Source organism: Amnibacterium sp., from assembly GCF_036559085.1.
In the GTDB taxonomy this organism is placed as follows: Bacteria; Actinomycetota; Actinomycetes; order Actinomycetales; family Microbacteriaceae; genus Amnibacterium.
Genome location: NZ_DATBTU010000033.1, coordinates 1 through 42,091, shown reverse-complemented (window position 1 = coordinate 42,091; position 42,091 = coordinate 1). Strand labels below are relative to the sequence as shown.

Below are 42,091 nucleotides of genomic sequence, written 5' to 3'. Positions count from 1 at the left end.
CGACGTGCTCTTCGAGGACGTCTGGAACCGGCCGGAGCTCGCCGCCCGCGACCGGAGTCTCGTCACCGTCGCGGCCCTCGTCGCCGGCGGCGATGCCGACCAGCTGCGCTTCCACCTGGGGCGCGCGATGGAGAACGGGGTCACCGAGGCCGAGCTGGTCGAGGCGATCACCCACCTCGCGTTCTACGCCGGGTGGCCGAAGGCGATGACGGCGATCACCGTGCTGAAGGCGCTAATCGCCGACTGACCGGCGGGAGTCGCCTCAGTGCTTGAGCAGCCAGAACTGCACGCGCATGTGCCGGTAGCCGGCCCGCATGGAGAGCGTGCCGATCGATCCGCCGTAGAGCTGGTGGTTGGTGTGCTCGGCGTACCAGATGTGCCGCGTGCCGTCCGGGTCGACCACGATCTTCGAGACGACGGCGGTGTGGTCCCATGAGGAGCCGACGCCGGTCCAGTTGAACTGCACGATGTCGCCGACGCGCACCTCGTCCCGCTGCGCGTAGGTGAGACGGGTGGCGAGGTCCGGCCGGCTTGCGAGCCAGCCGCTCATCGCGGTGGAGGAGACCCAGGGCGCGCTCGCGGCGACGGTGGTCACGACCTTCTTCACGTGCTCGACGACCTTGGTCTTCACCGTCTTCATGACGGCCGTCTTCACGGTCGTGCCGTGCACCTTCTTCGTGATGGTGACGGGCACCGTCACGGTCTTGCCGTGCACCTTCTTCGTGGTGGTGACGGGCACCCTCTTCGCCGCAGCGACCGTCTTCTTCTGGATCACGGTGTGGCTGACGGGTCCGTCGTCGAACCAGGCCGCCGACTCCTTCCAGCCCCGAGCGGTGAGGAGCTGACTGGTGAAGTTCACGCAGTCGTTCTTCGGGATGTAGCCGAAGCGGGCGGACCTGCGCTGGTTCCAGTTCGCGGCGGCGTAGGCCATCTCGCGGTCGACACCGTTGCGGACGGCGTACGTCCACGTGAGGTGCGTCGGGATCCAGGCGCGGTCGGTGGCCGAGACCAGGGCGATCGGGACGGTGCCGGGCACGAAGTCCTGGGCCGTCGGGACCACGAAGCGGAGCGCCGTCGGCGACAGCAGGGTGAGCTGCTGCGCGTCCTGGCTCCCCACGACCACGCGGGCCACGTTGGCCATCGAGCTGCCGTGCATCGTCACCGTGCGCATCGCCGCGGTGCCACCGCTCCTGCCGCTGAGCGACGTGGCGACCGGCTCGGGCAGCGGAGTCGGCTTCGGCGTCGGCGTCGGCGTCGGCGTGGGAGCGGATGTGACGCCGGGCGTGGGCGTGACGGTCGGCGCCGGCGTGCTGCTCGCGGTTGCGGTCGCGACGGTGCCGAACCGCCCGGTGAGCGCCTCGGCGCCGCCACCGAACGCGGCGTTCAGGGCGAGGCCGGCGAGCAGGGTGACGGTCGCCACCAGCGAGGCGCAGCGGCGTGGATCGATCGGCATGGGTCGATGGGTGTCTCGGGTTCGCGATGGCGGGCGGCGGTGAGGGTGCACCGCCGGACGGTGTCGAGTCGAACTCGATGAAGTCCCGCGCGATCTGGGGTTCTCTGTATCACCGACGGTACGGCGGACCGCGGAGGCTGTCCCACCCCAGTGCGGGGTACCCCCGCGAAGGGGTCGCGCACGCGTTCAGCGAGCCGGTCAGCCGCGGATGCCGCGCCGAGGATGCAGCGTCTCCCCGCGCGCGAGCATCGCCACGTACTCGGCGATCTTCCGGGCGCGGGTCTCCGCGCGCTTCACGCTCCCGATGCGGAAGAGGATCGCGTAGCGGTTGGCGCTGTCGAGCTCGGCGAACAGGGCGGCGGCCGCCGGCTCCGCGTCGAGGGCCGCGCGAAGGTCGTCGGGGACCTGAGCGCTCGCCTGCCCCGCGTAGGCCGCGTCCCACCGGCCGTCCGCCTTCGCGCGCTCCACCTCCGCGAGCCCGGCCGGACGCATCCGGCCCGCTGCGATGAGCCGCGCGACGTGCTCCCGGTTGCGCGCGGACCACACGCTCCGTGAGCCGCGCGGCGCGAAGCGCTGCAGGAAGAAGGCTTCGTCGAGCGGTGCCTTCTGGCCGTCGATCCAGCCGAAGCACAGCGCGATGTCGAGGGCCTCGGCGTAGGTGGGCGAGGTGCGGCCGCTGCCCTTCTTGGGGATGGCCAGCCAGACGCCGGGCGACGACCCGGCGTTCGCCGCGAGCCAGGACTCCCACGCGCCCGCGTCCGCGACGTGGAACGGCTCGCGCTCGGGCATGGACGGGACGGTAGCGCCGCGCTCCGACCTCGTCCGCGCCGCCGGCAGGAACCGTCAGCCTGGAGTGCGGCAGAGTGCATCCTGTGGACGACGGTGCGGCGCGATGGTTCCTCTCCCGCGAGGAGCGCGGGAACCCGGCGAGCGACGCGCACGCCGGTGACGAGAACCGGTCGTCCTGGTCGGAGGGCAACCTCGTGCGGCCCCTCATCCACGGCGCGACGTACTTCGCACGGCTGCACGAGGAGCTCACCGGGCTGCGGCCGGGCGACCGCGTGTGGTTCACCGACTGGCGGGGTGACGCCGACGAGCTCCTGCTGCCCGACGGACCCACCGTCGGCGAGCTGCTCGCCGACACGGCGCGCCGAGGCGTCGAGGTGCGCGGCCTGGTCTGGCGCTCCCACGGTGAGCGCCTCCGGGCCCCGATCAGCGGCCGCTCGAACGAGCGGCTCGGCCGGAAGATCAACGACGCGGGCGGCGAGGTGCTGCTCGACCAGCGGGTGCGCCGGTTCGGCTCGCACCACCAGAAGCTCTTCGTCATCCGGCGGCGGGACGACGCGAGCCGCGACGTCGCCTTCGTCGGCGGCATCGATCTCTGCCACAGCCGCCGCGACGACGCCGCGCACGGCGGCGACCCGCAGACCCTCGACATGGATCCCCGCTACGGGAAGCAGCCGCCGTGGCACGACGCCACCCTCGAGCTCCGCGGGCCCGTGGTCGCGGACGTGCTCGCGGTCTTCGCCGAGCGGTGGAACGACCCGCATCCGCTCGACCGCCGGACGCCGTACCGGATGCTGCTGCAGCGCCTCGCCCGGATGCCGCGGCACCCGAAGCCGCTGCCGGAGGCGGCGCCCCCTCCCCCGCCGGCAGGCCCGCACGCGGTGCAGCTGCTGCGGACCTACGGGCACAAGCGGCCGCCGTTCCCATTCGCGCCCGAGGGCGAGCGCACCATCGCCCGCGCCTACACGAAAGCGTTCGGGCTCGCGCGGACGCTGCTCTACATCGAGGACCAGTACCTGTGGTCGAAGACCGTGGCGAGGGGCATCGCGGACGCGCTGCAGCGCAACCCGCAGCTGCACGTGATCGTGGTCGTGCCGCGCTACCCCGACTCCGACGGTCCGCTCGCGGGGCCGCCCAGCCGGATCGGCCAGATCCACGCCATCCGGATGCTCCGCCGCGCCGCGCCGGACCGGTTCGCGGCGTTCGATCTCGAGAACACGGCCGGGATCCCGATCTACGTGCACGCGAAGATCTGCATCGCCGACGACGTGTGGATGACCTGCGGCTCCGACAACTTCAACCGCCGCTCGTGGACCACCGACAGCGAGCTGACCTGCGCCGTGCTCGACACGACGCCGGACGACCGCGAACCGGATGAGGAGGGCCGGTCGGGCGAGCGGCCGCGCAGGCTTCCGCGTGACCTGCGGCTGCAGCTCTGGGCCGAGCACCTCGGCGTCGATGCCGACGACGAGCGCCTGCGCGACATCGCGGGCGGGTTCGCCCTCTTCACCGCTGCCGCCGACGCCCTCGACCGGTGGCATCGCGACGGCGAGCGCGGCCCGCGCCCGGCGGGCCACCTCCGGCACCACACCCCGGAGCCCGTCTCCCGCGTGCAGCGCATCTGGGCCGTGCCGGCCAACCGGCTCGTCGTCGACCCCGACGGGCGGCCGCGGCGCCTCCGGGGCACGCGCCGGTTCTGATCGTGGTCGCCTCCGTCGCCGTGCTGTCCGACATCCACGGGATGCTGCACGCGTTGGACGCGGTGCTCGCCGAACCCGTGGTGCGGCGCGCGGACCTGATCGTCGTCACGGGCGACCACACCTGGGGGCCGCAGCCGGCGGGGGTGCTCGACCGCCTCGCCGGCCTCGGCGCCGGGGCGGTGCTCGTGCGGGGCAACGCCGACCGGGAGCTGCTGCAGATGGCGCAGGGCCTGGACATCGGGCTCGGCGACGACCCGCTCTCGGTCTGGGGCGCCGAGCAGCTGACCGGCGCCCACCAACGGATGCTCGAGTCGATGGCGACGTCGGTGACGCTCGACGTCGACGGCTTCGGGCCGGTGCTCTTCTCGCACGCGACGCCGCGGAACGACGAGGAGGTCGTGCTCGTCGACTCACGCGTCGAGCGGTGGGCGGAGGTCTTCGCCGGGGTGCCGGACGACGTGCGCACGGTCGTCGCCGGCCACACCCACATGCCGTTCCTCCGCCTCGTCGACGGGCGCCTGGTCGTGAACCCGGGCAGCGTCGGGCTGCCCTACGGCCGGGCAGGCGCGCACTGGGCGGTCCTCGATCGCGGGCTCGTGTCGTTCGGCCGCACCCCGCTCGATCCCGACGACCTCATCGAGCGCACCGCGGCGGATTCGCGCCTCCCGCATGTCCGGGAGTGGCTTGAGGAGCACATCCGGCATCCGGCGGGCGACCTCGCCGCGCTGGAGGTCTTCGGCTCCTGGGACGGCCGTCCGGCCTGACGCGAGCCCGATCAGGTGGGCGCGAGGAACAGCCGCGACCAGGTCTCGACGAGGTAGTCGCCGAACTCCGCGGCGGTCCAGCCGCGCCCGTCCGCGAGCTCGCTGTAGTGCTGCGGCCCCGCAGTCGCCCAGACCACATCCGCGACGAACCGGTCGGGCAGGTCGGCGCGCACCTGCCCCGTCGCCCGCAGGTCCGCGGCGAAGCGCAGCATGTTCGCCGCACGCCGCTCGGCGATCTCCCGGTCCAGCGCCAGGCAGTCGGCGTCGAGCCGCGCGGCGTCCCGGAGCGCCATGAAGACCGGTCCGGTCCGCGGGCTCATCTCCGCGATGCTCTCCGCGTAGATCCGCAGCTTCTCTCCCGCGGTCGGCGCCGCCCGCACCCGCCGCACGTAGTCGCGGTCGTCGGCCGCCACGGCGCCCGGGGCGCCGGAGATCGCGACCTCGACGACCTCGCGCAGCAGCGCCGGCTTGCGGCCGACGAGGGCGTAGAGGGTGTCGACGGCGACGCCCGCATCCGCGGCGATGCGCCCCACGCTCACCGCTGCGTAGCCGTCGGTCGTGAACAGCCGGGTGGCGGCCTCCACGATGCGCACGCGCGTCAGCGACGACTGCTCCCGGCGCAGCGCGGACTCGTACCGCCGTCGGGTCTTGACTTCGTCGGACACGAGGGCCACAGTAGCGCCAATCGATCCGAAAGACATTCGGATCGAATGAGGAGATGGTCCCGATGGTCTACGCATTCACGCAGGACGTCCCGCTCGACGAGGAGCGCTACCGCAAGGTGATCGCGGAGCTCGGGCCCGATCCGGTCGACGGATGCCTGCTGCACCTCTGCGTACGCCGCGAGGACGGCGGCCTGCGCTACATCGACGTCTGGACCTCCGAAGCGGACTGTGCTCGTGCCTTCGACGAGCGCATCCACTCCGCGGTCGACACCGCGTTCGGCGGGCGCCGCCCGGGGCAGGAACCGACGGTGGTCCCGCTCGAGATCCTCGACATGAGCGGCTCGTTCGTTCCGGCAGCCGCCCCCGCCTGAGCAGGGCATCCGGAGCGCCGGTCGGCCGCCGCACGACGCCCCCGGATGCCGGGAGCACGGATCCGTCCGCGCCCTCGTCTTCGGGGGGCGGTGTTCGCGGATTCGGCCGTGTCGGAACGGCGCCATGGGCCCTTCTTCGCTACACCTGTCCACATGGGAATCGGCCTCGGGCTCATCTGCATCGGGGCGGCGGTCATGATCGTCGCACTCGCCGCGCTGGCCATCTGCGGCGTGGTCGCCGTCGTCGGTCGTCTCCGCGAGCTCGGCCCCGCGCGCTATGCGCGCGCCGAGCGCCACGGCCGCGCGGTGACGCCGGCACCTGCGCCGACCCGAGCCGCTTCGCGCGCCCGCCTGATCTGACGGCGCCGGCGCTTCCGCCCCCGCCCCTTCCGGTCGAAGGGTCCGATGGGGGGTTGCCACTCGTGGCGACTTCCCGCGCCCAGAAGTCGCCACCAGTGGCAACTCCCCGGCTCTCGAGGACGACGGTTGCCACTATCTGCGACCTTGAGCGCCCCAAGGTCGCAGAAAGTGGCAACAGCCCGAGGGGGCCTGCACAGTCGTGAGGGCTGATCCACCGCCGGGATCAGTCGGAGGGTCGCGACGACCGCCTCCGGGCGACCATCGGCAGCACCTGCGTCCATTCGGACGAGCGGATCATCCCGCGTCGGTCGACGCCGGAGCGGTCAGTCGCTGTAGGCGTCGAAGTCGTCGTGATCCGGTCGCGGATCCGCCTCGGTCGCGATCGCCTGCGCACCGCGACCGAGGAGCGCGTCGAGGCGACGACGGAGGTCGGCGAGCAACTCGTCGATCCCCGTGAGCTCCACCTTCTCGGCCTTCCGGTCGTCGTTCTCCATCAGGGCGATCTGGCTCGCCGGCCCGATCAGCAGGCTCGCCTGCTCCTGCTGCCCGTTGCGGGCGACCGGCAGCACGACGGTGTCGGTGGTGCCGGCCCTGCCCAGATGCATCGCGTACTCGAGCACGAGGTCCGCGACCCGTGCGTCGGTCACGGCGATGTCCGCCCCGGCCATGGAGATGCGCTTCAACTCGACCACGGAGAGATGCTGGAACGGGGTTCTGAGCGCTTCCCGAATGATCGCCGACCCGGCCCCACCCTTCCTCCGGGTGACTGGATCTGCTCCCCCCTCGACCGAACCAGGCGACGTCGCTTCGCGGGTTCTGAGCGGCGCCCTTCTACGCTCCTGAGCACCCGCGAGCACGGTCACGAACGGTGGAGGACACGGGATGACGGACACGGACGAGCGCACGGTCTTCGGCGGATTCGGCCGGTGGGCCCGACTCGACCTGCCGCGCGGTGCGGCCCAGCCGTCGATCGCCCGCGTCGTCGTGGCGACGGTCGTCGCCGTCGTCGGCTCGATGGCGGCCTGCTGGCTCCTCGCTGCGGCGGCGGTGCACCTCGATCCGTCGCTCCGGGGCTACGACCACTTCCGCTTCGTCGACTACGCGAAGCTCGGCATCCCCGGCATCGTCATCGCCTGCGCCGCCTGGCCCGTCGTCACCTGGTTCTCGTCGCAGGCCCGCCGCGTCTTCCTGCTCCTCGCGGTGCTCGTGACCGTGGCGAGCTTCCTCCCCGACCTCTGGATCGGCATCCACGGCCAGCCCGCCGGGGGCGTCTGGACGCTCGTGCTCATGCACGTGGCCCTGCTCGTCGTGACGTACCCGGCGCTCGTGCTGATCGCACCGCAGCCGGCGGAGCATCGGATCTCGAGCGGTCTCGCCTTCCGCTGACCGGTCAGCGCCGTCGGTCGAGCTCCCGGCGGCTCGCCACCTGCTTCTTGCGGAGGATCTCCGCGACGTGGTGCTCCACCGTGCGCACCGACAGGGTGAGATGCCCCGCGATCTCGCTGTCCGGCGCCCCCTTCTCCAACCAGCCGAGCACCTCGCCCTCGCGCGCTGTCAGGCCGTCGGGACGGAGCGTGCGACCCGGGCCCGGCGCTCGCGGCACGGAGCGCGCGCCGGAGGCCCGGAGCCGCGCGGCGGCACGACGCCACAGGGGCAGCGCGCCGAGGTCGGCTGCGATCGCGAGCGCGCGGCGGAGGTCGTGCTCGTCCTCGCTGTCCGCCAGCGCATCCGCGGCCTCGTACGGGCAGCCGAGGGCGGCCCAGGCCTCCGCCGCCGCCCGGTGGTCGCCGGCGAGCTGCAGCCGGTAGGGCTCGGCGGCGCGCTCCCCCATCGACGTCCTCTCCCCGGCGCGCCGCAGCCAGAGCGCCATCTCCCCCGACGCCCACCGGTCACCGCGGGCGACCGCGGTCTCGTGCAGCTCGCGCAGGCGATCGAACGGCAGCGGGCGGCCGGCGAGCCAGTCCGCCTCCGCCCGGGCGGCGACGGCCGGCGCGAGCCGCTGCAGGGCACCGGTCTCCTCGGCGATCCGCTCAGCGCGGTCGAGCTCCGGGCCGGGATCGCCCTGACCGGAGCGCGCGCGGATGCGAGCAGTGAGGTAGGCCACCGTGACGCGCGTGATCGTGCTCGCGCGGTCCCCGGCGGCGCGCAGCCGATCGAGCTCATCCGCGGCCTCCCGCCACCGCCCCTGCTCGAACAGGCAGCGCGCGCTCCAGGCGCTCGTGTACCAGGCGTGCCCGTCGAGGTCGCGGGCCCCGAAGTAGCGGGCCGCCTCGGCCGCCGCGGCCGCGCTCAGTGAGTACTGCCTGGCCTCGCCCGACGCGGATACGAGGTTGGCGTAGGCGCGTCCCACCTCGGCGGTGAAGCCGTGCGCGGCGCCGAGGTGGATCGCCCGGCGCAGCGGCGCCTCGCCCGCGACGTCCCCCTTCAGCAGCAGCGCCGATCCGAGCGCGTTCGACGCGACGATCTCGGACTCGACGTCGCCGGCAGCACGCGCCACGGCGATGCCGGCCCGCGCCTGCCGCACCGCCTCCGTGAGGTCGCGAGCGATCATCCGGTCGTTCGCGAGGTTGGCGACCGCGGCGGCGTGCTCCCTCGAGTCCGGATGCGGCGCGGTGAGCTCGACGGCCAGCAGCGCGAGCTCGTGCGCCGGGGCCTCGAGCGGCTCGATCCGGCTCCGCATCCGCACCGCGTCGCTCCGGAGGCGGCCGTCGTCGAGGGGCGCACTGAGCGCGAGCGCGTCGTCGGCGGTCGCGAGGGCCGCGGCGTCGTCACCGATGGCCGCCTCCTGCGCCGCGAGGAGCAGCAGCAGGCGCACCCGGTCGGCGGGCGGCGCGCCGCCTGCCGCATCGGCGAGCGCGCGCCGGTAGTGCTCGACGGACTCGTGATGCGACCCGAAGGCGGCGGCCCGGCGGGCGGCGGCCATCTCGGCCTCCATGGCGATCGCGCCCTGCCGGGCCAGCCGGGCGTGGTGCGCGACGGCCGCCGGCTCCGCCGCGGGCGCCGAGCGGAGCCGCGCGAGCACCTCCTCGTGCAGCGCGCGACGCCGCGCCTGCGGCAGGCCGTCCAGCACGGCGAGCCGGAGCAGCTCGTGCCGGAACTCGATCGCGTCGTCGGAGACGGTCAGGAAGTCGGCCCGGTCGAGCTCGGCGAGGTGCTGCCAGTCGTTCCCGACCACCTCCGCCGGGGCACGGCCGGGCACGACGGCCAGCCGTTCGAGCAGCGACCGCGCCTCGGGCGACAGCGGCGCGATCCGCGCCGCGACGACCTCCGCGAGGGTGGATCCGCCGTCCTGAAGCAGCTGCGTCACGAGGAACGCGTTGCCGCCGGTGAGGCGCAGCGCGGCGTCGACGTCGTCGTCGGCCCCGTCGACGAGCCTGGCCACCGCGTCGCGGCTCAGCGGCTCGACGACGCACCGGGTCAGGACGTCGGCCGAGGCGAGATCGCCGAGCACGGCCGAGATCGCGCCGACCGCGGCAGCACCGCTGCGCAGCACCACCACGAGCAGGCCGCAGGTGTCCCCGATCCGGCGCCCGAGGAAGCGCACGACGTCGCAGCTCGCGCTGTCGATCCAGTGCGCGTCCTCGATGACGAGCGCCGCGCCGGGCGTCGCCATGGCGCTCAGCAGCAGGTCGCCGACCGCGATCGGGTCGGGTGGCAGGGCGCGATCCGGGAACAGCCGGCCGAGCAGGTCGCGGAAGGGGCCGAGCGGACGCGGCGTCGCGAGCGGCTCGCAGTACCCACGGATCGCCGTCGGGAACGCCGCACGCACCAACGCGCTCTTCCCGCCGCCCGCCTCGCCCGAGACGACGACCACCCGGCCGTGCCCGGCGCGCGCCGATCCCTCCTCCGCATGGAGGACGTCGAGCTGGGCATCGCGCTCGAGGAGCGGCACGCTCCCCGATGGTAGGCCGGTGGCCGCCGTCGCGGGCGGCCGATTCAGACGCCTTCCTCGACCGGGTAGACGTTCGCCGCGACGAGGCCGTGGGCCTCGCGGTGCACCGTGGAGGCGGCCTCCGCGGAGGGCGCGTCGACGAGGCAGAACACCTTCCCGTGCTCCTCGTCGACCCAGTAGCGGAGGTAGTGGACGCCGTGCGCGTCCTGGGTGGCGAGGTCGGCCTGGTGGGCGCCGGCGACGTCCGCCATCGTGACCTCGCCGAGGTCGTGCATGTCCATGAAGAGGGGCATCGGCCCTGTCCTTCCGTGAAGGGGATGTGATGGCGCCCAGGCTCGCGCGCACCGCATCCCCCTCACATCGGTACCGGCCACCTGATTTCGGCCGCCCGGCCGCACCGGATCCGAAGGTCGGCCTCAGGGCCGGAAGAACGCCGCCAGCACAGGCGCGAGGGCGCCCGGCCGCACCGCATGGCCCTCGCCTGGGATCACCGCGATCGTCGCATCCGGGATCGTCGCCGCCAGCGCCGACGTCGCCGCTGCCGCCCACGCGGGGCTCGCACCGCCCGAGATCAGCAGTGCGCGGGCGGCGATCCGCCCGACGGCCGTCGGGACGCCCCCGTTCCCGATCAACGTCTGCTCGTCCGGCAGCGTGTGAGCCAGGGCGACGAGTGCCGGCCACCACGGCGCGGTCCGCATGGTCTCGTCGAACCTTCCCGCGGATGTGCGCCGGAACCAGGCGACGGTCGCGTCGTCCGCCCGGCCGGCCGCGAGCAGCGCCCGGAGGTCGGTCGCGAACGCGGCGGCGCCCTCCGGATCGCGATCCTGCACCGGCGGCTCGTAGGCCGCGACCTCGGCGATCGCCGGCGAGACGGCGGCCGCGAGGAGTACGAGCACGGCTCCGCTCGAGTGCCCGAAGAGGCGCGTGGCGCCGGTCGCACCAGCGACAGCGAGGAGATCGTCGACCTGCTGCTGCGCGGAGACCCACGCGGTCGGCCCGCTGTCGCCGCGGCCGCGCCGGTCCGGGATCACCGCGGTGAACCGGTCGCGCAGCAGGTCGGCGAGCGGACGCATCGACTCCCGGGTGCCGAACGCGCCTGCCACCAGCACCACTGCGGGCCCCGTCCCGATCGCCTCGAAGGCGATCCGGGTTCCGTCGGTCGATGTCGTGTACTCAGGCATGGCGCTCCTTCGATCCACGGGGGCGCACGCCCCGCATGAGCACGACGCGCCGAGGTGGCCTGGAAGGACATCTCGGCCACATCCGCCGTCGGTACCCCCTGCCTACGATGCGGCGATGGACCAGTACGCGGTGCTCATCTCCGCCCACGATTCCGCCCACGCCTTGGACGCGGCGCCCGAGCATCTCTCGGAGAGCGACGAGCGTGCCGGCGAGCTGCTCGCCACGGACGCGATGACCGCCGCCTGGGCGCTCACGCCCCGGGAGCTCGTGAGGTCGGTCCGCGCCGACGTCGTGCGTCCGCCGAGCGCGTGACGGGTGCTGCGGCGGCTCCCGGTTGCGCGATCGACGGGTGCGCCGAGCCGGCGTTCCGGCCGGAGGTGATCGCGCTCTGCGCGACGCATCTCTCGGTCGCGGCCGAGGTGCAGGAGTCGGCGACCGGGGCACCCGACCTGCTGCCGACACCCTGCCGCCTCTGCGGCGCCCGGATCGGCATCCGCTATCCGTCGGGCTGGTCCTGCAGCGTGTGCGAGTGGCCGCACGGGGAGCAGCCCGACGGCGAGCTGCCGCCCCCGCGCGTGGACGTCGTCTACTACATCCGCTTCCGCGACCGGGTGAAGATCGGCACGACGACCAACCCCCGACAGCGGTTCGCGGCACTGCGCCACGAGGAGGTGCTCGCGTTCGAGCGCGGCGACCGGCGTCGCGAGCAGCAGCGGCACGCGGAGTTCGCCGACGAGCGCGGCGGCTCGAGCGAGTGGTTCGAGCTCAGCGACCGCTTGCGCCACCACATCGACGTGCTCGCGGGCGGCGTCGACCCCTGGGATCGCTGGCGGCGCTGGGTCGCCGAGGTCACCGCGACCCGCTGACCGCGCCGGTCCGATCCGCTCTTGACCGCCATCCTGTAATCAATTAGTTTGTTGATCAACAGTTTGGTTGATCACAGCGAGGAGGTGCGACATCGAGGGGACAGCGGATGCGTCCCTCGACCGGGCGTTCATGGCCCTGGCGGACCCTGTCCGGCGTGCGATCGTCGCCCGGCTCTCGCTCTCCGACGCAACGGTGAACGAGCTCGCGGCGCCCTTCGGCATCACCAAGCAGGCCGTCTCCCGGCACATCCAGGTCCTGGAGAGCGCCGGTCTCATCACCCGCAGCCGCGACGCGCAGCGGCGGCCCTGCCATCTCGAACCGGCGGCGCTCGAGACGCTCACCGAGTGGATCGACGCGCTCCGCCTCGAGACGGAACGCCGCCACCGCCGCCTCGACGCGGTCCTCACCACCCTTCAGGAGAAGCACCACCGATGACGAACCCCACCCAGATCACGGCCGAGGCCGGCCGTCCCTTCGTCGACATCGTCCGCGAGTTCGACGCCCCCATCGCCGCGGTCTTCCGCGCGCACACCGACCCGGAGCTGTTCGCACAGTGGACAGGGCCGGAGCAGCTCTCCGTCGACGTGAAGGTCTTCGACGCCGTGACCGGCGGCCAGTGGCACTACGTCAGCACCGACCCGGCGGGCGGCACCTACGGCTTCCGCGGCGTGTTCCACACCGTCGAGCACGAGGCGCTGATCATCCAGACCTTCGAGTTCGACGGCGCCCCCGGCCAGGTCAGCATGAGCGTCGCCCGGTTCGAGGAGACCCCGACCGGCACCCGGATCTCGACGCACACGGTCTTCCCGTCGATCGAGTCGAGGGACGGCATGGTCGCGACCGGCATGGAGCACGGGGCGACGGAGAGCTACCGGCGCCTCGAGGCGCTGCTCGAGCGCGACTCGGTCCACTCCGCCTGAGCCGAACCGGGCCCGACGGAGTCCATCCGTCGGGCCCCGTTCAGCGGTGGCGCGGCTTGCGGGGCGCCCCGTCGCCGTCGTCGCGGCGGGTCCGCCGGGGGCCGCGGTCCGGGCGCAGCTGGATGAGCCGGCCGCTGATCCGCGTGCCGGAGAGCCGGTCGAGGGTGTCGGGCGACAGGTCCGCCGGCAGCTCGACGAGCGAGAAGTCGGGACGGATGTCGATGCCGCCGAAGTCCTCGCGGCTGAGGCCGCCCTCGTTCGCGAGCGCCCCGACGATCTGCCGCGGCTCGACCTTGTGCCGCTTGCCGACCTCGATCCGGTACGTCGCGCGGTTCGCGCCGGACGACCGGCGCGGCGGCCGCTCCCCGTCGTCGCCCCGGGGCGCACGCTCGCGGTCGTCGCGCTCGAACCGCTGCGCCCGGTCGTCCTCGGGCGAGAGCAGCAGCGGCTCGTCGCCCTGCGCCACCACGGCGAGCGCGGCGGCCACGTCGACCTCCGGCACGTCGTGGTGCTCCACGTAGTGCCCGATGATGTCGCGGAAGCGGGAGATCCGCGCCGCCTGCTCGAGGGCGGCGGTGATCTGGTCGTCCCAGCGGGTGAGGCGCGTGGCGTTCACGTCCTCGGTGCTCGGCAGCTGCATCTGCGTCAGCGGCTGCCGGGTGGCGCGCTCGATCGAGGTGAGCATCCGTCGCTCGCGCGGCGTCACGAAGCTGATCGCGTCGCCGGAGCGGCCCGCCCGGCCGGTGCGGCCGATCCGGTGCACGTACGACTCGGTGTCGATCGGCAGGTCGTAGTTGACGACATGGCTGATCCGCTCGACGTCGAGCCCGCGGGCGGCGACGTCGGTGGCCACGAGGATGTCGAGCTTGCCCGCCTTCAGCTGGTTGACGGTGCGCTCGCGCTGCACCTGCGCGACGTCGCCGCTGATCGCGGCGGCGGAGTAGCCGCGGGCGCGCAGCTTCTCCGCGAGGGTCTCGGTCTCGTTCTTCGTGCGGACGAAGACGATCATCGCCTCGAAGTTCTCGACCTCGAGGATGCGGGTCAGCGCATCCACCTTCTGGGGATACGAGACGACGAGGTACCGCTGGCGCGTGTTCGCCGACGTCGTCGTGGCGGTCTTCACCGTGATCTCGGCCGGATCCGTGAGGTACTTCGCCGAGATCCGCCGGATCTGCTGCGGCATCGTCGCGGAGAAGAGCGCGACCTGCTTCGTGGCGGGGGTGTCGGCGAGGATCGTCTCGACGTCCTCCGCGAACCCCATCCGCAGCATCTCGTCGGCCTCGTCGAGCACGAGGTACTTCAGCTCGGAGAGGTCGAGGGTGCCCTTCTCGAGGTGGTCGATGATGCGGCCCGGCGTGCCGACGACGATGTGCACGCCGCGGCGGAGCGCCGAGAGCTGCACCCCGTACCCCTGGCCGCCGTAGACCGGGAGCAGGCGGATGCCCTTCAGGTGCGCCGCGTAGCTCTCGAACGCCTCGCAGACCTGCAGCGCGAGCTCGCGGGTGGGCGCGAGCACGAGGGCCTGCGGCGTGCTCTGCGCGAGGTCGAGGCGGGACAGGATCGGCAGCGCGAACGCCGCGGTCTTGCCGGTGCCGGTCTGGGCGAGGCCGACGACGTCGCGGCCGGCGAGCAGCGGCGGGATGGTGGCCGCCTGGATCGCGGACGGCGACTCGTAGCCGACGTCCTTCAGGGCCTTCATGACCCGGTCGTCGAGGCCGAAGTCGGCGAACGAGGGGGACGCCGGAGCCGAGGACTCGGCGTCGGGATCAGCGGAGACAGCAGGAGAAGACACGCAGGAACGGTACTCGCCCCGCGGATCCCGTCCCTGCGGCTCCCCAGATCGCGCCGTTCCGGAGAAACCGTCCGACACGCCGCGGATCGCGCGACCGGCGCGGCGTGTCGTGCAAGAACTCCGGAACGGCGCGATTCGGGGTCAGCTGCGGAGCACCCGCATGAGCACGTCCTGCGCCGCGTCGAGCTCCGCGGAGGCGACCCAGAGGTCCTGCGGGACTCCCCCGGCCTCCGCATCCGCGCCCCTCGCGGGCGCCGCCCACGCGGCGATGTCCTCGGCGGCGAGCGCCTCGAGCACGGGGTCGGCGAGCCCGGCCGGCACCTGCGCGATCGGCGCCCAGAACAGCGCCTCGAGCCCGTTGCCGCGGCCGAACGGCGGCAGCCAGTACGCGCGGCCGAACTGCAGCTCGTTCGCGGCGGCGATCGGCGCCTCGAAGGAGGATGCGGCGGAGCGACGCCCCCGCTCGGCCGGTGGCGTCCGCCGCCCCGAGAGCCCGAGCAGCACCGAGACCGCAGAGCGCATGAGCACCGCGGACGGGCGCATGGCCCGCGGTGTCGGCATCGCTCCGTCCTGCTGCATCATCGGGTGAACGGCCGGCACGCGGTCGGTGTTCCGCCGGCTACCGCGCGTCGACGGGCTCCCGCTCGGGCGTGGCCAGCACCGCGTCCGCACGGGGATGGTCGGTGAGGAACGGCGACGGCTCGTCCCCCGGGTGCCGGCGCAGCGACACCGCGAGCAGCACCACACCGACGGCGATCGCCGCGAACGACGCCCAGTCGTTCGCCGGGATCCCGAGGAAGCCGTCGCTGGTCGGGTCGATGCGGATCGCCTCGAGCCAGCTGCGGCCGAGCCCGTACCAGATGAGGTAGACGGCGATCGCGCGCCCCCAGCGGAGCGCAACCCGGCGCTCGAGCAGCAGGATGAGGCCGACGCCGAGCAGGTTCCAGACGATCTCGTACAGGAACAGCGGATGGAACAGCGTGCCCGGCGGCGTGCCGGGCGGGATGTGCGGGTTCGCGGGGGCGACCTGCAGGCCCCACGGCAGCGTCGTCGGCAGCCCGAAGAGCTCCTGGTTGAACCAGTTGCCGAGCCGCCCGATCGCCTGCGCGACGAGCATCCCGGGCGCCATCGCATCCGCGAAGGAGAGGAACCGCACCCCGGCGCGGCGGGTGGCGATCCAGATGCCGAGCGCGCCGCCGAGCATCGAGCCGTAGATGGCGTTGCCGCCGTCCCAGATCGCGAACACGTTCCAGAGGTCGTCGCCGGGCGCGAAGTAGTCGCCCGTGTGCGTGAGCACGTGGTACATCCGCGCCACGACGATGCCGAGCGGCACCGCCCAGATCGCGACGTCGACGACGAAGCCGGGCGCGACGCCGCGCGCCGCCAGCCGGCGCTGCGTGATCACGATGGCGGCGACGATGCCCGCCAGGATGCAGAGCGCGTACATGTGGATCGTCAGCGGACCCAGCTGGAAGGACGCCCACGCGATCGGCGGGCTGGGGATCGCTGCGACGAACGGCACGGGCTTCCCTTCGGATGTCGGGACGCGGACGGCGTCCCCGCCTCCACGATAGGCACGCCGGCGACGTCGCCCGGCGCCTGTCCGGCGTGGAGACTGTGTGGAGACGGAGCGGAGCGACGGAGCGCCGCCCTCCTCCGCCGACCGGATGGAGGAGCTCATGACCGCACTGCTCGACATCGACGCCTGGAACGGCCGTCTCGCCCTCGGCGGGCGGATCGCGGCGGGCCGCGGCGGCATCCGCACCGTCGTCTGCCCGGCGGACGGGTCCTCCCTCGGCACGATCGGGGTCGCCGGGGCGGAGGACGTCGACGACGCGGTCGCGGCCGGCCGCGCCGCGCAGCGCGCCTGGGCCGACGCGCCGTTCGACGACCGCGCCCGCGTCTTCCGCGCGGCGGGCGCGCTGCTCGAGCAGCACGCGGACGAGTACGCGCGGTGGCTCGTCGGCGAGGCCGGCTCCGGCCGGGGCAAGGCGGCGTTCGAGGTCGGGCTCGTCGCGAGCGAGCTGCACCACGCCGCCGCCCTGGCGCTCGCGCCGACCGGCCGCATCCTGCGCTCCGCGAAGCCGCGGCTCAGCCTCGCGCAGCAGGTGCCGGTCGGCGTCGTCGGCGTGATCTCGCCCTTCAACTTCCCCGGCATCCTCGCGATGCGCAGCGTCGCCCCGGCGCTCGCGCTCGGCAACGCGGTGGTCCTGAAGCCCGACCCCCGCACCGCCGTGAGCGGCGGCCTGTTCCTCGCCGCGCTGCTCACCGAGGCCGGCCTGCCGGAGGGCCTGCTCTCGGTGCTGCCCGGCGGCGCGGAGGTGGGTGGGCGGCTCGTCGAGCATCCGGACGTCCGGGTCATCTCCTTCACCGGGTCGACCGCCGCCGGCCGCCGGATCGGCGAGACCGCGGGCCGGCTGCTGAAGCGGGCGCACCTCGAGCTCGGCGGCAACAACGCGCTCGTCGTGCTCGACGACGTCGACGTGGACGCCGCCGTGAGCGCCGGCGCCTGGGGCTCGTTCCTGCACCAGGGGCAGATCTGCATGACCACCGGCCGCCACGTCGTGGCCGCGAGCGTCTACGACCGGTACGTGGAGGGCCTCGCCGCGGCCGCCGACCGGCTGCCCGTCGGCGACCCGCGCACCTCCGACGTGCCGCTCGGCCCGATCATCGACGAGCACCAGCGCGACCACGTGCACGAGCTCGTCACCGCCAGCGTCGACGCCGGCGCCCGGCTCGCCGCGGGCGGCACCTACGACGGCCTCTTCTACCGGCCGACCGTGCTCGCCGAGGTGCGCCCCGACCACCGTGCCTTCGCGGAGGAGGTCTTCGGCCCGGTCGCGCCCGTGCTCCGCTTCGACGGCGAGGACGAGCTCGTCGATATCGTGAACCGCAGCGAGTACGGGCTCTCGCTCGGGATCCTGACCAAGGACGTGATGCGCGGCCTGCGCCTCGCGGAACGGCTGCCGTCCGGGATCGTGCACATCAACGACCAGACCGTCGACGACGAGTCGGTGGCACCGTTCGGTGGGGTCGCCGCGTCCGGCACCGGGGTGCGCTTCGGCGGCTTCGAGTCGAACGCGGAGGCCTTCACGGAGACCCGCTGGATCACCGCCCAGGGCGACATCGAGCGCTACCCGTTCTGACGCGCGAGGAGTCCCAGCAAGGTCACCCGTTCCGGTGTTTCCATCCGCCGAGACCAGGCGTATGGTCCGCTCATGGCGCTGGAGCCCTCCGAGCGCACCCGGGATTCGCGGATGCACCGCGCCGGGCAGCGCGTCGTGACCTCGTGGGCGCAGCGCTACACGCGCCGCGTCGATCCCCGCCTGGCCGAACGCCGGACCTCGGAGGTGGAGTTCGAGCTCTGGGAGTTCGCGATGGCGAAGGACCAGTACGGCTGGTCCGGCCCGCGGGCGGGCGTCGCGCTCGCCTGGCGCACCCTGCTCGGGATGCCGCGCGACCTCGGCTGGCGCCGGGAGGCGCTGCGCTCCGGCCGCCCGTACTCCGCGCCGGTGCGCCTGCTGAGCAGCCGTCGCCGGCCGCGCGTCTGGATCCCACTCGTCTTCGGGCACACGTTCGACCAGACGAACGGGTTCATCGAGCCCGAGCGCGCACTCCCCCACGACGGCTCGAGCGGCTCGATGGGGGCGGCCGGGAACGCCTTCGGGATGCAGGGCGGCTTCTGAGTCTGGTTGGATCCCCGCGTGCCCGATCGCGATCCGTACGACGACCGACTGCCTTCGATCGATGACGCCGCCGTGCGGAGTCTGCTCGGCAGCGCGCGCCCCTACACCGCGGTGATCCTGCGCGCCGGACCGAACCGGGACGCGCCTGAGGGGCAGGCGCTCGTGCTGCCGCACGGCATCCGGAACATGCGGCTGCGTGCGGCCGGGATGCTTCGCGTCGTCGTGCGGGTCGCCGACGACTCGGATGCGGCGGGGATCGGGATCTTCGCGCTCGACGAGGCAGAGACGCGTCGCGTCGTCGAGACCGACCCAGCGGTCGCGGCCGGGGTGTTCGTCGCCGAGTACCACCCGGTGCTCGGCTTCCCGGACGACTCGCTCGCCGACCCCGCGTGAGGAGCCGCCCGCCGGCCGACACGACCGCCCTCGTGCTCGGCGTCGTGGCCGTCGTCACGGCGCTGATCACCGCCGCCGTGCAGGGCGCCGACCACGCCGCCCAGGTCGTGTCCCTGAACGCGGTGGTCGTCGGGGTGCTGAGCGTCGTAGCGCTCGGCGGCGCCGTGGCGGCGTTCGCCGTGGCCGTGACCCGCACCCGGCTCCGGCGCCGGGCGGTGGTCGGGCTGGTGCTGGCGCTCGGCGCCTGGCCGATCGCGGCCGGCCTGCTCAGCCTCGCGACGCTCGTCGCCGGCGCTCAGTCCGGCTGACCCGTCACGGGCCGATCGTGAGGATCGCGGCGATCACCGCGACCACGAAGCCGGCCGCGAGCGCGAGCGACGCCCAGGCACCGGAACGGAGATGCGGTCCGGTCGCGGGGTTCGTCATCCGTCCCACCTCCTTCTCGTGAACTCGTGGGTGACCAGGAGATCAGCACCATGGCACCGCTGCCTGCAGCCTTCCCGGTGGTTCGGTCACGAATCGGTAGCGATTCGACAAGAGGCGCCGCAGGGCCGTCCCGGCCGCGCCTGGCAGGATCGGCGCGGACGGAAGGACGGCACATGGAGTTCGAGGGCCTGAAGGCGATCGTCACCGGTGGTTCGAGCGGCATCGGCGCCGCGACCGCCCGCACGCTGCTGGCGCGCGGGGCACGGGTCGCGGTGCTCGACCTCCGCACGGACGGGACGCCGGAAGGCGCCGTCGCGATCGCCTGCGACGTGACGGATGCGGAGCGGGTGCCGGTGGCCGTCGCCGAGGCGGTCGAGCTGCTGGGCGGCCTCGACGTGCTCGTGAACAACGCCGGCATCGGCGCCGCGGGCGCGATCGACGCGAACGACGACGCCGAGTGGCACCGCGTGCTCGACGTGAACGTCGTCGCGATCGCGCGCGTCACCCGGGCGGCGCTGCCCGCCCTCCGCGCCTCCGAGCATGCCGCGATCGTCAACACGTGCTCGGGTGCGGCGCTCGTCGGCCTGCCGAACCGCGCCCTCTACAGCGCGACGAAGGGCGCGGTCGCGGCGCTGACCGTCGCGATGGCCGCGGACCACGTGCGGGAGGGCATCCGGGTGAACGCGGTCGCACCCGGCACCGCCGACACCCCGTGGGTGGGCCGGCTGCTCGACGCCGCCGAGGACCGCGAGCAGGCCGCCGCCGCGCTGCGCGCCCGGCAGCCGATCGGCCGCCTCGTCACCGCGGACGAGATCGCCCATGCGATCGCGTACCTCGCGTCGCCGGCCGCCGGGTCGACCACGGCAGCGGTGCTCCCGGTCGACGGCGGGATGTCGTCACTGCGCGTCTGACGTCTGGGGGTTGCCACTCGTGGCGACTTCCGGACGGGAGAAGTCACCACGAGTGGCAACTCCCGGGTCAGGACCGAGCGCCCGGCACGAAGCGGTAGCCGAGGCCCGGATCCGTCAGCAGGTGCACGGGCTCGGCGGGCTCCCGCTCGAGCTTCTTGCGCAGCTGCGCCATGTACAGCCGCAGGTACCCGCTGTCGTTCGCGTGCCCCGGCCCCCAGACGTGGTCGAGCAGGTACTGCCGGGTGACGAGCCGGTCGGGGTTGCGCACGAGCACCTCGAGGAACGCCCACTCGGTCGGGGTGAGGCGCACGGCCGTCTCCTGGCCGCCGACCGACCGGGTCACCCGATGCCGCGCGAGGTCGACCTCGACGTCGCCGAAGCGCACGACCGGCTCCTCGGCGTCCGGGACGTTCCGCCTGGTGAGCGCCCGGATGCGGGCGGCGAGCTCGTCCGCGAGGAACGGCTTCGTCACGTAGTCGTCCGCACCCGTGTCGAGCGCGGCGACCTTGTCGTACGACTCGGTGCGGCCGGACACGACGAGGATCGGGACGGTGCTCCAGCCACGGATCGCGCGGATCACCTGCACGCCGGAGAGCCCCGGCATGCCGAGGTCGAGCAGCACGAGATCCGGGTGCTCGTGTGCGGCCGCGTCGAGCGCGGCGGTGCCGGTGCGTGCGAGCACGACCTCGTAGCCGTGAGCGTGCAGCAGGATGCGGAGCGCCGCGAGGATCTGCGGGTCGTCGTCGGCGACGAGGATCTTCACGCCGGGACCGCCTCGGGCTGCGTGACGGGTGCATCCGGCGCCGCGAGCGGCAGGGTGAGCACCATCGTCAGGCCGCCTCCCGGGGTGTCCTCGGCCTCGAGCGTGCCGCCCATGCCCTCCACGAACCCCTGCGACAGGGCGAGGCCCAGCCCGATCCCCGTGGAGTTGTCGCTGTCGCCGCTGCGCTGGAACGCCTGGAACAGCGCGGCGCGCTGCTCCGCCGGCACGCCCGGTCCGCGGTCCGCGATGCGGATCTCGACCCGGTCGCCGAAGGCCGAGGCGCTGAGACGGGGCGGCGACCCGGGCGGCGAGAAGCGCAGCGCGTTGGCCACGATGTTCACGATCGCCCGCTGCAGCAGGATCGCGTCGGCGCGGATCGGCGGCAGGTCGGCAGGGATCGCGAGCTCCACCTCGCCTGGCGCCAGGTGCAGCTCCTCGAGCACGGGGGGCAGCAGGTCCTCGGTGTCGACCGGTCGTAGGGACACGGCGAGCGCTCCGGCCTGCACGCGGCTCACGTCGAGCAGGTTCGTGATGAGCACGTCGAGGTCGCCGAGGGCCCGCTCGGCGCCGGCGAGCAGCTCGGCCCGGTCGTTGTCGGTGAGGCGCGTCGCCGGCGAGCGGAGCCCGGTGACGGCCGCGGTGGCGACGGCGAGCGGCCGCCGGAGGTCGTGGCCGACGGCGGCGAGCAGGGCGCTGCGCACGCGATCGGTCTCCTCGAGCGGCTGCAGCTCCCGGGCACGCAGCAGCAGCGCGGCCTGCTCGAGAGCCGCGTCGATCTGCGCCACGACGACGCCGAGCACCCGGCGGTCGGCCGCCGACGGCTCGGGCCCGAACAGCTCGAGCTCGGCGCGGTCGCCCACCGGCACGGTGATGGCGTCGCCCTCCATCCGCCCGTCCTCGGCGACCGTCCTGCCACCGGTGCGGAGCCGCGCGCCCGACAGCCGGAACGCCTCGCGGGTGCGGGTGACGAGTGCCTGCAGCGCGTCCTGGCCGCGGATGACGCCGCCGGCGATGCTCGCGAGCAGCTCCGACTCCGCGGCCGATCGGCGCGCGGCGCGCGTGCGACGGGCCGCCTGGTCGACGACGAGGCTGACGAGCAGCGCGTTCGCGACGTAGAGCAGCAGTGCCACGAGGTGCACCGGGCGCGCGATGGTCACCTGGAACAGTGGGGCGACGAAGAGGAAGTCGAGGGTCACGCCGGAGAGGACGGCGGCGAACAGCGCGGGCAAGGCACCGCCGACGAGCGCGACCAGCACGACGAGCAGCTGGTAGGCCAGCACGTCCGCGGTCAGCGAGTCGCTCGTGCGCAAGGCGACCAGCAGCAGGCTGAGCAGCGGGCCGCCGACGATCGCCAGCGCGAAGCCGAGCAGGCGGCGGCGTGCCGTGAGCGCGCCGCTTCCCGCAGGCAGCGCCAGCCGGTCGCGGCCGGCCGCGTCGTGCGTGACGATGTGCACGTCGATGTCCCCCGACAGCCGGATGATCCGCGCGCCGATGCCCGGCCCGGTCAGGAACGCGAGCAGCCGGCTGCGGCGGGAGACACCGATCACGAGCTGCGTGGCGTTCGCGCCCCGCGCGAAGGTGACGAGGGCGTCCGGGATGTCGGCGCCGACGATCTCGTGGTAGCTGCCACCGAGCTGCTCGACGAGCGCGCGCTGCTGCACGAGGGCCTGCGGATCCGCCTCCCGCAGCCCGTCCTCGCTCGCCACATGGACGGCGAGCAGCTCGCCGCCCGCGGAGCGGGCCGCGATCCTTGTGCCGCGCCGCAGCAGCGTCTCGCCCTCCGGGCCGCCGGTCAGGGCGACGACGACCCGCTCACGGGCCTCCCAGCGGTCGGAGATGCCGTGGTCGGCGCGGTACTGGTTCAGCGCGCTGTCGACCTCGTCCGCGAGCCAGAGCAGCGCGAGCTCGCGCAGCGCCGTGAGGTTCCCGAGCCGGAAGTAGTTCGACAGCGCCGCGTCGATCCGATCGGCCGGGTACACCTGCCCGTCGGCGAGGCGGTCGCGGAGCCCCTGCGGCGTGAGGTCGACGAGCTCGGTGCGGTCGGCGCCGCGCAGCACCGCGTCGGGGATCGTCTCGTGCTGCGCGATGCCGGTGATCTGCTCGACCACGTCGTTCAGCGACTCGATGTGCTGGATGTTCACGGTCGAGAGCACCGAGATCCCGGCGTCGAGCAGTGCCTGCACGTCCTGCCACCGCTTCGGGTGGGCGCTGCCCGGGGCGTTCGTGTGCGCGAGCTCGTCGACGAGGGCGACGTCAGGATGCCGCGCCAGCACCGCGTCGAGGTCCATCTCGGGCAGCGTCACGCCGCGGTACTCGACGGCCCGCAGCGGCACCTGCTCGAGCCCGGGCAGCAGCGCCGCGGTCGCAGCCCGGTCGTGGGTCGCCACGACGGCGACGACGACGTCGTGGCCGAGCGCGGCGAGCCGATGCCCCTCCTCGAGCATGGCGAAGGTCTTCCCGACGCCGGGCGCGGCGCCGAGGAACACGCGCAGCCGCGATCGCGCCATCAGCACCCTCCTGCGGTCCCGGCCGTGCTCATCCGTTCCCGGCAGGGTCCATCTTCGCGAGCGCGGCGTTCAACCGGAGCACGTTCACGGTGGGCGCACCCAGGTAGCCGAGGCCGGGCGGCTGCACGAACCGCTCGACCAGCGCCCGGACGGTCGCGACCGTCAGGTGCCGGGCCCGTGCGACGGCCGGCGCCTGGAGTCGGGCGAAGGCGGGCGAGACGTCGGGGTCGAGGCCCGACGCGCTCGCGGTGACGGCGTCGGGCGGGATCGCGGCCGGCGACACCCCGAAGGCCTTCGCGAGCGTCGTGCGCCGCTGCTCGATGGAGCGCGCGAGCGACCGGTTGTTCGGGCCGAGGTTGCTCGGGCCGGATGCGGTCGCGTCGTAGCCGGCCCCGGCGGCCGACGGGCGCGACTGGAACCACTGGGGCAGGATCGCGCCCTTCGCGGTGGTGAACGACTGCCCGATCAGGCTCGAGCCGATGGCGCGGCCCCCGGACGTGAGCAGTGATCCGTTCGCGGCGGGCGGCAGCGCGAGCTGCCCGACGGCGGTGATCAGCAGGGTGTAGAGCACGGTCAGCGCGGTGAGGGCGAGCAGCACGCGGAGTGCGACCCACACCTGGCGGGCGGATCCGCGGGGCACGACGGCGGTCATCCGGGGTCCTTCCTTCTGTTCAGAGGCCGGGGAGCAGGCCGACGACGAGGTCGATGAGTTTGATCCCGACGAACGGCGCGATCACGCCGCCGAGGCCGTAGACGAGCAGGTTCGTCGTGAGCAGGCGCGACGCTCCCGAGGCGCGGAACCGCACCCCGCGGAGCGCGAGCGGGATGAGGGCCACGATGACGAGCGCGTTGAAGATGACGGCGGAGAGGATCGCCGAGTCGGGCGAGTGCAGCCGCATCACGTTCAGGGCCTCGAGGCCGGGGAGGACGCCGACGAACATCGCGGGGAGGATCGCGAAGTACTTCGCCACGTCGTTCGCGATCGAGAACGTCGTGAGCGCCCCGCGGGTGATCAGCAGCTGCTTGCCGATCGTGACGACGTCGATGAGCTTCGTCGGGTCGGAGTCGAGGTCGACCATGTTGCCGGCCTCCTTCGCCGCAGAGGTGCCCGTGTTCATGGCCACGCCCACGTCGGCCTGCGCGAGCGCCGGGGCGTCGTTCGTGCCGTCGCCCGTCATCGCGACGAGCCGCCCGCCCTCCTGCTCGCGGCGGATGAGCGTGAGCTTGTCCTCCGGCGTCGCCTCGGCGAGCACGTCGTCGACCCCGGCCTCAGCGGCGATCACCCGCGCCGTGATCGCGTTGTCGCCGGTGACCATGACGGTGCGGATGCCCATCGCGCGCAGCGCGGCGAAGCGCTCCTTCAGGCCGGTCTTCACCACGTCCTTCAGATGGATCGTCCCGAGCAGCCGATAGCCGCCGTCCGCGCCCTGCACGGCGACCGCCAATGGGGTGGCGCCCTGCGCGGAGATCCGCTCGACCTCGGCGGTCAGGGCCGTGCGCGCGAGCGGGGGCACGCCCTCCGTCCAGGCCGCAACGGCGCTGGGCGCGCCCTTGCGGATGCTCGTGCCGTCGGGCAGGTCGATCCCGCTCATCCGCGTCTGGGCGGTGAACGGGACCACCTCGCCCTCGGCCTCCTCGCCGCCCCAGCCGAGAGCGCCGGCGAGGTCGACGATCGAGCGGCCCTCGGGCGTGGAGTCGGCCAGCGAGGCGAGGGCGGCGGCCCGCACCAGCTCGTCCGTCCGCACGCCGGGCAGCGGCAGGAACTCCGTGGCGCGGCGGTTGCCGTAGGTGATGGTGCCGGTCTTGTCGAGCAGCAGCGTCGTCACGTCGCCCGCGGCCTCGACCGCCCGGCCGGACATCGCGAGCACGTTCCGCTGCACGAGCCGGTCCATCCCGGCGATCCCGATCGCGGAGAGCAGCGCGCCGATGGTCGTGGGGATGAGGCACACCAGGAGGGCGATGAGGACCGTGATCGAGGGCGCAGCGTTCGCGAACCCGGCGACGGGGCCGAGCACGAGCACCACGACGAGGAAGACGATCGTGAGGCTCGCGAGCAGCACGTCCAGCGCGATCTCGTTCGGCGTCTTCTGCCGCACGGCGCCCTCGACGAGGCGGATCATCCGATCGACGAACGTCTCGCCGGGGCGGCTGGTGATCCGCACCACGATGCGGTCGGACAGCACCCGAGTGCCGCCCGTGACTGCGCTGCGGTCGCCGCCGGACTCGCGGACCACCGGGGCGGACTCCCCCGTGATGGCCGACTCGTCGACGGACGCGATGCCCGCGATCACGTCGCCGTCGCCCGGGATCAGCTCGCCGGCGGAGACGACCACCACGTCACCGAGCCTCAGGTCGGCGGAGGGGAGGTCCTCGATCGCCGCGCGCAGCGCGTCGGGGTCCTGCTGCTCGTCGTGGGCGCCGACCCGGTGCGCGATCGTCGTGCTGCGCGTCGCCCGGAGGGATGCGGCCTGCGCCTTGCCGCGGCCCTCGGCGACGGACTCGGCGAGCGTCGCGAAGAGCGTCGTCAGCCAGAGCCAGACCGCGACCGACCACGTGAACAGCTCGCCGGTGCCGCCGAGGAACGGCAGGCAGACGGCGAGGACGGTCGTGAAGGCGGCCCCGACCTCGACGAGGAGCATGACCGGGTTGTGCCAGAGCTCGCGAGGATCGAGCTTGCGCACCGCGTCGGGGAGACCCCGGACGAGCTGGCCGGCGCTGAACGCGCCGCTCCTCGCCCGCTCGATCGTGCTGGTGGTCATGCGTGGAGTCCTTCGGCGAGCGGTCCGAGTGCGAGGACCGGGAAGTAGGTGAGGGCGGAGACGAGCACGACCGTGCCGAGCACGACGACGACGAACTGCGGCGTGTGGGTCGGCAGGCTGCCCTCGCTCGCCGGCCGTGGTGCCTGCGCGGCGAACGAGCCGGCGAGGGCGAGCACGAACACGATCGGGAGCAGCCGGCCGAGGAACATCACGGCGCCGAGGGACGCGTTCAGCCAGGGGGTGTTCGCGGTGAGGCCGCCGAACGCGGAGCCGTTGTTGTTGCCCGCCGAGGTGAAGGCGTAGAGCACCTCGGAGAAGCCGTGCACCCCGGGGTTCAGGATCGAGGTGCCGGTGATCGACGACGCGAGGGCTGGGATCCCGAAGGAGAGGCCGAGGCCGGTGAGCACGAGCACCGGCGTCGTGAGGATGTAGAGACTCGCGAGCTTCACCTCGCGGGCGCCGACCTGCTTGCCGAGGTAGCTGGGGGTGCGCCCGATCATGAGGCCGGCGAGGAAGACCGCGACGATGGCGATGACGAGCAGGCCGTAGAGCCCGGAGCCGACGCCGCCGGGCGCGAGCTCGCCGAGCATCATGTTCACCATCGCCATCAGGCCGCCGAGCGGCGTGAGGCTGTCGTGCGACGCATCGACGGCGCCGGTGGAGGTGAGCGTCGTGGACGTCGCGAACAGGGTGGACGGAAGGACGCCGAACCGCGTCTCCTTGCCCTCCATCGCCGCGCCGGCGGCCTGCGTCGCGGCGCCGCCGCCGGCGGACTCGAGCAGCGCCATCGCGGTGAGCGACACGGCGAAGAGCACGGCCATCACGCCGAGCACCGCCCGGCCCTGCCGGGTGTCGCCGACGATCACGCCGAAGGTGCGGGGCAGGCTGAACGGGATCACGAGCAGCAGGAAGATCTCGAACAGGTTCGTCCATCCGCTCGGGTTCTCGAACGGATGCGCGGAGTTCGCGTTGAAGAACCCGCCGCCGTTCGTGCCCAGCTCCTTGATCGCCTCCTGCGACGCGACCGGGCCGCCGGGCACGACCGCCGTGCCGTCTGTGAGTGTGTGGACCGTCTGGAAGCCCGAGAAGTCCTGGATCACGCCGCCCGCGATCAGCACCACGGCGGCGACCACGGACAGCGGCAGCAGGATGCGCAGCACCCCGCGGACGAGGTCGACCCAGAAGTTGCCGATCGTCGACGAGCGGCTGGCGGCCAGCCCGCGCGCGAGCGCGATCGCCACGGCGAGGCCGACGGCCGCCGAGGCGAAGTTCTGCACCGCGAGCCCGGCGAGCTGCACGGTGTAGCCGAGCGTCGTCTCCGGCGAGTACGACTGCCAGTTCGTGTTCGTCACGAACGAGATCGCCGTGTTGAACGACAGGCCCTCTGGCACCGCGGGCAGGCCGAGCGAGTACGGCAGCACCGCCTGGATCCGCTGCAGCAGGTAGAGGGCGAGCACGCCGACGACCGAGAAGACGATGACCGAGCGCAGGTAGTTCCGCCAGCTCTGCTCGGCATCGGGATCGACGCCGAGCACGCGGTAGAGCCCCCGCTCGACGCGCGTGTCCTCGGCGGTCGTGTAGGTGCGCGCCATGTGGTCGCCGAGCGGGCGGTAGCAGAGCGCGAGCAGGACGGCCAGCGTCACGACCTCGGCGACGAGCAGCCACCCGTCCATCAGGAGCGCTCCGGCATCAGAAGCGCTCCGGCCGCACGAGCGCGACGAGGAGGAAGCCGATCGCGGCGACGGCCAGCAGGACCGCGACGATGTCGAAGACGATCACAGCCGCTCGACCGCCCGTCCCACGAGGGCGACGATCGCGCCGAGGGCGAGCACGCCCGCCACGCAGAGCACATCCAGCACGGCGGACTCCTTTGCGTCGGCCCGCGGACCCGCAGGCACGACTCGAGCGAAGCCTAGGGCGAACGCGAGATGCGTCGCACTGACGGATCCCTTACGGCTCCAGCGGGAATCCTCACGCGCCGCTCACGCGCATCACGAGCAGGGGTTGCCACTCGTGGCGACTTCGGGGCGCGAGAAGTCGCCACCAGTGGCAACACCCTTGATGGGCAGGGCGGTCCCGATCAGAACGGGCAGTCGTCCTCGGCGGCCGGTTCGAGCAGGAAGGCCGGGGCCGGATCGCCGCGTTCGATGGGCGGGTCGTGCATGGTGTGGCCCCACGGCGAGATCCAGGTGACGGTGCCGTCGGGCTCGAGGTGCTCCTGCCAGAGGCCCTTCGACTTCAGCAGGTGCATCGCCCGGCACACCGACACGAGGTTCACGGCCGCGGTGCCGCCCTCGTGCTGCCACTCCTGCACGTGATCGATGTCCGTGCGGTGCGCCGGCCCGCGGCAGCCGGGATCCCGGCATTCCTGGTCACGCAGCCGAACCCACCGCTTCAGGTCCGCGGGGGCCCGGTACATGGCGCGGTCCATGTCGAGCCGCACGCCGCTCACGGGGTCGGTGAGCACCCTGGTGAACGTGGGCGCGTCGGCCGCGAGCCGCCTGGCGGTCTCGACGTCGATCGGCCCGTACCCCTCGATCGTGGCCGGGGCGGTGCCGTGGGCGAGCAGCGTGAGCGCCGGCACCGTCAGGATCAGCTGGACCGCCACTCCCTTGCGCTGCTGCACCTTCGTCGCCGGGTCGGGCAGCGCGTTCGTCTTGAGCCCCTCGGTGATGATGTCGAGCAGGATGTCGTGCCGCAGCTGCCCGATCGAGCGGTCCTCGCCGTCCTTGCCCTTCGCGAGGACCGCGGACTGCGTCAGCGCGTGATCGATCGCCGTCCACTCGGGCGCGGGCCCGTGGATGAGCGTGTCCGCCATCCCGTCAGCGGCCGGCTCGAGCACGACGCGACGGTTCGCCTCCGCGTGCCGCTTCCTCGTGGCCGCGGTGTCGATGAGCATCCGCTCGCGGGCCCGACGGAGCCGGTCCTTCAACCGTGATGCGTGGCAGGTGCGCACGATGCGGGCGACCGCGACGTCCCACTCGAGCATCCGGTCCTCGGGGATCCCGACCGTCTCCCGGACGGCGATGTCGATCGCGCGCCATGGCGCGTCGCCGTCGGCGAAGACGGACCACGTGCTCGGCATCATGGCTGTGGCCTCGACGGTCGTGTCGAGGACGTGGCCGACCGCGCCTTCGGTCATCTTCAGGGCCGAGGCGGCCTGCTTGAGGAACGACCGCGCGATGGGTCCACCGCGGCTCCTGGTGGACCTGAACCGGGCTGCGGCGTCCTCCACGGCGAGGTCGTATGCGACGACGAGCGCCTCGGCTCGTGCGGCCTCCGTCCGTCGTGACTCGCGGTCGGCACGCACCAGGACGTGGAACGCCTCCTCGACCGGATCGACGACGAACCAGGTCGCCTCGAGCTCCACCTCAGGACCGATGTGACGGACGTCGACCGGCCCGCAACCCTGCAGGGTCGGCGTCCGACTCTTCGTGGAGTGGCGAGTCTCGAACATGTGTTCACCTCACCACACCCCTCCGACACCGCCCGCGGACCACCGACTTCATCCACGACTTGCCAGTCGTGGCGTCTTCCGGGCGCGAGAAGTCACCACGAGTGGCAACTCCCGAGGGTGAGTCAGGCGACGACCGCCAGGGCGTCGATCTCCACGAGCATGTCGGGGTGCGGCAAGCCGGTGAAGACGGTCGTGCGCGCCGGCAGCACGCCGCTCGGCGTGCGTTCCGCCACGAACGCCGCGTACGCCTCGTTCATCTCCGGGAACAGGGCCCGATCGGTCAGGTAGACCCGCAGCATGACGACGTCGTCCAAGGTGGCGCCCGCGGCCTCGAGGATCGCCGCGATGTTCGTGAGCACGAGCGTCGTCTGCGCCCCCACGTCGCCCTGGTGCCGGTACTCCCCCGACGCCGGATCGACCGCCCCCTGACCCGAGACCTGCACGATCGGGCCCTTCCGCACCGCCTGGCTGAACGAGAACGCCGGCGCGGGCGCCTTCGTCGTCGAGATCGCCTGCTTGCCGCTCATCCGCATCCCCTTCGTCCGCCGCAACGCTAGCGAGCCGCGGATGCGGTGGAATCGGTGCATGCCCTTCGCGCCTCTGATCCTCGGCCCCGAGCACAAGTCCATGCCGCCCGGCGCATGGGGACGCACCGCCGACGCCTTCCTCGACGGACGGCCGACGCTCAGCGACCTGCCCACACCGCTGCTCACGGCCGATCTCGGCGCGGTCGACGCGAACACCGCCACTCTGGCGGACTGGGCGGCGGAGCACGGCCTGCTGCTCGCCCCGCACGGCAAGACGAGCATGGCGCCGGCGCTCTGGCGGCGGCTGCTCGACGCAGGCGCCTGGGGCCTCACGCTCGCGACGCCGTGGCAGGTGCAGGTCGCCCGCCGGTCGGGAGTGCAGCGCATCCTGCTCGCGAACGAGCTGCTCGACCCGGTCGGCATCCGGTGGCTCCGCGCCGCGCTCGACGCCGATCCCGGGTTCGCGTTCCTCTGCTGGGCGGACAGCGTGGCGGCGGTCCGGCTCCTCGCCGACGCGGCCCGCCAGGTGGGCGGCGATCGCCCGATCGACGTGCTCGTGGAGCTCGGTGGTGCCGGCGGCCGCACGGGCGCGCGCACCATCGCGACCGCCCGGGAGGTCGCCGCGGCGATCGAGGGCAGCACCGTGCTCCGCCTCGCGGGCGTCGCCGGCTACGAGGGCGCCCTCGCACACGACCGCTCCCCCGATTCGCTCGCCGCCGTGCGCGGCTACCTCGAGCGGATGCGCGACCTCGCCGCCGAGCTCGCGCCCCGGATCGATGGCCGACCGGTGACCAGCGCCGGCGGCAGCGCCTACTTCGACCTCGTCGCCGAGGTGCTGGCGCCGTCGACCGCGACGAGCACCGTGCTGCTCCGCTCGGGCGCGTACCAGCTGCACGACAGCGGCTTCTACGCCGGCATCTCGCCGTTCGGGACGGCGAGCGCCGGCCCACGCCTCCGGCCGGCGCTGCACCTCTGGAGCCGCGTGGTCTCCCGGCCCGAACCGGATCTCGCGATCCTCGACGCCGGGCGGCGCGACGCGCCGTTCGACGAGGGGCTGCCGGTGCCGGAGCGGATCCGCGGCCGAGCCGACGACGCCGCGGTGCTGACCGGCGCCCGGGTGAGCGCCCTGAACGACCAGCACGCGTTCCTCCGCCTCGACCCGGCCCGGACCGCGGACCTCGAGGTCGGCGAGGTCGTCCGGCTCGGCATCTCGCACCCCTGCACGGCGCTCGACAAATGGCGGCTCGTGCCCGGGATCGATTCGGCCGACGCGGCCGAACCCGAGGTGCGCGAGCTGATCGAGACGATCTTCTGAATTCTCCTGTTCGACCGCTCAATTCGTCGCTCGCGGGGCGATCTCCGGGCAATTCGGGAACGGCGCTCCGATAGCATTCGGAGGCCATGGAGATCGTCATCCTGCCGGATTCCGGCGCCGTCGCCCGATTCGGTTCCGCCGTGCTCGCCGACCTGGTCAGGAAGACCCCCGAGGCGGTGCTCGGCCTTGCGACCGGCTCCTCGCCGCTCGGCATCTACGCGGAGCTCGCGGCCCTCGTCGCCGCCGGCGACCTCGACTGCAGCCGGGCTTCCGGCTTCGCGCTCGACGAGTACGTCGGCATCTCCGAGGACCACCCGCAGAGCTACGCGCACGTTCTCCGCACGGAAGTGATCGAGCCGCTCCGGATGGACCCGTCGCGCGTGCACCTGCCCGACGGCCGCGCCGCCGACATCCCCGCGGCCTGCGACGCCTACGAGGCCGCCATCCGCGCAGCGGGCGGCATCGATCTGCAGATCCTCGGCCTCGGCGCGAACGGGCACATCGGCTTCAACGAGCCCACCTCGTCCTTCGCGTCGCGCACGCGGATCAAGACGCTCGCCCCGCGCACCCGCGCCGACAACGCGCGGTTCTTCGACTCCCCCGACGAGGTGCCGACCCACTGCCTCACCCAGGGCCTCGGCACGATCCTCGAGGCCAAGCGGATCCTGCTCGTCGCGCAGGGCGAGGCGAAGGCCGACGCCGTCGCCCGCACGGTCGAGGGGCCGGTCACGGCGCTCTGCCCGGGCTCGGTGCTGCAGCACCACCCCCACGTGACCGTCGTGATCGACGAGGCGGCCGCATCCGGCCTGCAGCTCGCCGACTACTACCGCCACGTGTTCGAGCACAAGCCGGAGTGGCAGCGCATCGCCGTTCCGCCCGCCTCCTGAACGGGCCGGCCCGCAGCCCGAGAGCAGGCGCCTGGGTGGTCGCGGCGGCCGCCGTCTGCGTCGCGGTCGGCGGCTTCGACCTCGGCGCGGTCAACGTGGTGCTGCCGCACCTCGCGGCCGCGTTCGACGTGACGCCCGCGGGGGTGCAGTGGGTGTCCATCGCCTACCTGCTGCCGATCGCCGCGCTCGCGCTGCCGACCGGCCGGTGGCTCGACACCGTGGGGCGGCGCTCGGCGATGCTGCTGCTCGTCGGCGGGTTCACGGTCTTCAGCGTCTGTGCGGCGCTCGCGCCGACGCTCGGCGCCCTGATCGCGGCGCGCGTCGCGCAGGGCGCGTTCGGCGCGGGCCTCTTCGCGATCTGCCCCGCGCTCGCCTACGAGTCCGTGGCGCCGGACCATCGGGTGCGCACCGTGGCGCTCGTCTCCACGCTCGGCGCGGCGGGCGGCATCGCCGGGCCGCCGATCGGCGCGCTCGTCACCGAGCTGGCCGGATGGCCGTGGGTCTTCCTCGTGAACGTGCCGATCCTCGGGGCAACGATGGTCGTGTTCACGCTCGCGCTGACCGCCGGGGCGCCGCTGCGGCCGCCGGGCGTCGCGTTCCTGTCCGAGTCGCTCCTGCTCGGCGGCGGCGCCGCCGCGGTGCTGCTGGCCCTCACCCTCGGCACGCACGATCCCCGCTGGTTCCTGCTCGCGCTGCTCGCGCTGCCCCTCGGATGGAGCTGGCGGCGCACGCATCCGACCTCGCCCGTGCTGATCCTCGGCAGCCACCCGGGATTCCTGCGCGCCTCGAGCGCGCTGGCCCTGCTCGCCGCATCGACCCTCTCGGTGCAGTACCTGCTCGCGTTCCTCGCGCAGCGCGCGCTCGGGCTGACGGCCACGATCACGGGCGCCGCGCTGCTGTTCGTGTCGGTCGCCGCTGTCGCCGGCTCCCTGCTCGCCGCACGCCTGACGGCCCGGCACCGCCAGGCGCGGATCTCCGCCGTCGGCTTCCTGCTCTTCGGCGCCGGCGTGCTCGCCGCGCTGCTGATCGGCACCGCGGCAGCGGCGGTCCTGCTCGGGCTCGTCGCGGTCGTGCTCGGATTCGGGCAGGGGCTCGCGAACACCCCCGCGACATCGATCGGCCTCAGCTATTCGACACCGGAATCCATGGGTTCCACGGGCGCCGCGATCAGCTTTCTCCGCAATATCGGATTCACCGCCGGACCGGCGATCGCGACCGTGATCTGGGCGCTGAATTCCTATTCCGAGCGCGGAATCCGGATGGCGCTGGCGGCGGTGGGGATCGCCGCGGTCACCGGCGCCGTGGTCGTCGTGCGGTCCCGCCCGGATCAGCCCGCGACGGCGTCCACCACCTGACGACCCGTCGACCCTGCCGTGAGGATCGCCTCCCGCGCGCGGTCCACGGCCGCGGCGTCCGCGCCGAGCGCCTCGAGCACGAGCGCGGCGGCGCCGACGATCGGGGGTGCGGTGACGAGCTCGAGCCGCGCGTTCGGCGCGACCGCGGCGAGGCCGGCCCGGATGCCGCCCATCAGCAGCGGATCGTCCGCGGCGAGCACGCCGCCGCCGAGCACGACCGGCACCGCGGCATCCGCGAGGTCGAGCCGCTGCAGCGCGGTCCGCGCGAAGGCGACGATCTCCTCGGCCTGCCGCGCGATGTCCGCGAGCGCGGGCGCCTCCCCGGCGTGGGCCGCGGCGAAGAGCAGCGGGGCGAGCCCGGCGATGCGGCGCTCCGGGATGCGGCCGAAGTGCAGCCCCTCGATCACCTCCATCACGCCGGCCACGCCGAGCGCCTCGGGCACGAGGCGCTCGAGCACCGAGCGGGGACCGCGGCCGTCGACTGCCCGGGCCGCGTGCGACAGCGCCTGCATCCCGAGCTGGCCGCCGCCGCCCCAGTCGCCCGAGATGGCGCCGAGCGCCGGGAAGCGCACCGTCCGGCCGTCGGCCGCGCGGCCGACCGCGTTGACCCCGGTGCCGCAGACCACCGCGACCGCATCCGGGCTGTCGGTGCCCGCCTCGAGCAGAGCGAACAGGTCGTTGTCGAGCACCACCGCGGACTCCGGCAGCGCGGTCGCCCACGCCGTGGTCGCGATCCCCTCGCGGAAGGCGACGAGCTCCTCGCGCAGGTCGAGCCCCGCGAGGTAGAGCCCCATGCGGACGAGCCGGTGCGGGCCGGCCGCCGCGCGCACCGCGGCGACGAGGTCGTCGACGAGCCCGACGGATGCGGCGAGCCCGGTCGCCTGCGGGTTCGAGCCGGTGCCGCGGGCATGCGCGAGCACCCGTCCGTCGGGCGCGAGGGCGACGACGTCGGTCTTCGAGCCCCCGCCGTCGACCGCGATCGCGAGCTCCTGCAGGTCGCTCACCTCGCCCACTCGAGGTGGCGCGCGTTCGCCTCGAGCAGCAGGTCGGTGAGCCGCTCCGCCTTGGAGAACTGGCCGACGAGCGGATGCGCGAGCAGCGCCCGCAGCACCCGGTCTCGCCCGCCCTCCACGGCGGCGTCGAGCGCGAGCCGCTCGTACTCGGCGACGTGGGCGACGAGGCCCTGCATCTCGGGCGCGAGCGGCGCGACCGGCACCGGGGTGAGGCCGTTCGCCGTCACCACGGCGGGCACCTCGATGACGTGGTCGTCCGGCAGGAAGCCGAGGGTGCCGTCGTTCCGCACGTTCACGACCTGCGTGTCGCCTCGGTTCCCGGTGAGCGAGGCCATGAGGTCGACGGCGGCCTCGGAGTAGAACGCGCCGCCGCGCAGGGCCAGCTCCTCCGGCTTCGTGTCGACCGACGGGTCCGCGTACTGGGCGAGCAGCCGCCGCTCGACGTCGAGCACCGCCTCCGCGCGGGTCGGGGCGCCCTGCTGCTCGCGGAGCACCTCGTCGTGCGCGTAGAAGTAGCGCAGGTAGTAGGAGGGGATGGCCTCCTGCAGGCTGAGCAGCTCCCCCGGCAGCTCCACCTCCTCGGCGAGCTCGGGCAGGCGGGTGGCGAGCAGGCGCGGCAGCACGTCCTCGCTCGCGCCGTCGCGGGTGACGGTGACGGAGCGCTCCCAGGTGAGGTGGTTGAGGCCCACGTGCCCGAGCGAGACGGCCTCGGGGGCCACGTCGAGCATCCGCGCGAAGCGGCGCTGGAAGCCGATCGCGACGTTGCAGAGCCCGACGGCGCGGTGCCCGGCCTCGAGCAGCGCGCGGGTGACGATGCCGACCGGGTTCGTGAAGTCGATGATCCAGGCATCCGGGGCCGCGTGGCGGCGGACCGCCTCGGCGATGTCGAGCACGACCGGGACCGTGCGGAGGGCCTTCGCGAACCCACCAGGGCCCGTCGTCTCCTGGCCGATGCAGCCGGCCTCGTGCGGGAACGTCTCGTCCCCGTGCCGGGCGGCCTGCCCGCCGACCCGCAGCTGCAGCAGCACCACGTCGGCGTCGGCCACACCGGCGACCACGTCGCTCGTGTCGTGCACGACGCCCGGGTGGCCGGCGCGGGCGAACATCCGCCGCGAGACGCCGCTGACGAGGCGGAGGCGCTCCGGATCAGGATCCACGAGCCAGAGCTCGTCGATCGGCAGCACCTCGCGCAGGCGGGAGAACCCGTCGACGAGCTCGGGCGTGTAGGTGGAGCCTCCTCCGACGACCGTGACCTTCATCCCTACCCCTTCACTCCGGAGAACTTGATGCCCTCGATGAACTGCTTCTGCGCGAAGAAGAACAGGACGATGACCGGCAGCATGACGAGCACCGTCGCGGCCATCGTGAGGTTCCACTCGACCTGGTGCACGCTGTGGAACGAGGCGAGGCCGACCGAGAGGGTCCAGTTCGCCTGGTTCTCGCCCGTGTAGAGCAGCGGCCCGAAGTAGTCGTTCCACGCGTTCAGGAAGCTGAAGAGCGCCGCGGCGGCGATGCCGGGCTTGCCCATCGGCACGATCACGCGCCGCAGGATCTGCAGCTCCGAGGCCCCGTCGACGCGGGCGGAGTCCGAGTACGACTGCGGGATCGTGATGAAGAACTGGCGCATCAGGAAGATGCTGAACGCGTCGCCGAACAGGTTCGGCACGATCAGCGGCCACAGCGTGCCGGTGAGCCCGAGGTGCGCCCAGAGCACGTAGATCGGGATCGCGATCACCTGCGGCGGCAGGAGCATCGTCACGATGACGCCGTAGAACATCACCTCGCGGCCGCGCCACTTCAGCTTCGAGAGCGCGTAGGCCACGGGGATGCTCGAGAGCAGCATGAGCACGGTCGAGAGCACCGCGTAGAGCAGCGAGTTGAGGAAGTACTGCAGCAGCGGGGCCGCCTTGAAGACCGCGGCGAAGTTGCTCCACTCCCACGTGCGCGGCCAGAGGTCCTGGGTGAGCGCCTGCTTGTCGGTCATCAGCGCCGTGAGCACGATGAAGACGATCGGCGCGAGGAACGCGATGGAGAACGCGACCGCGACGACGTGCAGCCCGATCCAGGCGAGCAGGCGGCTACGGCGGTAGTCCTTCGTGCGCGGGGCGCGGACGGGGATCTGCACGGCGGCGGTCATCTCACTCCTCCTCGCCGATGCCGGCGCTGCGGAGGCGCCGGACGAGCACGACCGTGAAGACGCCCGAGACGATGAACAGCACGATCGCCATCGCCGACGCGTAGCCCATGTGGAACTGGTGGAACGCCTGGTCGTACAGCCACATCGGGAAGGTGAGCGTCGAGTTGTCCGGGTAGCCGATGTTCTGGCTGGAGCCCGCGACCTGGCTGCTGCCGGACGCGACGGCGCCGGCGACGACCGCCTCGGTGAAGTACTGCAGGCCGATGATGATCGAGTTCACGATCGCGAAGGTGAGCACCGGCGAGATCGACGGCACCGTGATCCGCCAGAACTGCTGCCAGCCGCTCGCGCCGTCGAGGCTCGCGGCCTCGTACAGCTCGCCCGGCACGTCGAGCAGCGACGCCAGGAAGATCACGATCACGGTGCCGGAGGTCCAGAGACCCATCACCGCGAGCGAGGGCTTCGCGAAGTTCGGGTCGTTGAACCAGAGCGGCCCTTGGATCCCGAACAGCTGCAGGAACTGGTTCACCGGTCCGGTGGCCGGATTCAGGATGAACACGAACGCGAGCGATGCGGCGACCGGCGGCGCGAGCGCCGGGATGTAGAAGAGCGTCCGGAACAGGCCTGCTCCCCGGCGGAGCCGCACCAGCACGACCGCGGCGATCAGCCCGAACGCGACGCGACCGACGGTGATGGCGATCGTGAGCCAGACGGTGTTCCCGATCGACTGCCAGAGCAGCGGGTCGGACGACAGCATGAACGTGTAGTTCTTCAACCCCGCCCAGGTGGGGTCGTCGATCAGGTCGAAGTTCGTGAACGAGTAGAACAGCGTGGCGATCGCCGGGTAGACGAAGAAGACCGTGAGGCCCACGAGCCACGGCGACATGAACGCGAGCACCGTGAGGCGGTTGCGCCACTTCTCCCGTCCCCTCCTGGGAACGGGCCGGAGGGCGGGCGGGACCGCCCCCCGGCGCTGCTCGAGGACCGTCACTGGCCGAGGGCGTTCGACGCGTCGATCTGCTTCGCGGCCGACTGCAGGCCGCCGGTGAGGTCGGACGTGCCGCCGCTCGCGTACTTCAGGTCGAAGTCCTCCATCACCTTGATGTAGGCGCCGCCGTTCGGCGACGGCGGGTTGTTCTCGAGCTTGCCGCCGCCGTAGAGCTTCAGGAAGGTGTCGAACTGCGCGGGCTGCTGCAGGTCTGGCGACCCGAGCGCATCCGTCGACGACGGCACGTTGCCGAGCAGGTTCGCGAGCTGCACGAGCGGCTTCGTCTGCGTCGACAGGTAGTCGATGAGCTGCCAGGCGGCGCCGGCGTTCTTCGCGCCCTTCGGGATGCCGACGATCGTGCCCGTCGTGTACGCGGTGCCGTAGCGGCTCGGGTCGCGATCGGCGACCGGGAACGGCGCGGTGGCGTAGTCGAGGCCGGGGTGCTCGGCCTTGATGAAGGCGGTCCGGTACTCGCCGTCGATGATCATCGCGACCTTGCCGGTCTCGAAGGCGTTGTCGGCCGAGTACTCCTGGCCCGCCTTCGCGGTGAACTTCGCGAGCTTGTCCACGCCCATCGCCGTCATCTGCGACCGCTGCCACTGCAGCATGTCCTTCCAGCCCTGGCTCGTGGCGACGGCGGACTTGCCGCGGCCGTCCTCCCAGGTGGCGCCGAACTGCGGCGACAGGGCCTGCACGGTGTTCTCGTAGAAGCCAGGGGTGGGCACGTAGCCGGCCACCTTGATGCTGCCGTCCGCGTTGTACTGCGTGAGCTTCTTCGCATCAGCAGCGAACTCGCTCATGGTCTTCGGCGGGGACGTGATGCCCGCCTTCGCGAACATCGCCTTGTTGTAGTACAGCCCGTAGACGTCGGCGAGCAGCGGCATCGCGCACCGCTTGCCCTTGTAGGAGCTGTAGTCGCGGGTGGCCTGCGGGATCTTCGTCAGGTCCACCTTGTCGCGGCTGATGTAGCCGGAGAGGTCCTGGAAGGCGCCGGAACCGCAGTACTGACCGATGTCGTCCGTGCTGAACGAGATCGCGACGTCCGGGGCGGTGCCGCCGCGGATCGACTGGGTGATCTTGTTGTCGTCCTGGTTGCCGACGTTGTTGATCGTGATGTTCGGGTGCAGCTTGTGGAACCCGTCCATCGCGTCGCCGAGGCCCTTCAGCTCCCGATCCGAGAACGCGCTCCAGACGGTGAGGGTGACCTTCTGGGTGCTCGTCGGCGCCGATGCCGGACCCGCGGACTTCGACCCGAGGCCGGTGCAGCCGGCGAGGGTCAGCGGGACGGTGACGGCGGCGGCGAGCACGGCGACGATGGCGCGCTGCTTCATGAACTGCTCCTGAGGGGATCGGCGGATGCGGGAAGGGAACCGGTGGCGAAGGCGGTGCGCCGCGCCTCGGCGAGCGCGATGCGGCCCGCGCCGGTGAGGGCGGCGTCGGGGCCGACGGGATAGGGGCGCACGCTGGGCAGCGCGGCGGGATCGGTCTCGAGCAGCTCGGCGAGGGCCGAGCGGATGGCGTCGGCCAGCCGGTCGGCGGCGGGCGCGCCGTAGCGGCCGCCGAGCAGCACGAGCTCCGGGTCGAGGACGGCGACGATGGCGGCGAGGCCCGCGGCGATGCGGCGGGCGACCTCGGCGGCGACGGGCGAGTCGGCGTCCAGGGCCGCTTCCGCCGTGGGGAGACCCGCGCCGGCGGCGAGGTCGGCGAGTGCGGCGGGCGAGAGGGCGTCGGCGAGCCGCATCGAGGCGCCCTCGGGCATGGCGACGGGCAGCAGGTCGACCTCACCGGCGCCGCCCGTGAAGCCGGTCACGAGCTCGCCGTCACGCACGATCGCGCCGCCGAGGCCCTCGTCGATCCAGACGAAGGCGAGGCTGCGGGTCTCGGCGGCGGCGCCGTCCGCGATGGCGGCGAGCGCCATGAGGTTCACGTCGTTGACGACCTGCACGCCGACGCCGAGCTCGGCCTCGAGCGCGGCGGCGACGTCGTAGCCGGCGAGGGCGGGCAGCTCGGGCGCCCCGCGCACGGCGCCGGTCCGCGGATCCACGGCGCCGGGCACGCCGACGACGGCGCCGAGCAGCGCATCGGGTTCGAGCCCCGCGTCCTGCAGCAGCGCGGCCACGACCTCGCCGATGCTGCCCGGCACGTCGGCGCCCGACCAGGCGATCTCGGCCTCGGCGACCGCGGCACCGTCGAGCGCATGCAGGCGACCCCGGACCCGCTCGAGGGTCACGTCGACGGCAGCGGCGTAGCCGACGTCGGCGCGCACCCGCCAGGTCTGCTTGGCCGGCCCGGGACCGCCGGGCCGCATCTCGGCCTTCTCGACGAGCCCCGCGGTCTCGAGACGGCTGAGGAGTTCCGCGACACCGGGCTTCGACAGCCCGGTCAGCGCGCCGAGCTCGGCCCGCGTCACGGCGCCGGCGTCGAGGATGAAGGCGAGCGCGGACCGGTCGTTGAGCACCCGCAGGCGGTTCGGCGATCCGGTCATCCACTCACTCCGTCGTGATCGACTGGCAACTTTCCAGTCGGTTGAGGAGGGACGGTAGCACCTGTCGGCGGATTCCGTCGAGAGGGGGGCTCGCGTGGTTGGATTCCGGGCGTGGCCGGGTCGGAGTGGTGGCGCACCGCCGTGATGTACGAGGTCTATCCGCGGAGCTTCGCGGACGGGAACGGCGACGGTGAGGGCGACCTCGCCGGCCTGCTCGAGCGGCTGCCGTACCTCGTCGACCTCGGCGTCGACGGCATCTGGATCGCCCCCTGGTACCCGTCGCCGATGGCCGACGGCGGCTACGACGTCAGCGACTACCTCGACATCGATCCGCGCTTCGGCACGCTCGCCGACGCGGATGCGGTGATCGAGCGGGCGCACGCGGTCGGGCTCAAGGTGGTCACCGACGTGGTGCCGAACCACACGTCCGATCGGCATCAGTGGTTCCGGGAAGCACTGGCCGCGGGGCCCGGCTCACCGGAGCGCGCCCGCTACCTCTTCCGCGACGGGCACGGGCCCGACGGCGCGCTGCCGCCGAACAACTGGATCAGCGCGTTCGGCGGCTCGGCGTGGACCCGCATCCGCGAAGCCGACGGCCGCGACGGGCAGTGGTACCTGCACAGCTTCGCGCCGGAGCAGGCGGACCTGGACTGGTCGAACGAAGATGTGCTCGCCGCGTTCGACGACGTGCTGCGGTTCTGGTTCGACCGGGGCGTCGACGGCATCCGGGTCGATGCTGCGCCGGCGATGGCCAAGGTGCCGGGGCTGCCGGACGCGGACTACGGCGGGGACCTGCGCTTCGTCACGATCCGCTGGACGGACAACCCGCACTGGGATGTCGACGCCGTGCACGACGTCTTCCGGCGGTGGCGCCGCATCGCGGACGAGTACCCGGGCGACCGGCAGTTCGTGGCCGAGGCCGTCGTGAACGGCGCCGAGCGCCTCGGCAGGTACCTGCGGCCCGACGAGCTCCACACCGCGTTCAACTTCCCGTACCTGAAGGCGCCGTGGGATGCGGGCGCGCTGCGGTCGGTGATCGACGACACACTCGCCACCTTCCTGCCGATCGGGGCACCGCCGACCTGGGCGCTGTCGAGCCACGACGAGGTGCGGCTCGTCACGCGATTCGGCCGGGCCACGACCTCGGCGGCGCACTTCTCGGAGGGCGAAGGCGAGGTGTCGGACCCGGTGCTCGGCACCCGGCGGGCACGCGCCGCGGCGCTGATGATGCTCGCGCTACCCGGGAGCGCCTACCTCTACCAGGGCGAGGAGCTCGGGCTGCCCGAGGTGCTCGACCTCCCCGACGAGGCGCTGCAGGACCCGATCTTCGCGCGCTCCGGCGGAGCGAGCCGGGGGCGGGACGGGTGCCGGGTGCCGCTGCCCTGGCACGGCGACGAGCCGCCGTACGGGTTCTCCCCCGAGGGCGTGCGCACGTGGCTGCCGCAGCCTGTGGGGTGGGGGCCGCTGACGGTCGAGGCCGAGGCGGCCGATCCGGACTCGACGCTGTCGCTGCACCGCGCGGCGCTGCGGATCCGGCGTGCCGATCCCGCGCTCGCCGGACTCGACTTCGCGTGGCTTCCTTCGGCGGACGGCGTGCTCACGTTCTCGCGGGGCGAGGGCTTCCGGTGCATGGTCAACCTGTCGCGATCGCCGGTCCCGCTGGGCGAGGGCGAGGTCCTCCTCGCGAGCGCCCCGATCACAGATGCCCTCCTCCCGCCCGACACAGCGGC

Annotated in this window: 44 protein-coding genes; 19 read left to right on the top strand and 25 right to left on the bottom strand. The window is 73.1% G+C overall.

Translation table 11 applies throughout. From position 1 onward, the window contains the following. Positions 1-247, top strand: a 247-nt coding sequence (locus VIG76_RS06235) for a carboxymuconolactone decarboxylase family protein (protein WP_331952198.1), incomplete at its 5' end; no start/stop codon positions are given. Between the two features lie 15 nt (positions 248-262). Here VIG76_RS06235 and VIG76_RS06230 read toward each other — a convergent pair. After that, positions 263-1,453 carry an amidase domain-containing protein gene (locus tag VIG76_RS06230; RefSeq protein ID WP_331952196.1) on the bottom strand — a complete coding sequence of 397 codons (1,191 nt, stop codon included), beginning with the start codon at positions 1,451-1,453 and terminating at the stop codon, positions 263-265. A gap of 198 nt (positions 1,454-1,651) precedes the next feature. Beyond that, positions 1,652-2,242: a YdeI/OmpD-associated family protein gene (locus VIG76_RS06225; RefSeq protein WP_331952194.1), complete on the bottom strand. Its 591-nt coding sequence runs from the start codon at positions 2,240-2,242 to the stop codon at positions 1,652-1,654. An 83-nt stretch (positions 2,243-2,325) separates the two neighbouring features. On the opposite strand from VIG76_RS06225, the gene VIG76_RS06220 reads away from it, so the two are divergent. Both VIG76_RS06220 and VIG76_RS06215 read left to right on the top strand, forming a co-directional pair. Next, on the top strand, positions 2,326-3,939 hold the full coding sequence (locus VIG76_RS06220; protein ID WP_331952192.1) for a phospholipase D family protein: 1,614 nt from the start codon (positions 2,326-2,328) through the stop codon (positions 3,937-3,939). 2 nt (positions 3,940-3,941) lie between these two features. After that, the gene (locus VIG76_RS06215; protein WP_331952190.1) at positions 3,942-4,703 is read left to right on the top strand and encodes a metallophosphoesterase family protein; all 762 of its coding nucleotides are present in this window, start codon (positions 3,942-3,944) and stop codon (positions 4,701-4,703) included. Positions 4,704-4,714: 11 nt separating this feature from the next. On the opposite strand, the gene VIG76_RS06210 is transcribed toward VIG76_RS06215, so the two are convergent. Beyond that, positions 4,715-5,368, bottom strand: coding sequence for a TetR/AcrR family transcriptional regulator (locus tag VIG76_RS06210; protein WP_331952188.1), 654 nt, complete (start codon positions 5,366-5,368; stop codon positions 4,715-4,717). A gap of 62 nt (positions 5,369-5,430) precedes the next feature. Between VIG76_RS06210 and VIG76_RS06205 the strand changes: the two genes are divergently transcribed. Continuing rightward, on the top strand, positions 5,431-5,739 hold the full coding sequence (locus VIG76_RS06205) for a hypothetical protein (RefSeq protein WP_331952186.1): 309 nt from the start codon (positions 5,431-5,433) through the stop codon (positions 5,737-5,739). A gap of 153 nt (positions 5,740-5,892) precedes the next feature. Next, complete coding sequence (locus VIG76_RS06200) at positions 5,893-6,099, top strand: hypothetical protein (protein ID WP_331952184.1); 207 nt, start codon at positions 5,893-5,895, stop codon at positions 6,097-6,099. Between the two features lie 323 nt (positions 6,100-6,422). Here VIG76_RS06200 and VIG76_RS06195 read toward each other — a convergent pair whose 3' ends face one another. Then, the gene (locus VIG76_RS06195) at positions 6,423-6,791 is read right to left on the bottom strand and encodes a hypothetical protein (RefSeq protein WP_331952182.1); all 369 of its coding nucleotides are present in this window, start codon (positions 6,789-6,791) and stop codon (positions 6,423-6,425) included. A gap of 190 nt (positions 6,792-6,981) precedes the next feature. Between VIG76_RS06195 and VIG76_RS06190 the strand changes: the two genes are divergently transcribed. Continuing rightward, positions 6,982-7,485, top strand: a complete 504-nt coding sequence (locus VIG76_RS06190; RefSeq protein WP_331952180.1) for a DUF6069 family protein — start codon at positions 6,982-6,984, stop codon at positions 7,483-7,485. A gap of 4 nt (positions 7,486-7,489) precedes the next feature. Here VIG76_RS06190 and VIG76_RS06185 read toward each other — a convergent pair whose 3' ends face one another. The 3 genes from VIG76_RS06185 to VIG76_RS06175 all read right to left on the bottom strand — a co-directional run bounded on the left by VIG76_RS06185 (position 7,490) and on the right by VIG76_RS06175 (position 11,172). Beyond that, a complete protein-coding gene (locus tag VIG76_RS06185) occupies positions 7,490-9,991 on the bottom strand; it encodes an AAA family ATPase (protein WP_331952178.1) in 2,502 nt (833 codons plus the stop codon). Between the two features lie 44 nt (positions 9,992-10,035). Next, positions 10,036-10,284, bottom strand: coding sequence for a DUF4242 domain-containing protein (locus tag VIG76_RS06180; RefSeq protein ID WP_331952176.1), 249 nt, complete (start codon positions 10,282-10,284; stop codon positions 10,036-10,038). 123 nt (positions 10,285-10,407) lie between these two features. Beyond that, complete coding sequence (locus VIG76_RS06175; RefSeq protein ID WP_331952174.1) at positions 10,408-11,172, bottom strand: alpha/beta fold hydrolase; 765 nt, start codon at positions 11,170-11,172, stop codon at positions 10,408-10,410. Positions 11,173-11,287: 115 nt separating this feature from the next. On the opposite strand from VIG76_RS06175, the gene VIG76_RS06170 reads away from it, so the two are divergent. The 4 genes from VIG76_RS06170 (at position 11,288) to VIG76_RS06155 (ending at position 12,960) form a co-directional block, all read left to right on the top strand. Continuing rightward, positions 11,288-11,485 (top strand): hypothetical protein, encoded by a 198-nt coding sequence (locus tag VIG76_RS06170; protein ID WP_331952172.1) that lies wholly within the window; start codon positions 11,288-11,290, stop codon positions 11,483-11,485. After that, positions 11,482-12,039, top strand: a complete 558-nt coding sequence (locus VIG76_RS06165; RefSeq protein ID WP_331952170.1) for a GIY-YIG nuclease family protein — start codon at positions 11,482-11,484, stop codon at positions 12,037-12,039. Before VIG76_RS06170 ends, VIG76_RS06165 begins: the two co-directional genes overlap by 4 nt. A 130-nt stretch (positions 12,040-12,169) precedes the next feature. Continuing rightward, the gene (locus VIG76_RS06160) at positions 12,170-12,475 is read left to right on the top strand and encodes an ArsR/SmtB family transcription factor (protein ID WP_331952168.1); all 306 of its coding nucleotides are present in this window, start codon (positions 12,170-12,172) and stop codon (positions 12,473-12,475) included. Beyond that, positions 12,472-12,960, top strand: a complete 489-nt coding sequence (locus VIG76_RS06155; RefSeq protein ID WP_331952166.1) for an SRPBCC family protein — start codon at positions 12,472-12,474, stop codon at positions 12,958-12,960. Before VIG76_RS06160 ends, VIG76_RS06155 begins: the two co-directional genes overlap by 4 nt. Positions 12,961-13,000: 40 nt before the next feature. Here the strand turns inward: VIG76_RS06155 and VIG76_RS06150 are convergent, their stop codons facing one another. The 3 genes from VIG76_RS06150 to lgt form a co-directional block, all read right to left on the bottom strand. Further along, the gene (locus tag VIG76_RS06150; RefSeq protein ID WP_331952164.1) at positions 13,001-14,752 is read right to left on the bottom strand and encodes a DEAD/DEAH box helicase; all 1,752 of its coding nucleotides are present in this window, start codon (positions 14,750-14,752) and stop codon (positions 13,001-13,003) included. A gap of 141 nt (positions 14,753-14,893) precedes the next feature. Further along, entirely contained in the window at positions 14,894-15,313 is a 420-nt protein-coding gene (locus tag VIG76_RS06145; RefSeq protein WP_331952162.1) for a hypothetical protein, read from the bottom strand. A 58-nt stretch (positions 15,314-15,371) separates the two neighbouring features. After that, positions 15,372-16,274 (bottom strand): prolipoprotein diacylglyceryl transferase, encoded by a 903-nt coding sequence (gene lgt / locus VIG76_RS06140; protein ID WP_331952160.1) that lies wholly within the window; start codon positions 16,272-16,274, stop codon positions 15,372-15,374. Between the two features lie 157 nt (positions 16,275-16,431). On the opposite strand from lgt, the gene VIG76_RS06135 reads away from it, so the two are divergent. The 5 genes from VIG76_RS06135 (at position 16,432) to VIG76_RS06115 (ending at position 20,168) form a co-directional block, all read left to right on the top strand. Then, positions 16,432-17,898 carry an aldehyde dehydrogenase family protein gene (locus VIG76_RS06135; RefSeq protein ID WP_331952158.1) on the top strand — a complete coding sequence of 489 codons (1,467 nt, stop codon included), beginning with the start codon at positions 16,432-16,434 and terminating at the stop codon, positions 17,896-17,898. Between the two features lie 72 nt (positions 17,899-17,970). Beyond that, positions 17,971-18,438: a hypothetical protein gene (locus VIG76_RS06130; RefSeq protein ID WP_331952156.1), complete on the top strand. Its 468-nt coding sequence runs from the start codon at positions 17,971-17,973 to the stop codon at positions 18,436-18,438. Between the two features lie 18 nt (positions 18,439-18,456). Continuing rightward, the gene (locus VIG76_RS06125) at positions 18,457-18,831 is read left to right on the top strand and encodes a hypothetical protein (protein WP_331952154.1); all 375 of its coding nucleotides are present in this window, start codon (positions 18,457-18,459) and stop codon (positions 18,829-18,831) included. Beyond that, entirely contained in the window at positions 18,828-19,139 is a 312-nt protein-coding gene (locus tag VIG76_RS06120; RefSeq protein WP_331952152.1) for a hypothetical protein, read from the top strand. Before VIG76_RS06125 ends, VIG76_RS06120 begins: the two co-directional genes overlap by 4 nt. Positions 19,140-19,430: 291 nt before the next feature. Next, complete coding sequence (locus tag VIG76_RS06115) at positions 19,431-20,168, top strand: SDR family NAD(P)-dependent oxidoreductase (RefSeq protein WP_331952150.1); 738 nt, start codon at positions 19,431-19,433, stop codon at positions 20,166-20,168. 67 nt (positions 20,169-20,235) lie between these two features. On the opposite strand, the gene VIG76_RS06110 is transcribed toward VIG76_RS06115, so the two are convergent. The 9 genes from VIG76_RS06110 to VIG76_RS06070 all read right to left on the bottom strand — a co-directional run bounded on the left by VIG76_RS06110 (position 20,236) and on the right by VIG76_RS06070 (position 30,181). Beyond that, on the bottom strand, positions 20,236-20,931 hold the full coding sequence (locus tag VIG76_RS06110; RefSeq protein ID WP_331952148.1) for a response regulator transcription factor: 696 nt from the start codon (positions 20,929-20,931) through the stop codon (positions 20,236-20,238). Beyond that, entirely contained in the window at positions 20,928-23,438 is a 2,511-nt protein-coding gene (locus VIG76_RS06105) for an ATP-binding protein (protein WP_331952146.1), read from the bottom strand. Before VIG76_RS06105 ends, VIG76_RS06110 begins: the two co-directional genes overlap by 4 nt. A gap of 28 nt (positions 23,439-23,466) precedes the next feature. Continuing rightward, positions 23,467-24,090: a potassium-transporting ATPase subunit KdpC gene (kdpC, locus tag VIG76_RS06100; RefSeq protein ID WP_331952144.1), complete on the bottom strand. Its 624-nt coding sequence runs from the start codon at positions 24,088-24,090 to the stop codon at positions 23,467-23,469. Positions 24,091-24,109: 19 nt separating this feature from the next. Continuing rightward, positions 24,110-26,197, bottom strand: coding sequence for a potassium-transporting ATPase subunit KdpB (kdpB, locus tag VIG76_RS06095; RefSeq protein WP_331952142.1), 2,088 nt, complete (start codon positions 26,195-26,197; stop codon positions 24,110-24,112). Next, entirely contained in the window at positions 26,194-27,870 is a 1,677-nt protein-coding gene (gene kdpA / locus VIG76_RS06090; protein WP_331952140.1) for a potassium-transporting ATPase subunit KdpA, read from the bottom strand. Before kdpA ends, kdpB begins: the two co-directional genes overlap by 4 nt. A 16-nt stretch (positions 27,871-27,886) precedes the next feature. Further along, positions 27,887-27,976, bottom strand: a complete 90-nt coding sequence (locus tag VIG76_RS06085; protein ID WP_331952138.1) for a potassium-transporting ATPase subunit F — start codon at positions 27,974-27,976, stop codon at positions 27,887-27,889. Further along, positions 27,973-28,095, bottom strand: a complete 123-nt coding sequence (locus VIG76_RS06080; RefSeq protein ID WP_331952136.1) for a hypothetical protein — start codon at positions 28,093-28,095, stop codon at positions 27,973-27,975. Before VIG76_RS06080 ends, VIG76_RS06085 begins: the two co-directional genes overlap by 4 nt. Positions 28,096-28,277: 182 nt before the next feature. Then, positions 28,278-29,654, bottom strand: coding sequence for an HNH endonuclease signature motif containing protein (locus VIG76_RS06075; RefSeq protein WP_331952134.1), 1,377 nt, complete (start codon positions 29,652-29,654; stop codon positions 28,278-28,280). A 122-nt stretch (positions 29,655-29,776) separates the two neighbouring features. Then, positions 29,777-30,181: a RidA family protein gene (locus VIG76_RS06070; RefSeq protein ID WP_331952132.1), complete on the bottom strand. Its 405-nt coding sequence runs from the start codon at positions 30,179-30,181 to the stop codon at positions 29,777-29,779. 58 nt (positions 30,182-30,239) lie between these two features. On the opposite strand from VIG76_RS06070, the gene VIG76_RS06065 reads away from it, so the two are divergent. From VIG76_RS06065 to VIG76_RS06055, 3 genes are all read left to right on the top strand, one after another. After that, entirely contained in the window at positions 30,240-31,496 is a 1,257-nt protein-coding gene (locus VIG76_RS06065; RefSeq protein ID WP_331952130.1) for a type III PLP-dependent enzyme domain-containing protein, read from the top strand. A gap of 86 nt (positions 31,497-31,582) precedes the next feature. Next, positions 31,583-32,383: a glucosamine-6-phosphate deaminase gene (nagB, locus tag VIG76_RS06060; RefSeq protein ID WP_331952128.1), complete on the top strand. Its 801-nt coding sequence runs from the start codon at positions 31,583-31,585 to the stop codon at positions 32,381-32,383. Positions 32,384-32,418: 35 nt separating this feature from the next. Continuing rightward, on the top strand, positions 32,419-33,738 hold the full coding sequence (locus VIG76_RS06055) for an MFS transporter (RefSeq protein ID WP_331952126.1): 1,320 nt from the start codon (positions 32,419-32,421) through the stop codon (positions 33,736-33,738). Here the strand turns inward: VIG76_RS06055 and VIG76_RS06050 are convergent. Genes VIG76_RS06050 through VIG76_RS06025 form a run of 6 tightly spaced genes read right to left on the bottom strand, consistent with a single transcriptional unit; the run spans position 33,711 to position 40,361 of the window. After that, positions 33,711-34,742 (bottom strand): N-acetylglucosamine kinase, encoded by a 1,032-nt coding sequence (locus tag VIG76_RS06050; protein ID WP_331952124.1) that lies wholly within the window; start codon positions 34,740-34,742, stop codon positions 33,711-33,713. The two genes, VIG76_RS06055 and VIG76_RS06050, sit on opposite strands and share 28 nt — an antisense overlap. After that, positions 34,739-36,010 carry a 6-phospho-beta-glucosidase gene (locus tag VIG76_RS06045; protein WP_331952122.1) on the bottom strand — a complete coding sequence of 424 codons (1,272 nt, stop codon included), beginning with the start codon at positions 36,008-36,010 and terminating at the stop codon, positions 34,739-34,741. Before VIG76_RS06045 ends, VIG76_RS06050 begins: the two co-directional genes overlap by 4 nt. 2 nt (positions 36,011-36,012) lie before the next feature. Then, positions 36,013-36,888 carry a carbohydrate ABC transporter permease gene (locus VIG76_RS06040; protein WP_331952120.1) on the bottom strand — a complete coding sequence of 292 codons (876 nt, stop codon included), beginning with the start codon at positions 36,886-36,888 and terminating at the stop codon, positions 36,013-36,015. A 1-nt stretch (position 36,889) separates the two neighbouring features. Then, positions 36,890-37,879, bottom strand: coding sequence for a carbohydrate ABC transporter permease (locus tag VIG76_RS06035; RefSeq protein WP_331952118.1), 990 nt, complete (start codon positions 37,877-37,879; stop codon positions 36,890-36,892). Further along, complete coding sequence (locus tag VIG76_RS06030) at positions 37,876-39,207, bottom strand: ABC transporter substrate-binding protein (RefSeq protein ID WP_331952116.1); 1,332 nt, start codon at positions 39,205-39,207, stop codon at positions 37,876-37,878. Before VIG76_RS06030 ends, VIG76_RS06035 begins: the two co-directional genes overlap by 4 nt. Further along, positions 39,204-40,361 carry an ROK family transcriptional regulator gene (locus VIG76_RS06025; RefSeq protein ID WP_331952114.1) on the bottom strand — a complete coding sequence of 386 codons (1,158 nt, stop codon included), beginning with the start codon at positions 40,359-40,361 and terminating at the stop codon, positions 39,204-39,206. Before VIG76_RS06025 ends, VIG76_RS06030 begins: the two co-directional genes overlap by 4 nt. A gap of 144 nt (positions 40,362-40,505) precedes the next feature. Here VIG76_RS06025 and VIG76_RS06020 point away from each other — a divergent pair. Then, positions 40,506-42,091 (top strand): glycoside hydrolase family 13 protein (locus VIG76_RS06020; protein ID WP_414640610.1); only part of this gene is annotated, 1,586 nt, incomplete at its 3' end.

What these genes read in the sequence shown, in the direction of transcription:
- VIG76_RS06230 (WP_331952196.1), bottom strand. Translation starts at nt 1,453, where the DNA reads ATGCCGATCGATCCACGCCGCTGCGCCTCGCTGGTGGCGACCGTCACC.
- VIG76_RS06225 (WP_331952194.1), bottom strand. Translation starts at nt 2,242, where the DNA reads ATGCCCGAGCGCGAGCCGTTCCACGTCGCGGACGCGGGCGCGTGGGAG.
- VIG76_RS06205 (WP_331952186.1), top strand. Translation starts at nt 5,431, where the DNA reads ATGGTCTACGCATTCACGCAGGACGTCCCGCTCGACGAGGAGCGCTAC.
- VIG76_RS06200 (WP_331952184.1), top strand. Translation starts at nt 5,893, where the DNA reads ATGGGAATCGGCCTCGGGCTCATCTGCATCGGGGCGGCGGTCATGATC.
- VIG76_RS06190 (WP_331952180.1), top strand. Translation starts at nt 6,982, where the DNA reads ATGACGGACACGGACGAGCGCACGGTCTTCGGCGGATTCGGCCGGTGG.
- VIG76_RS06180 (WP_331952176.1), bottom strand. Translation starts at nt 10,284, where the DNA reads ATGCCCCTCTTCATGGACATGCACGACCTCGGCGAGGTCACGATGGCG.
- VIG76_RS06175 (WP_331952174.1), bottom strand. Translation starts at nt 11,172, where the DNA reads ATGCCTGAGTACACGACATCGACCGACGGAACCCGGATCGCCTTCGAG.
- VIG76_RS06170 (WP_331952172.1), top strand. Translation starts at nt 11,288, where the DNA reads ATGGACCAGTACGCGGTGCTCATCTCCGCCCACGATTCCGCCCACGCC.
- VIG76_RS06160 (WP_331952168.1), top strand. Translation starts at nt 12,170, where the DNA reads ATGGCCCTGGCGGACCCTGTCCGGCGTGCGATCGTCGCCCGGCTCTCG.
- VIG76_RS06155 (WP_331952166.1), top strand. Translation starts at nt 12,472, where the DNA reads ATGACGAACCCCACCCAGATCACGGCCGAGGCCGGCCGTCCCTTCGTC.
- VIG76_RS06145 (WP_331952162.1), bottom strand. Translation starts at nt 15,313, where the DNA reads ATGCCGACACCGCGGGCCATGCGCCCGTCCGCGGTGCTCATGCGCTCT.
- VIG76_RS06135 (WP_331952158.1), top strand. Translation starts at nt 16,432, where the DNA reads ATGACCGCACTGCTCGACATCGACGCCTGGAACGGCCGTCTCGCCCTC.
- VIG76_RS06130 (WP_331952156.1), top strand. Translation starts at nt 17,971, where the DNA reads ATGGCGCTGGAGCCCTCCGAGCGCACCCGGGATTCGCGGATGCACCGC.
- VIG76_RS06115 (WP_331952150.1), top strand. Translation starts at nt 19,431, where the DNA reads ATGGAGTTCGAGGGCCTGAAGGCGATCGTCACCGGTGGTTCGAGCGGC.
- VIG76_RS06105 (WP_331952146.1), bottom strand. Translation starts at nt 23,438, where the DNA reads ATGGCGCGATCGCGGCTGCGCGTGTTCCTCGGCGCCGCGCCCGGCGTC.
- kdpC (WP_331952144.1), bottom strand. Translation starts at nt 24,090, where the DNA reads ATGACCGCCGTCGTGCCCCGCGGATCCGCCCGCCAGGTGTGGGTCGCA.
- kdpB (WP_331952142.1), bottom strand. Translation starts at nt 26,197, where the DNA reads ATGACCACCAGCACGATCGAGCGGGCGAGGAGCGGCGCGTTCAGCGCC.
- kdpA (WP_331952140.1), bottom strand. Translation starts at nt 27,870, where the DNA reads ATGGACGGGTGGCTGCTCGTCGCCGAGGTCGTGACGCTGGCCGTCCTG.
- VIG76_RS06075 (WP_331952134.1), bottom strand. Translation starts at nt 29,654, where the DNA reads ATGTTCGAGACTCGCCACTCCACGAAGAGTCGGACGCCGACCCTGCAG.
- VIG76_RS06070 (WP_331952132.1), bottom strand. Translation starts at nt 30,181, where the DNA reads ATGAGCGGCAAGCAGGCGATCTCGACGACGAAGGCGCCCGCGCCGGCG.
- VIG76_RS06065 (WP_331952130.1), top strand. Translation starts at nt 30,240, where the DNA reads ATGCCCTTCGCGCCTCTGATCCTCGGCCCCGAGCACAAGTCCATGCCG.
- nagB (WP_331952128.1), top strand. Translation starts at nt 31,583, where the DNA reads ATGGAGATCGTCATCCTGCCGGATTCCGGCGCCGTCGCCCGATTCGGT.
- VIG76_RS06045 (WP_331952122.1), bottom strand. Translation starts at nt 36,010, where the DNA reads ATGAAGGTCACGGTCGTCGGAGGAGGCTCCACCTACACGCCCGAGCTC.
- VIG76_RS06040 (WP_331952120.1), bottom strand. Translation starts at nt 36,888, where the DNA reads ATGACCGCCGCCGTGCAGATCCCCGTCCGCGCCCCGCGCACGAAGGAC.
- VIG76_RS06030 (WP_331952116.1), bottom strand. Translation starts at nt 39,207, where the DNA reads ATGAAGCAGCGCGCCATCGTCGCCGTGCTCGCCGCCGCCGTCACCGTC.
- VIG76_RS06025 (WP_331952114.1), bottom strand. Translation starts at nt 40,361, where the DNA reads ATGACCGGATCGCCGAACCGCCTGCGGGTGCTCAACGACCGGTCCGCG.